Origin of the sequence: uncultured Azohydromonas sp., assembly GCF_937926365.1 — a bacterium.
Lineage (GTDB): Bacteria > Pseudomonadota > Gammaproteobacteria > Burkholderiales > Burkholderiaceae_C > Azohydromonas.
In genome coordinates this window covers 1-43,425 of record NZ_CALAOH010000219.1, presented here as the reverse complement: position 1 = coordinate 43,425, position 43,425 = coordinate 1, and the positions used below count along the sequence as shown (strand labels likewise).

Here is a 43,425-nt window from a genome sequence, read left to right as displayed (position 1 = left end):
GCGCGTCCACAGGATGGGGTGCATCTCCGCCATGTTCGAGCCCCACAGCACGAAGGCGTCGGCCTGCTCGATGTCGTCGTAGCAGCCCATGGGCTCGTCCATGCCGAAGGTGCGCATGAAGCCCGCCACGGCCGAGGCCATGCAGTGGCGCGCGTTGGGGTCGATGTTGTTGGAGCGCAAGCCCGCCTTCATCATCTTGGCCGCGGCATAGCCCTCCCAGACCGTCCACTGCCCCGAGCCGAACATGCCGATGGCGGTGGGGCCCTTCTCCTTGAGCACGCGCTTGAACTGCGCGGCCATGGTGTCGAAGGCCACGTCCCAGCTCACGGGCTGGAACTCGCCGTCCTTGGCGTAGCGGCCGTCCTTCATGCGCAGCAGCGGCTGGGTGAGCCGGTCCTCGCCGTACATGATCTTGGACAGGAAGTAGCCCTTGACGCAGTTGATGCCGCGGTTGACCTCGGCGTTGGGGTCGCCATGGGTGGCGACCACGCGCCCCTCCTTGACGGCCACGTTGACGCCGCAACCGACGCCGCAGAAGCGGCACGGCGCCTTGGACCACTTGAGCTGCGTGCGCGCGGCGTCGGTGACGACGTTCTGCGCCGCCGCGTCCAGCGGCAGCCCCGCGGCCAGCGCGGCGCTGGCCGCGGCGCTGGCGCGCACGAACTCGCGCCGCGTGCAGCCGCAGCCCTGGGCCTCGGGCGCGCCTTCGCCCCGGGCCTCGACGATGGGAATGGGAACGGGAATGGACATGCGTGGCTCCCTGTAGATCACGTCATGGGTTGCTGCATCACGGCCCAGGGCTCGGCGTGCTGGTACACCAGCGCCACGTTGAGCACCCCGGGCAGGTCCCGCAGCGCCGACAGCGACTGCATGACGCCGTCCGCGCTGTCGTGTTCGAGCACCGCCACCAGCCGCCCGTCCTCGGCCCACTGCGCCAGCGTGGCGCCAGGCAGTGCGGGGATGTCCTGGCGCAGCCGCGACACGGCCGCGGGACGGGCCTGCACCAACACGCCGGCGATGTGCAGCTCGCGTTCGCCCGGGGCCGTCACGGCGTGTACCCCGGCAGCCGTCCGGACAGGAGCTGGTACATCCACACGATGAAACCCCAGCCCGCCACCGTGACCACGGCCAGCACGGGCGCCGTCACGATGGTCAGAAACAGGAAGCTGCGCGTTTCCTCCTGCTTGGTGGAAGGGGCGTCCGGATCGGCGGGGTGGACGGCGGAGCCGGCGGGCTCAGGGGGGATGGGCGAGGACTTCATCGGCGGTGGTATCCCTTGGGCGATGGCCCGGTGAAATCCCGGGCAATGCCTGTGCCCATCGCATGCACTTTCCGATGCAAAGGCGATGCAACCCCCCAGTTGCCTTGGAGACCAACCCTGGTACACCCAGGACACAGGACCGCCCGGCGCCCTGGGCAACCACGCGGACGGCTCGAACCTGACGCCGGAGGGAAAGGGTCCGATCCGGCACGCCACGCAGGCCTCGAACGGCGGCCGGCAACATCGGCGGCAAAGGACGGCGCGGCGGGCGGTAAGGACTTACCGTCAATCCTGATGGCGTTGCAAACGGCGGGCCGCCGTATGGCGGCGGGAGTGCCGCGGCCGCTCTGCGACACTGGCGGCTTCCCGTCGCAACGCCCGGCCCGCCGCGGCCGCTGTACGCCGCATGGCTTGGCACGCAGAACTCTCGATCCGCTATTTCCGCGACAACGAGCGCACCGTCGCGCTGGACCGCCACGAGGGCCCGCTGCGGGTGCTGCAGCGGCTCTATCCCGAAGGCCCGCGCGTGTGCCACCACGTGCTGGTGCATCCGCCCGGTGGGGTGGCCGGCGGCGACGAGTTGCACCTGTCGCTGCAGCTGGAGCCCGGCAGCCATGCGCTGCTGACCACGCCCGGCGCCACGCGCTTCTACCGCAGCCTGGGCGAAACGGCGCTGCAGCGCGTGCAGGCCACGCTGCAGGGCGACGCGCGGCTGGAGTGGATGCCGCTGGAAGCCATCGCCCACGACGCTTGCCGCGCCGAGAACCGCCAGCGCTTCGAGCTGCGCGACGCGGCGCAGATGATCGGCTGGGACCTGATCGCGCTGGGCCTGCCCGCCGCGAACGACCCGTGGCGGCGCGGCAGCTTCCTGCAGCACCTGGAGCTGCCGGGGCTGTGGCTGGAGCGCGGCCACATCGAGGCCGCCGACACGCGGCTGCTGGACAGCCCGCTGGGCTGGGCCGGGCGCCGGGTGTTGGGCACGCTGTGGTTCGCCAGCGCGCAGCCGCTGCCCGCGGCGCTGCGCGAGGCGCTGCTGGAAGCCGGCCGCGCGCTGTGCGAGGGCGAGCCCCGCGCCGGCGTCACCAGCCCCTCGCCGCGCGTGGTGGTGCTGCGCATGCTGGCCGAGCGCGTAGAGCCGGCGCAGCGGCTGATGCAGCAGCTGTGGGCGCGCTGGCGCGAAGCCGCCTGGCAGCTGCCGGCCTGCGCGCCGCGGGTGTGGAGGACCTGAGAACCGCGTGGAGCTTGCCGCTGGCGTGCCCGCGGCACAGCCGTGGCCGGAGGTCTTGCAGAGGCGGAATCGAGGCGCTGCTGGCGGCCTGAGCCCCCCAGCCCCAGCGCCCGCGGGCGCGGCGGTTGCCGGCGAGACGTCGATGCACCGCCTGAACCACCGCCGTCCCGGCGCCGCCCCATGAGCACCGAGCTCGACAAGATGCTCGCCGGCGAGCTCTACGACCCGCTGGACGCGCAGCTCACCGCCATGCGCGAGCGCGCCCGCGACCTGTGCCAGACGCTCAACGTCACGCGCGAGACGCAGGGCCACGTGCGCCGGCGCATCCTGGAGCAGCTGCTGGGCGCCGGCGGCGACACGGTGCGCATGCAGCCGCCCTTCCATTGCGACTACGGCGTCAACATCGAGCTCGGCGAGAGCGTGTTCTTCAACTTCAACTGCGTGGTGCTGGACGTGTGCCGCGTGCGCATCGGCCACTTCACGCTCTTCGGCCCCGCCGTGCAGATCTACACCGCCATGCACCCGCTGGACGCCGCGCTGCGCCGCCAGCAGGAGTACGGCACCCCGGTGGAGATCGGCGACGACGTGTGGGTGGGCGGCGGCGCCATCATCCTGCCGGGCGTGCGCATCGGCTCGCGCGCCGTCATCGGCGCCGGCAGCATCGTCACGCGCGACGTGCCCGAAGGCGTGTTCGCCGCGGGCAACCCCTGCCGCGTGATTCGCAAGCTCGACACCTGAGCTCCGTCAGCGCCGCTGCGCGGCACACGGCGGCCGGGCGAGAGCAGCGATGGACGCTTTTTCAAGCGCGCCTGCCGCAAGCCGGGGGAAAGCGCCGGGCTTCAGGGCAAACCCGGAGCCGTGACGAAGGGGCGGTTGCGTATCCCGCAGACGCGGGTTCCCGCCCGCGTCGCGGCACGCTGCCGCGGGCCTCCGGACCCCTTTTCAACAGGAACAGGAGAGCACGCATGAACCACCGCTTCACACGCCTTGCTTTCGCCGCCGCCGTGCTGGGCGGCGCCCTGCCGCTGCCAGCGCTCGCGCATGACCCGGGCCACGGCGCGCACATGCACGACCTGCGCGTGCGCCTGGAGGGCTACCAGGAGGTGCCTTCGGTCTCCACCGCCGCACGCGCCAACTTCCGTGCCACGGTGGACCACCACGCCAAGCTCATCAGCTGGCGGCTGAGCTATGCCGACCTGGAGGGCGACGTGCAGCAGGCGCACATCCACTTCGCACAGCCCGGCGTCAACGGCGGCATCACGGTGTTCCTGTGCACCAACCTTGGCAACGGCCCGGCCGGCACGCCGCTGTGCCCGGGGCCGCGCAGCGGCATGCTCACCGGCAGCATCACGCCCAATGACGTCAGCCCCGACATCGCGGCCACGCAGGCGGCCATCACGCAGGGCATCGGCCCGGGCGAGTTCGACGAGTTGATCGAAGCCCTGCACAACAAGGCGCTGTACGTGAACGTGCACAGCACGCGCTGGCCCGGCGGCGAGATGCGCTCGCAACTGGGGATCGCGCATCACGGGCACTGAGCCCGAGGCTCAGATCGCCACCAGTCCCCGCACCCCGTTGGCCTCCATGTCGCGCCCGGCGCCGCGGGCCACGACCTCGCCGCGCTCCATCACCAGGTACTGGTCGGCCAGCTCCGCGGCGAAGTCGTAGTACTGCTCCACCAGCAGGATCGCCATGTCGCCGCGCTCCGCCAGGCGCCGGATCACGCGGCCGATGTCCTTGATGATGCTGGGCTGGATGCCCTCGGTCGGCTCGTCCAGGATCAGCAGCTTCGGTCTGCCCGCCAGCGCCCGCGCGATGGCCAGCTGCTGCTGCTGTCCGCCCGAGAGGTCGCCGCCGCGCCGGCCCAGCATCTGCTTGAGCACCGGGAACAGCTCGTACAGCTCCTCGGGGATGGGCGTGCGCCCCGGCAGCTTCGCCAGGCCCATGCGCAGGTTCTCCTCCACCGTGAGCCGGCCGAAGATCTCGCGGCCCTGCGGCACGTAACCCATGCCGGCGCGCACGCGCTCGTAGGGCGCGGCACGCGAGACGTCCTGCCCTTCGAGCTTCACGCCGCCGCTCTTGATGGGCACCACGCCCATGAGGCTCTTGAGCAGCGTGGTCTTGCCCACGCCGTTGCGCCCCAGCACCACCGTCACCTCGCCGCGCCGGGCCTCGAAGGCCACGTTGCGCAGGATGTGCGAGCCGCCGTAGTACTGGTTCAGGCCCTCGACCTGCAGCATCACCTCAGCGCCCAAGGTACACCTCCACCACCCGATCGTCGTTCTGCACCTGCGACAGCAGCCCCTCGGCCAGCACGCGGCCCTCGTGCAGCACCGTCACCTTGCGATGGCCCTGCGTGAGCTGGTCCACGAACTTCATGTCGTGCTCCACCACCATCAGCGAGTGCTCGCCGGCCAGCGACAGGAACAGCTCCGCCGTGCGCTCGGTCTCCTCGTCCGTCATGCCGGCCACGGGCTCGTCGAGCAGCAGCAGCTTCGGGTCCTGCATCAGCAGCATGCCGATCTCCAGCCACTGCTTCTGCCCGTGCGAGAGCAGCCCGGCCTGGCGCTGCGCGGAATACTTCAAATGGATGCGCTCCAGCATGGCGCCGATGCGGTCGAGCTGTTCGCCCGTCAGGCGCGAGAACAGGCTGGCGCGCACGCGGCGGTCGGCCTTGAGCGCCAGCTCCAGGTTCTCGAACACGCTGAGCTCTTCGTAAACGGTCGGCTTCTGGAACTTGCGCCCGATGCCGATCTGCGCGATCTCGTTCTCGCGCAGGCGCAGCAGGTCGATGTTGGAGCCGAAGTGCACCTTGCCCTGGTCGGGCGCGGTCTTGCCGGTGATGACGTCCATCATCGTGGTCTTGCCCGCGCCGTTGGGGCCGATGATGCAGCGCAGCTCGCCCACGCCGATGGCCAGGCTCAGCGCGTTGAGCGCCTTGAAGCCGTCGAAGCTGACCGTCACGTCCTCAACGTACAGCGCCACGCCCTGCGCGAAATCGGGCACGCCGTGGGCCATGGGCCGGCCGAAGCCGCCTTCCCAGCGGCCGCCGGCCGAGGCGGCGAGCTTCCTCTCGTGCGCGGCCAGCGCCTGCGCACGGTCTTCCATCAGGTCGGGCGTCATGCGCGCTCCTCCTTCTTGTTGCGGCGCCACAGCCCCACGATGCCCTGCGGCATGAACAGCGTCACGGCGATGAAGAGCGCGCCCAGGAAGTACAGCCAGTACTCGGGGAAGGCCTGCGTGAACCAGCTCTTGGCGCCGTTGACGAAGAAAGCGCCCAGGATCGGCCCCACCAGCGTGGCGCGCCCGCCGACGGCCGCCCACACCGCGATCTCGATGGATGCGGCCGGCGACATCTCGCCCGGGTTGATGATGCCCACCTGCGGCACGTATAGCGCCCCGGCCACGGCGCACATCACGGCCGACAGCGTCCAGATCGCGAGCTTGTAGGACAGCGGGTCGTAGCCCGTGAAGCGCACGCGGCTCTCGGCGTCGCGGATGGCCTGCAGCACGCGGCCGAAGCGGCTGTGCACCAGCGCGCGCGCCATCAGGTAGAAGCCGATGAGCACGAGCCCCGTCGTCACGAACAGCACCATGCGCGTGGAAGGCTGCGCCAGCGGTACCTCCAGGATGCGCTTGAAATCGGTGAAACCGTTGTTGCCCCCGAAACCGGTCTCGTTGCGGAAGAACAGCAGCATCGCGGCGTAGGTCAGCGCCTGCGTGATGATGGAGAAGTACACGCCCTTGATGCGCGAGCGGAAGGCGAAGTAGCCGAACACCCAGGCCAGCAGCCCCGGCACCGCCAGCACCAGGATGAGCTGCAGGAAGAGCGAGTCGCTCCAGGCCCAGTGCCAGGGCAGTTCCTTCCAGTCCAGGAACACCATGAAGTCCGGCAGGTCGCTCTTGTAGTTGCCGTCGCGGCCGATCTGGCGCATGAGGTACATGCCCATGCCGTAGCCGCCCAGCGCGAAGAACAGGCCATGGCCCAGCGACAGGATGCCGGTGTAGCCCCAGATCAGGTCCATCGCCAGCGCGCAGATGGCGTAGCACATGATCTTGCCCACCAGCGCCACCACGTGGTCCGGCAGGTGCAGCGGATGCGCCGCCGGCAGCATCAGGTTGAGCGAGGGCACGATGACCAGCACCGCCATCAGCGCCGCGCCCACGCCAACCCAGCCGCGCGTGCCCAGCAGCAGGCCGCGCCGCGGCGTGAGCCCCAGGGGCGATTGCAGAACCGCACTCATGCTTCCCTCCCCTTCAGGGCGAACAGGCCCTGCGGACGCTTCTGGATGAACACCACGATGAAGACCAGCACCATGATCTTGGCCAGCACCGCGCCGGCCCAGCCCTCAAGGAGCTTGTTGAGCAGGCCCAGCCCCAGCGCGGCCCACACGGTGCCGGCGAGCTGGCCCACGCCGCCCAGCACCACGACCATGAAGCTGTCCACGATGTAGCCCTGGCCCAGGTCCGGGCCGACGTTGCCGACCTGGCTGAGCGCGCAACCGGCCAGCCCGGCCAGGCCCGCACCCAGCGCGAAGGCCCAGGTGTCGATGCGGGCGGTGTGGATGCCCACGCAGGCGGCCATGCGGCGGTTCTGCGTCACGCCGCGCACGAACAGGCCCAGGCGCGTCTTCGAGATCAGCAGCGCCACGCCGGCGAGCACCAGCGCCGCGAACACGATGATGGCCAGCCGGTTGTAGGGCAGCGTCAGGTTGCTCGCCAGCGCCACGCCGCCGGAGAGCCACGCGGGGTTCTCGACGGGCACGTTCTGCGCGCCGAAGAGCGAGCGCACGCCCTGCATCAGCACCAGGCTGATGCCCCAGGTGGCCAGCAGCGTCTCCAGCGGGCGGCCGTAGAGCCAGCGGATGACCAAGCGCTCCAGGACCGCGCCCACCAGCGCGGCGGCGAGGAAGGAGGCGGGAATCGCCAGCAGGATGTAGTAGTCGAACAGCCCTGGCAGCCAGGCGCGGAAGGCGTTCTGCACCAGGTACGTCGCGTAGGCGCCGATCATGATCAGCTCGCCATGGGCCATGTTGATCACGCCCATCAGGCCGTAGGTGATCGCCAGGCCCAGCGCGGCCAGCAGCAGGATCGAGCCCAGGCTGAAGCCGGTGACCAGCACGCCCGCGCGCTCGCCCCAGGCCAGGCGCGACTCGATCTGCTGGATGGCCCCGGCGATGACGGTGCGCAGCTCGGGGTCGGTTTCGGCGTCCAGGCGCTGCAGCAGCAGCGCGCGCGTGGCGGGCTCGCCGCTGCCGGCCAGCAGCTGCGCCGCTTCCAGGCGCTCATGGCGCTCCGGCGAGGCCACCAGCACGGCGGCGCGCAGCAGGCCGAGCTGCTGCTTCAGGTCCCGGTCGCTCTCGGCGCCGTAGGCCTTGTCCAGCAGCGGCAGCCGGGATTCGTCGGCCTCGTCGCCCAGCGCCTTGATGGCGGCGGCGCGCGCGGCGCGGTCGGGAGAAAACAGGTTCAGGGCCGCCAGCGCCGCCTGCAGCTCGCGGCGCATGCGGTTGTTGTTGGTGACTTCCTGCGCGTCGTCGGACAGCTGGGCGGCGGTGCCGGTGGCGGCGTCCACGGCGGAGCCGTCCTTGTTGAGGATGAGCACGCGATCGGGCGTGACGCGCACCGCGTCGTCGAGCATCGCCTGCACGTAGGCGGCGAGCGCGGCGTCGCCGCTCTGCGCCACCGCCTCGGAGAGCGCCTGCACGCGCGCGTCGTTGTCGCCGTCGGCGATGGCGCGCGCCTGGGGCTGCGTCAGCGCGTGGGCGCTCAAGCCCAGCAGCGCCGTCAGCAGCGCGAGCAAGCCGCGCAGGAACAAGGTTTTCAAAGCCACCCTCTGCTGTCTGGTTGATGGACGCACTTGCGGCGTCGCTTCGTCGCGTGGTCAGCCCGCAGGCTGATGCGCAGAAACCGTCATGCCCGCGAAGGCGGGCATCCACGCGCTCTGAGCGGCCGCCACCGTGTCGGCCGTCGGGCAATGGGCAGCACCCCGGTCATCGTGGATGCCAGCCTGCGCGGGCATGACGAAGCGGGGTGCGCGGCGCACGGGCTTGCGGGAGGCACCGCAACGGCAAGGGCCCGCGGCGGTGCATCCCCGTCAAGCCGCGCTTACTTCGCCGCGGCCACCTTCTCCGGCTCGTCCTTCTTCTTGTCGTTGCCGGGGATGTACGGACTCCAGGGGTTGGCCTTGACGGGGCCCGGGGTCTTCCACACCACGGAGAACTGGCCGTCGGCCTTCACCTCGCCGATGAACACCGGCTTGTGCAGGTGGTGGTTCTTCTCGTCCATCTTGGCGACGAAGCCGCTCGGGGCCTTGAAGGTCTGGCCAGCCATGGCGGCGATGACCTTGTCGGTGTCGGTGCTCTTGGCCTTCTCCACCGCCTGCTTCCACATGTAGATGCCGATGTAGGTGGCCTCCATCGGGTCGTTGGTCAGCGGCTTGTCCTTGTGGCCGGCGATGTTCTTGGCCTTGGCGTAGGCGGCCCACTTCTTGGTGAACTCGTCGTTGGCCGGGTTCTTCAGGCTCATGAAGTAGTTCCACGCGGCGAGGTGGCCCACCAGCGGCTTGGTGTCCACGCCACGCAGTTCCTCCTCACCCACGGAGAAGGCCACCACCGGCACGTCCGTGGCCTTCAGGCCCTGGTTGCCCAGTTCCTTGTAGAAGGGCACGTTGGAGTCGCCGTTGATGGTGGAAACCACCGCGGTCTTCTTGCCCTCGGCCGAGAACTTCTTGATCTTGGCGATGATGCTCTGGTAGTCCGAGTGGCCGAAGGGGGTGTACTCCTCCATGATGTCCGCATCGGCCACGCCCTTGGACTTGAGGAAGGCGCGCAGGATCTTGTTGGTGGTGCGCGGGTACACGTAGTCGGTGCCCAGCAGCACGAAGCGCTTGGCCGAGCCGCCGTCCTTGCTCATCAGGTACTCGACGGCGGGAATGGCCTGCTGGTTGGGGGCGGCGCCCGTGTAGAACACGTTCTTGCTCAGCTCCTCGCCCTCGTACTGCACGGGGTAGAACAGCAGGCCGTTGAGCTCCTCGTACACCGGCAGCACCGACTTGCGGCTCACGGAGGTCCAGCAGCCGAAGGTCACGGCGACCTTGTCCTGGCTGATGAGCTGGCGGGCCTTCTCGGCGAACAGCGGCCAGTTGGAGGCGGGGTCAACGACCACGGGCTCCAGCTTCTTGCCCAGCACGCCGCCCTTGGCGTTGATCTCGTCGATGGCCATCAGCACCGTGTCCTTGAGCACGGTCTCCGAGATGGCCATGGTGCCGGACAGCGAGTGCAGCACGCCGACCTTGATGGTGTCGGCCGCGTGGGCCGGCAGCGCGGTGGAGACCAGCGTGCCCAGCGCGACGGCGCCCAGCGCCAGGTTGAAACCGCGACGATTTGCCTTCATGTGCTTCCCCTCTAGGCGCCCCTGCGTGGGGCGGTGATCGAACGGGGAACAGTTTCGAAGGCAAGCATCGGCGCCGGAATACGACATCCGTCGTAGTTCCGGCGCGTGTACGACAAATGGCGTAGTCCTTATATCGCCCCCACGCTCCCCGTCACCGGCAGCACGATCCCGGTGATGTACCCCGCGCACGACGGCGCGGCCAGGAACACGTAGGCCGGCGACAGCTCCTCCGGCTGCGCCGCGCGCCCGAATTCGGTCTGCTTGCCGAACTCGGCCACCTTCTCCGCCGGGGAGTCGGCCGGGTTCAGCGGCGTCCACACCGGCCCGGGCGCGACGGCGTTGACGCGGATGCCCTTCTTGAGCAGGTTGGACGCCAGCGACTTGGTGAAGGCGTGGATGGCGCCCTTGGTGGTGCTGTAGTCCAGCAGTTGCTGGCTGCCCTGCAGCCCCACGACGGAGCCGGTGTTGATGATGGAGGAGCCTTCCTTGAGGTACGGCAGCGCCGCCTTGGCCATGTGGAAGTAGCCGTAGATGTTGGTGCGCATCGTCTCGTCGAAGCGCTCCTCGGTGATGTCCTCCAGGCTCTCGGCGTGCTCCTGGAACGCGGCGTTGTTGACCAGGATCTCCAGGTGGCCGAAGGCATCGACCGTGCGTTGCACGGCGTCGCGGCAGAAGGCGGGGTCCTTCACGTCGCCGGGAATGAGGATGCAGCGCCGTCCCTCGGCCTCGACGTGGCGCCGCGTCTCCGCGGCGTCCTCGTGCTCGCTGAGGTAGACGATGGCGACGTCCGCGCCCTCGCGCGCGTAGAGCACGGCCACGGCGCGGCCGATGCCCGAATCCCCGCCGGTGATGAGCGCCGCCATGCCCAGCAGCTTCTCGCTGCCCTTGTAGTGCGGCGCCCGGAACTGCGGCTGCAACTGCAGCTCGGCCTCGATACCGGGTTTGGCGATGTGCTGCGCCGGCAGATCCGAGGGCATCTCGCGCGCGCCGGTCTGCGGCGGCTTCTGCTCGCCCCCGCCGCCCTGCTGGGCCTTGCGGTTGTCCTTCTGGTCCTGCTGCTTCTGGAGATTGCGGTGCTTGTCGGCGGTGGCTTCGGCGGATTGCTTGTGGGAGGTGTCGCCTTGCTGCTTCATGGGGTGGCTCCGTAAGGGTGGTTACGGGGCTTGGGGCGGCAGGTGGTGTGCCCAGCAAACGTCCACGGCAAACCCGGCATGGGTTTGAAAAGGCCGGAACGCTGTAGCGTGTACAGCAGGCACATCAAGCAGCAAGGCTCAGTGCCTTGAGAACTTGTTCACATCCGGGCCACCGTGTTGAAACCCGGATTCGCGTTCAATGTCCCAACGTGCGGCCCCACCGGATCACCATGCGCAAATTCCTTTTCCTCGTTCTCCTGATATTGGGCGTCTTCGTGAAATCCACCGCCGCCGGCCTTCCTCCCGTGGTGGCCTCGCATTTCGGCCCGGGCGGCGTGCCGAACGGGTTCATGGGCAAAGGCACTTATGAGGTCCTCATGCTCGTCCTGGTGGTCGGGGTGCCGGTGCTGGTGGCTTTTTCCACGCGGCTGTTGCAGGGCATACCACTCCAGTTCGTCAACCTTCCCCACCGGGAGTATTGGCTGGCGCCCGAGCGTCGAGCTGCCACTTTCGAATCACTGTCGTCCCTGACGCTGTGGTTCGCCATGGTTCTGGCCTCCTTCCTGAGCTATTGCCATTGGCTTGTCGTCCGAGCCCACGCAACACAGCCGCCGCAATTGCCTGAAAACTGGTTTTTTGCTGGATTGGGCTTCTTCGGTGCCGTCACGCTGGCCTGGGTCTTCATGCTGTTTCGCCGCTTCGGCAGACCGCCTAGGTAAATGAGCAGGACGTCCCGCACCGCCTGGGATTCGAGCCTCCCACAAGGCACGTGTCATGAATCCCTACCGGAGCTGGCCGGTTTCATCGTTGCGCTGCAGCTCACCGATGCCTGAAAATCCATCGCTTGGCGCAAGCCGGCACCCGTTACAAAATCGAGAATCCAATGGAATTGCAGGACGTCGTCCCCTGGGGCCGCTCCCTGGCCGAATACCGGTCCATGTTCTCGCTGACCGATGCCGACCTGGGGAAAAGAATACTGGGCTGCGGCGACGGCCCCGCCAGTTTCAATGCCGAAGTGACAGCCGCCGGGGGCCACGTCATTTCCGTCGATCCGGTCTACGCCTTTTCCGGGTTTCAGATCCGCAGCCGGATTGCCGAGGTCTATCCCACCATCCTGGAGCAACTGGCACGCCACCGCGGCGATTACATCTGGGACCATTTTCCAGGCGTGGAGCAGGTTGCCAATGCGCGCATGCAGGCCATGGAGCGGTTCCTGCAGGATTACGAGCTTGGCCGACAGCAAGGTCGGTACGTCGAGGCGGCGCTGCCGGCATTGCCCTTTGAAAACCACGCCTTCGAATTGGCGCTGTGCTCACATTTCCTGTTCCTGTACAGCACACAATTGAATCTTGAGGCTCATGTGGCTGGCACGAGGGAACTGTGCCGGGTGGCCCGAGAGGTGCGTATCTATCCCCTGGTGTCGCTGGAAGGCATGGAATCTCCACACCTCGGCGCGGTGGTTGAACGGCTGCACGCCGAAGGCATTGCGGCCCGACGTGAAGCGGTCAATTACCGGTTCCAGAAAGGGGCCACCGACATGCTCGTGCTGTACAAGGCCTGATTCCACGCCTTTACCCCACGCCCGACGAGTTGCTGATGGGCGACCAAGATAAACACCTGGGCGTGGTGCTGTCGCTGCACCGGCGCCAGGAGGGGCCGAATGTGCTGCTCACCGTCACGACCGTGGTGCACGTGCACAACCGGATGGGGCGGATTTACATGCTGCCCGTCACGCCCATGCACAAGCTGATTGCGCCGGCGACGATGAAACCGCTGGCTTCGGCTTGAGGCGGCGCGCCAGTCAGCCCCCCGTTGCCCCCGCCATCGGCCCCAGCCTTTTCACCACCAGCGCCGCCGCGGCGGTGCGGGTTTCCACGCCAAGTTTCTCGAACACATGCTCCAGGTGCTTGGTGACCGTGCGCGGGCTGGTGCCGAGGATGTCGCCGATGTCGCGGTTCGTCTTTCCCTGCAGCACCCAGTAGAGCACCTGCGATTCGCGCGCCGTGAGGCCGAAGGCCGGGCCTAAAGCCGCGATGGTCGCGGCGTCGGACTGCTCGCGCAGCACCAGCAGCCACTCGTCCTCGCTCATGGCCTGGTGCAGCATGAAGCTCAGGCGCCGGGCGCCCTGCGTCACCGCCAGCGTCGCGCCCAGGGCGGGCTTTTCACCCAGCCAGGCCCGCAGCGGCGCCGGCGCCAGGCCGTCCGCGCCCGGCGCGTCGGCGCCTGCAAAAAACTCGGCCAGCAGCCGCCGCGCCAGCGCCGTCTGCCACACCAGGCGCCCGTCGCGCGGGCGCAGCACCACGCTAGCGTGCCCGAAGGCGTCCAGCGCGTTGCGCGCCTGCCGCTGCGTGCGCGCGCTGTGCAAGTGCGCCGCCATGCGCGCCAGCACTTCGCTCGTGCGCACCGGCTTGGTCACGTAGTCGTTGACGCCAGCGGCGAAGGCGGCCACGAGGTGCTCGCTTTCGGTCAGGCCGGTCATGAACACGATCGGCGTGGCGGCGGTGCGCGGATCGGCGCGCAGGCGACGTGCAACTTCAAAACCGTCCATGCCGGGCATCACGGCGTCCAGCAGCACGATGTCGGCCTGCGCGGCGCGGCCCAGCGCCTGCTCGCCCGAGGTCGCCACCAGCACCGTGTAGCCGCCCTCGTCCAGGGCGTCGTGCAGCAGCGCCAGGTTGTCGGGCACGTCGTCCACCACCAGCACCACGCCGGCGCCTCGGTCCAGCTCAGGCGGCTCGTTGTTCATCTTGAGTTTCCAGGGTCTTGCGCACGGCACCGGCCAGTGCGTCGAGTTCAAAGCGCTGCAGCAGCGCGCGCAGCGGCGCGGCGAAGGCGGGGCCGTGCGTGGCGTCGGATTCCGCGATGCGGTCCAGCGCCTTGCCCACGCCGCGCACGTGGCCCAGGCGCAAGGCCTCGTCCAGGGCGCGCAGCAGAGAGGGGGCGGGGCGCCAGGCGGGAGCGCTTGCGCATGCGTTCGCTGTGTCCGTATTCCGTTCGTCCTGATGCTTCGATACCTCAGCACAGGGCGCCCCCTGCGGGTGCGTCGAAGGATGAACGGCCCCAGCCGGGGTGCTGCCATCACTGCCTTGCGGATTCGCCCTTCGATACCTCAGGGCGGACGGATCACTGGGCTCCGACAACGCCGTGGAGGCCGGCTCGGCTTGTGCCTGCGCGCCCGGCGCCTCCTCGATCCACGCCAGCTTCAGCCGCCGTTCCAGCCAGTCCAACAAATCGTCCACGCGCACGGGCTTGACGAAGAAGTCGCTCGCGGCCACGCCGGGGTCGTTGTCCAGGCCGCGGTCGAAGGCGTTGGCCGAGACGATGGCCACGGGCGCCGCATCGGGCAGGCCCAGCGCGCGCAAGCGCTGCAGCGTCTGCCAGCCGTCCAGGCCCGGCATCGCCAGGTCCATGAAGATGGCGTCCGGCTGCAGCGCGGGCCACAGCGCCAGCGCCTCCTGGCCGCTGGCGGCCTGGTGGATCTCGAAGCCCAGCGGCTGCAGCAGGTGCGTCAGCAACTCGCGGTCGGCCTGCTCGTTGTCCACCACCAGCAGCCGCCGGCGCGGCCCCAGCACGCCGCGGCGCAGGCCGCGCAGCGCCCGCGGCGGCGGGGCGTCCACCTGGGGCAGGAACAGCTTCAGGCTGAAGGCGCTGCCCTGCCCCGGCGCGCTGCGGGCCGTCAGCTCGCCGCCCATCAGGATCACCAGCATGCGCGCGATGGTCAGTCCGAGCCCCGAGCCGCCTCCCCCGGCGCTGCCGCGCTCGAAGGGCTCGAACACGCGTTCCAGCTCCTGCGCGCTCATGCCGGGGCCGCTGTCCTGCACCTCGAACAGCGCCATCTGCCGCGCGTAGCGCAGGCGCAGCCGCACGCGGCCGGCGGCGGTGAACTTCACGGCGTTGCCCAGCAGGTTGATCAGCACTTGGCGCAGCCGCCGCTCGTCGGCGCGCACCCAGGCCGGCAGCGCGCCCTCGATCTCCAGCCTGAAATCCAGCCCCTTGGCGGTGGCCTGCAGCTCGAACAGGTGCGCGATCTCGGCCACCGTCTCGCGCAGCGCCAGCGGTTTCACCTGCAGCTGCACCCGGCCGCTCTCGATGCGCGAGAGTTCCAGCGTGCCCTCGATCAGCGACAGCAGGTGCTCGCCGCCGCGGCGGATCACCTGCACCGCGTGTTGGCGCCGCGGCGGCATGGCGGCGTCCTCCTCCAGCAGCTGCGCGTAGCCCAGGATGGAGTTCAGCGGCGTGCGCAGCTCGTGGCTGATGGCGCTGATGTAGCGGCTCTTGGCCTGGTTCGCGGCCTCGGCCGCCTGCTTGGCCTGCTGCAGCGCGGCGTCGGTGCGGTGGTGCGCCTCGATCTCGCGCTGCAGCGCGGCGGTCTGGCGCCGGCTTTCCTCCTGCGCCAGCGTGCGGCTGCGCTGCGCCAGCACCAGCCACCACAGCACCATGCCCGCCAGCGGCACGCCCAGCAGCGCCTCGCTGAGGAAGTTGCCGCCCGCCGCGGCGTGGCGGTGCAGCAGCCACAGCGCCAGCGTCAGCAGCGGCGCGCCGGGCAGCGCGACCAGCAGGTACGGCGCCAGCCCCTTGTCCAGGTAGGCGCCGGCGCCGCGCGGCAGCAGCGCGCGCAGCAGCCGCTCCCACTGCTGCTCCAGCCGCGCGTGCGGCTTGCAGAGGTCACCGCAGCGCGCGTCCAGCGTGCAGCACAGCGAGCAGATGAAACCCTGGTAGGCGGGGCAGCGCGCCATGTCCTCGGCCTCGTAGCGGCGCTCGCACACCACGCAGCGCACGGTCTTGAGCGGGCGCGCCGCACCACCGGCGTCCGTGCAGACCGCCGAGCCCGGGACGGCGGCGGCGGTGGCACTGCCCGGCCGGACCGGCGCCTGCGCCGCGCGCGCGATGTAGAAACGCCCGCGCGTGGCCCAGGCCACCAGCGGCGCGGTCAGCAGCGCCGTGACCATGGCGATCAGCGCGGAAAAAGCCTGGGCCAGCGCGCCGAAGGCGCCCAGGTGCGCGGCGATGGAGAGGACGGACGCCAGCCCCATGGCGCTCAGCCCCACCGGGTTGACGTCGTGCAGGTGCGCACGTCGGAACTCGATGCCCGGCGGCGACCAGCCCAGCGGCTTGTTGATCACCAGGTCCGCCACCACGGCCATGATCCAGGCCACCGCCACGTTGGCGAACAGCCCCAGCACGTGGCCCAGCGCCTGGAACACGTCCATCTCCATCAGCGCCAGCGCGATGAGGATGTTGAACACCATCCACACCACGCGCCCCGGGTGGCTGTGCGTGGCGCGCGAGAAGAAGTTGCTCCAGGCCAGCGAGCCCGCGTAGGCGTTGGTGACATTGATCTTGAGCTGCGACACCACCACGAACAGCCCCGTGGCGGCCACCGCCCAGCCGTAGTGCGCGAACACGAACTCGTAGGCCACGAGGTACATGCGGCTGGGGTCCAGCGCCAGCTCCGTGGGCACCATGTGCGTGAGCGCCAGGTGCGCCAGCAGCGCGCCGCCCAGCATCTTGAGTACGCCCGGGAGCACCCAGCCCGGCCCGCCCATCAGCACCGCCGCCCACCAGCGCGCACGCGCGCGCCGTCCCGGCCCGGCCTCGGGCATGAAGCGCAGGTAGTCGGCCTGCTCGCCCATCTGCAGGATCAGGGCGATGCCGACGGTCGTGGCCGCGCCGAAGCCCAGCAGGTCGAAGCCCGCGCTGCCGTCCGCGCCCGCGTGCGCCATGAAGCTCCGCAGCAGCTCGGGCTGCTCGCGCAGCACCACCACGTAGGGCGTGACGAGCATCAGCAGCCACAGCGGCTGGGTCCAGAGCTGCAGCCGGCTGATGGTGGTGACGCCGTGCGTCACCAGCGGGATCACCACCAGCGCGCAGAGCAGGTAGCCCCAGGCCGGCGGGATGCCGAAGACCAGGTCCAGCGCGTAGGCCATCACCGCCGCTTCCAGCGCGAAAAAGATGAAAGTGAAGCAGGCGTAGACCAGCGAGGTCACCGTGGAGCCCAGGTAGCCGAAGCCCGCGCCGCGGGTGAGCAGGTCCATGTCCACGCCGTGGCGTGCGGCGTACAAGCTGATGGGCAGGCCCGCCAGAAAGATGACCAAGCCGGTGACGAGAATGGCCAGCGCGGCATTCGTGAAACCGTGCTGCACCAGCAGCGTCGCGCCCACGGCCTCCAGCACCAGGAAGGACGAGGCGCCGAAGGCGGTGTGCGCCACGCGCCAGGGGCTCCAGCGGCGGAAGGCGCGCGGCGTGAAGCGCAGCGCGTAGTCCTCCATCGACTCGCGCGCGACCCAGGCGTTGTAGTCGCGCCGGATCTTCACCACGCGCTGCAGCGGCTCACCGGTGGAAGGGGTTAACGGAGAAGTCGGAGACGGCGGAGGAGACATGGGCATCGGGCTCAACCACCAGGTCGTTCAAGAAACGCACCAGCCGTCCCCCATTGGGGGGATATCCGGCATCCATCGTGCTAAACCTCCGGCATGGAACTGACGCCCCGCGAGAAAGACAAGCTGCTGATCTTCACCGCCGCGCTGCTGGCCGAACGGCGCCGCGCCCGCGGCCTGAAGCTCAACTACCCCGAGGCCGTGGCGCTGCTGAGCGCGGCCATCATGGAAGGCGCGCGCGACGGCAAGTCCGTGGCGCAGCTCATGGGCGAGGGCAAGACCATCCTCACCCGCGACGACGTGATGGAGGGCGTCGCGGAAATGATTCCCGAGATCCAGGTCGAGGCCACCTTCCCCGACGGCACCAAGCTGGTGACCGTGCACCAACCCATCGCCTGAACTCGCACCTCATGGGTGCATTCACAACCTGCAAGCACAACAATGAAGCACATCCTGACTGCCACTTTGGCCGGCCTGGCGACGATCGCCACGTCGGTGCAGGCCCACGAGGGGCATGGCCTGCCCGGCGCCTCGCACTGGCACGCCAGCGACACCGTGGGCTACACGGTGCTGGTGGTTGTGATCGCCGCGGCGTGGTGGGGCACGCGCCGCAAATGATTCCCGGCGAACTGCTCACCGACGACGGCGCCGATCTGGAACTCAACCCCGGGCGGCGCACGCTGACGCTGGTGGTGGAGAACGCGGGCGACCGCCCGATCCAGGTCGGCTCGCACTACCACTTCGCCGAGACCAACGGCGCCTTGCGCTTCGACCGCGAGGCCGCGCGCGGCATGCGGCTGAACATCCCTTCCGGCACGGCGGTGCGCTTCGAGCCGGGCCAGCAGCGCACGGTGGAGCTGGTGGACTACGCCGGCACGCGCGAGGTCTGGGGATTCCGGGGACTGGTGCAGGGGAAGCTCTGAATGGCAACGATTTCACGGCGTGCCTACGCCGAAATGCTCGGCCCCACCGTGGGCGACCGGCTGCGACTGGCCGACACCGAACTGCTGATCGAGGTCGAGAAGGATTTCACCTTGGCCGCCGGCGGCTACGGCGAGGAGGTGAAGTTCGGCGGGGGCAAGACCGTGCGCGACGGCATGGGCCAGGGGCAGCGCCCCAACGGGCCCGGCGCGGCTGACGCGGTCGATTGCGTGATCACCAACGCGCTGATCGTGGACCACTGGGGCATCGTCAAGGCCGACATCGGCCTGCGCGGCAGCCGCATCGCCGCCATCGGCAAGGCCGGCAACCCGGACGTGCAGCCGGGCGTGGACATCGTCATCGGCCCGGGCACCGAGGTCATCGCGGCCGAGGGGATGATCGTCACGGCCGGCGGCATCGACACGCACATCCACTGGATCTGCCCGCAGCAGATCGAGGAGGCGCTGAACTCCGGCGTCACCACCATGATCGGTGGCGGCACGGGGCCGGCCACCGGCACCTTCGCCACCACCTGCACGCCCGGGCCCGAGAACATCGCGCGCATGCTCATGGCCGCCGAGGCCTTCCCCATGAACATCGGCTTCATGGGCAAGGGCAACGCCAGCCGGCCCGACGCGCTGCGCCAGCAGATCGAAGCCGGCGCGCTGGGCCTGAAGCTGCACGAGGACTGGGGCACCACGCCGGCGGCCATCGACTGCTGCCTGAGCGTTGCGGAGGAAACCGACACTCAGGTGGCGATCCATACCGACACGCTCAACGAATCGGGCTTCGTGGAGGACACCATCGCCGCCTTCAAGGGCCGCACCATTCACAGCTTCCATACGGAGGGCGCTGGGGGCGGGCATGCGCCGGACATCATGCGCGTGGTGGGCGAAGCCAACGTGCTGCCCTCGTCCACCAACCCGACGCGGCCCTACACGGTCAACACGCTGGACGAGCACCTGGACATGCTCATGGTGTGCCACCACCTGGACGCGTCCATCGCCGAGGACCTGGCCTTTGCCGAGAGCCGCATCCGGCGCGAGACCATCGCGGCGGAGGACGTGCTGCACGACCTGGGGGCGATCAGCATCTTCAGCTCCGACTCGCAGGCCATGGGCCGCGTGGGCGAGGTCGTGATCCGCTGCTGGCAGACGGCGCACAAGATGAAGGTGCAGCGCGGCGCCTTGCCGGGAGACAGTGAGCGCAACGACAACAGCCGGGTGAAGCGCTACATCGCCAAGTACACGATCAACGCGGCGCTGGCGCACGGCATCGCGCACGAGGTGGGCTCGGTCGAGGTGGGCAAGTGGGCCGACCTGGTGCTGTGGAAGCCGGCCTTCTTCGGCGTCAAGCCCAGCCTGGTGCTCAAGGGCGGCTTCATCGCCTCGGCGGCGATGGGCGACGCCAACGCCTCCATCCCCACGCCGCAGCCGGTGCACTACCGGCCGATGTTCGGCGCCTTCGGCGGGGCGCTGTCGGCGGGCTCGCTGAGCTTCGTGTCGCAGGCGGCGCTCGGCAGCGGCGTGCTGGACCGGCTGAACCTGCGCAAGACGCTGTCGGCCGTGCGCGGCTGCCGCACGGTGAAGAAGGCGGACATGCGGCTCAACGCCTACACGCCGCGCATGGAGATCGACCCGCAGACCTACGAGGTCCGCGCCGACGGCCAGCTGCTGAGCTGCGAGCCGGCCAAGGTGCTGCCGATGGCGCAGCGGTACTTCCTGTTCTGACGCGGACATTCGCCCGGCGGCGCGCCGCCGGGTTCAGCATCTGGCATGGACACCCTGCTTCCCCCCCTTCCCCTGCTCCTCGCCTTCCTCGGCGCCAGCCTGGTGCTGGCCGTCACGCCGGGACCGGCCGTGGTCTACATCCTCACGCGCACGCTGGCGCAGGGGCGCGCCAGCGGCCTGGCCTCGGTGGCGGGCGTGGCGCTGGGCAACCTGGGCAACGCCGCGGGCGCGGCGCTGGGGCTGGCGGCGCTGTTCGCGGTGTCGGCCGCGGCCTTCACCGTCGTGAAATGGCTCGGCGCGCTGTACCTGATCTACCTCGGCGTGCGCCTGTGGCGCCAGGGCGATGCGCCGGCGGATGCGCCGCAGGTCCGCGCGCAAAGCCACCGGCGCGTGTTCACCGACGGCTTCGTGGTCGCACTGCTGAACGCCAAGACGGCGCTGTTCTTCGCCGCCTTCCTGCCGCAGTTCATGAACCCGCAGGGCGCGGTGCTGCCGCAGAGCCTGCTGCTGGGCGCGCTGTTCGTGGCGGTGGCGGCGGCTACCGATTCGCTCTACGTGCTGGGCGCCAGCGTGCTGGCGCCGCGGCTGCAGCGCGGGCTCGCGCAGGCGCGCCTGGGACGCCGCGTGGCCGGCACCTCCTTCATCGCACTGGGGCTGCTGACGGCGCTGTCGGAGCGGCCACAGGCCTGAGCCCCACGGCCTGAGCCGGCCCATCTCCAGTGAAACCCCGACCGGCCGGCCGGCCGGCGGGGCCCCTGCATACTGTTCCGCATGCTGACCATCAACAAACTCCTGCCCCGTGGGCAATCCCTGGCGCCCGCGCTGCGCCGCCGTGCCGCCACCGTGGAGCTCGACTGGGACACGCGCCAGAAGAGCCGTTTCGAAGCCACCGACAGCCAGGGCCGCCGCCTGGGCGTGTTCCTGCCGCGCGGCAGCGTGGTGCGCGGCGGCGACGTGCTCGTGGCCGAGGACGGCTCGCTGGTGGTGGTGCAGGCCGCGCCCCAGCCGGTGCTGGAAGTGCGCGCCGCCAACGCCTTCGACCTGCTGCGCGCCGCCTACCACCTGGGCAACCGCCACGTGCAACTGGAGCTGCAACCCGAGCTGCTGAAGCTGGAGCCCGACCACGTGCTGGCGCAGATGCTGCGCCAGATGGGCCTGCAGGTCGCCGAGGCCCAGGCGGCCTTCGAGCCCGAGGCCGGCGCCTATGCGGCGGGCGGCCACGCGCATGCCCATGGGCACGAGCACGACCATGGGCATGTGCATGGCCCCGGCTGCGGGCACGACCACGCCCATGACCATTCGCACGGCGACGGCCACCGGCCTGCGCACGCGCATGACCACGGCCATGTGCACGGGCCGGGCTGCGGCCATGACCACGGGCACGAGCATGCGCACGCCCCGGCCGCGCAGCCCGCTGCCGCCGCGCCTTCGCGCGGCAAGCCGCTGGGCATCCCGGTCGCGTCCGCGCCCGTGCCGCACGTGCACGGCCCCGGCTGCGGGCACGACCACTGATGGCGCCCGGCGCGCTGCTGGACCTGCTGTGGCTCGCCTCGCCGGCGCTGCCGGTGGGCGGATTCAGCTACTCCGAGGCGCTGGAGGCGGCGGTCGAGGCCGGGCTGGTCACGAACGAGGAACAGGCCAGCGCCTGGTTGCTGGACCAGCTCAACCTGTCACTGGCGCGCGCGGACCTGGCCGTGGTCGCCGCCGCGCATGCCGCGTGGCTGGCCGGCGACGAGGGCCGCGTCCGCGCCCTCAACGACTGGGTGCTGCTCACGCGCGAGAGCAGCGAGCTGCGCCAGCAGGCCGAGCAGATGGGCCGTTCCATGCTGGAGTGGCTGCGCAACCAACCCGAGGGCGCCGACGACCCACGGCTGGCGCAACTGGCCAGCCTGAAACCGCCCACCTGGCCCGTGGCCTGGGCGCTGGGCGCGGCGCGTGGCGGCGCGGCGCTGGAGCCCTCGCTGGTGGCGCACGCCTTCGGCTGGGCCGAGAACCTGGTGCAGGCCGCGCTCAAGGCGGTGCCGCTGGGCCAGAGCGCCGGGCAACGCATCCTGGCGGCGCTGGCGCGCGACATCCCGGCCGCGGTGGCGCACGCGCTGCGCCTGGACGACGACCATCGCCAAGCCTTCACGCCCATGCTCGCCATCCTGTCCGCCCGGCACGAGACCCAGTACTCCCGCCTTTTCCGTTCCTGACCCCCGAGACGCGATGAATAAGCTGCATTCGATTCCCAACCGCACCAAGAAACTACCGCCGCTGCGCGTGGGCGTGGGCGGCCCGGTGGGCTCGGGCAAGACCACCCTGGTCGAGATGCTGTGCAAGACCATGCGCGAGCGCTGGGACCTGGTGGTGGTCACCAACGACATCTACACCAAGGAAGACCAGCGGCTGCTGACCGTGGCCGGCGCGCTGGACCCCGAGCGCATCATGGGCGTGGAGACCGGCGGCTGCCCGCACACCGCCATTCGCGAGGACGCCTCCATCAACCTCGAAGCCGTGGACCGCATGCTGGAGAAATTTCCGGACGCGGACGTGGTGTTCATCGAGTCCGGCGGCGACAACCTGGCCGCCACCTTCAGCCCCGAGCTGTCGGACCTGACCCTCTACGTCATCGACGTGGCCGCGGGCGAGAAGATCCCGCGCAAGGGCGGCCCCGGCATCACCAAGAGCGACCTCTTCGTCATCAACAAGACCGACCTGGCGCCCCACGTCGGCGCGGACCTGTCGGTGATGGAAGCGGACACCCGGCGCATGCGCCCCAACCGCCCCTACGTGATGACGAACCTGCGCACCAGGCAGGGCCTGCAGGAGGTGGTGGACTTCATCGAGACGCGCGGGATGCTGCGTCCGGCCTGAGCGGCCACTCTCGACGTGGCGCGCGGTGAAAGGCGCCGCACCCCACGTCACCCCGGTATCCTCCGGAGCGCCCCAGGCTGAAGGGCACACTGCCTGCTGAAGCCTGTGGTTCCGAAACTCCGAAACATGCAAGGAGCACCCATGGGTCTGTTCAATTTCGTGAAGGAAGCGGGCGAGAAGCTGTTCCACCGTGGCGAGGACAAGCCCGCCGCGGCCCCAGCCCCGGCCGCGGCGCCGACGCAGGCGGACGTGGCGCGGCTGAACCAGGAAGCGGGAGACGCGATCGAGCGCTACGTGCAGCAACTGGGCTTGCAGGTGCAGGGGCTGCAGATCAGCTTCGACGGCGCCAGTTCCACCGCCACCGTCGCCGGCCAGGCGCCGGACCAGGCAACCAAGGAGAAGGTGCTGCTGGCCTGCGGCAACGTGCAGGGCGTGGCGGCGGTGACGGACCAGATGACGGTGGCCGGCGCGCAGGCGGCCTCCACGGACCAGGTGCAGAACGCCTCGCAGGCGCCGGCGCAGTTCCACACCGTGGCCTCGGGCGACACGCTCTCCAAGATCTCGGCCAAGTACTACGGCAACGCCAACGAGTACAACCGCATCTTCGAGGCCAACAAGCCCATGCTGTCGGACCCGAACAAGATCTATCCGGGCCAGGTGCTGCGGATTCCGCCGAAGCAGTAAGGCGCAGGCCGGGAAACCGGCGCCCCAAAACAACGATGCCCGCTTGAAGCGGGCATCGGCACATCAGGGAGTAAAGAACTACCGCGGGCTCAGACCGCCACCAGGGAGATCACCCGGCGCGGCGCGGCCGGCACCGGGGCGGCGGGCAGGTTCGTCGCCGCGGCGATGCTGGTGGACGCGGCATGCTTGGCCAGCGCTTCCTCGAAGGTCTCCACCGCGCAATCCTCGCAGCAGCCGCAGTTGCGGGCGATGCAGGTTTCGTCCTGCAGCGTCTCGAAATCGCGGGTTCCGGTGCGCACCGCCTCGCGGATGTCGCGGTCGCTGATACGGTGGCAGAGGCAGACGATCATGGCGGCACTCACTGATGAAGTGCAGCCAGTATCTCAAATGAGAATGCTTCTCAGCAATTATTCCTTGCGTCTCCAGGGGCCTTGGCTGGTGGGTTTCCCCGGTGGCAAAGGAGCCGGGTAGCGGGCGCGGCAAGGAATGCGCCACCGCGCCCGTCGCCCCTGAGACGGCGGCCCGCTCAGGAGCCGCTGTGGTCCATCTGCGACTGCAGGTAGTTCTGCTCGCCGACCTGGCCCACGAGGTCGATCTGGGTTTCGAGGTACTCGATGTGTTCCTCGGTGTCGTCGAGGATGTCGGTGAGCAGGTCGCGCGTCACGTAGTCGCGCACCGTCTCGCAGTGGGCGATGGCGTCGCGCAGCACCACGGCGGAGCCCACTTCCAGCTTCAGGTCGCAGCTCAGCACCTCGATGGCGTTCTCGCCGATGAGCAGCTTGCCCAGGTCCTGCAGGTTGGGCAGGCCTTCGAGCATGAGGATGCGGTCAATGAGCTTGTCCGCATGCTTCATCTCCTCGATCGACTCCTCGTACTCGTGCTTGGCCATGCGGCCGAAGCCCCAGTGCTTGAGCATCCGGTAGTGCAGGAAGTACTGGTTGATGGCCGTGAGCTCGTTCTTGAGCTGGGCGTTGAGGAAGTCGATGACTTGCGGATCACCCTTCATGAAGCACTCCTTGTTCTGTTGTTGACTAGGGAAGTAAGGATTGTGGTCCGGTGCCCCGAGGCGGTACGGCTTGCCCCTAGCAACCCGCTCTGGACGCGACGCATTCGCAAGGCCTGGCCCCGGGGATTGCCCCGCGCTCAGGCCTGGATCAGCCCCCAGCGCAGCGCCACCAGCGTGAGCTCGGACTGGTTGCTGGCGTTCAGCTTCTGCTTCACGTGGTAGAGGTGCGTGCCCACGGTGCTGGGCGAGAGCTTCAGATCGCTGGCGATCTGCGCCACGCTGCGCCCGCGCGCGAGCTGGATGAAGACGGCGAACTCGCGCTCGCTCAGCAGCTCCACCGGGCTGGCGTCGCCTTCGAGCTGCGCCAGCGCCAGCGCCTGCGCGGTGCGCGCGTCCACGTGGCGCCGCCCCTGCGCCACCGCCCGCACCGCGGCCACGAGCTCGTCGGGCGCCACGCGCTTGGCCAGATAGCCCAGCGCGCCGGCGCGCAGCACGCGCTGCGGATGCGCCGTGTCCTCGTGCGCCGACAGCACCAGGATGCGCGCGCGCGCGTCCTGCGCCAGCAGCCGGCGCACCGCTTCCAGGCCACCCATGCCCGGCATGGACAGGTCCATCAGCACCACGTCGGGGCGCACCGAGGCGTAGAGCTGGCAGGCCTGCTCGCCGTCGCCGGCCTCGCCCACCACTTCCATGCCGGCATCGGCCAGCAGCATGCGAAAGCCCATGCGCACCAGCGCGTGGTCGTCCACCAGCAGCACCCGCGTCACGGCGCGCACCTCCCGGCCCGGGATGGCGTTGTCCTCACGGCTTCTCCTCGTCGTCCTGATCCGGCCGCGCCGCCGATGGCGTGGCCTGTGGGTCGTCCGGTGGCTGCAGCGGCAGCCACACCTCCAGCTCCACGCCCTGTGGCGCGGCGGGCTGCACGCTCAGCCGCCCGCCCTGGGCGCTGACGCGCTCGTCCAACCAGCGCAGGCCGTGATGGCCCGGGCGCTCCTGCCACTGCGCGGGCAGGCCGCGGCCGTCGTCGCGCAGCCGCAGCCGCAGCGCACCGGCCTCGACCCAGAGCTTGATCTCGATGCGCTGCGCCGCACCGTGGCGCAGCGCGTTGGTCAGCCCTTCCTGCGCGGCGCGGTACAGCGCCAGCGCCGCCTCGGTGACCAGCGCCGGCATCCCGCAGGGCAGCACCAGCGACAGCTGTAGCCCGGGATGCGTCCGGCGCATGCGCTCGACCAGGTCTTGCAGCGCGGCGCTCAGGCCCATGCTGTCCAGCACCAGCGGCGCCAGGCGCGGAATCAGCCCGTGCATGGCGTCGTACAGCCGCAGGGACTCGTCGGCGATGAGCTGCGCCGCCTGGCGCGACTCCTCGTCCGGCACGCGCCGCGCCACAGCCAGCGCCAAGCTGCGGATGGCGGTGACGGACTGCCCGAACTCGTCGTGCAGTTCGCGCGCGATGGTGCGGCGCTCCTGCTCGATGTGGTCGTCCAGCCAGCGCGCGAGCTCGCGGCTGTCGCCCAGCCGGCGCTCGGCCAGCACGGCGCGCTTCTCGGTGTCGATGTGGGTGCGCAGCTGCGCCACCATGCGGTTGAAGGCGCTGCCGATGGCCGCCGCCTCGGTGCCCGGCAGCGGCGGCAGCCGCACGTCGAAACGGCCCGATTCCAGCTGTTCCAGCGCCCGCACGATGCGCCCGAAGGGCCGCACCGCGCGCCCCACCAGCCAGAACACCAGCGCGTTGAGCGCCACCAGCAGCGCCAGCGCCACGGCCGTGAAGCGCAGCAGTTCGTCCCAGGCGTCCAGCGCGGCGCGCGAGGCGTTGGCCGTGACCTCCAGCCGCCCGTCGGGGAATTCGTAGGCCTGCATCAGCGGCTCGGGCGCGATGTAGTGCGCGAACCACTCCGGCGCGTCGCGCCCCGCCTTGTAGGGCGAAGGCGGTGAGGTATAGAGCACCCGCCCCTGCGCATCGGTGAGCGTGACGTCGTTGGAGCGGATGCGCCCCACGCCGTTGAGGAAGGCCAGCATTCCCGGCGTGCCCTGCGCGGCGTAGAGCCAGGCGGTGCGGTTGAGCAGCTGCGTCGCGACGCGGTTGGCGGCGACGACCTCCTCCTTCACGGAGTCGCGCAGGTTGTTGAGCTTGAGCACCAGCAGCCAGGCGACGAACAGCAGCGTCAGGACGCCCACCAGCCCGTTGACCTGCGCGCGCAGGCCCCAGGAGCCGCGGCGCGGCGCGGCGGCTGCGGGCTGCGCCGGCGCGTCGGTGTCCGGGGCGGCTGGCGGCTGGCTCGTGCCGGGACGATCCAGCACGCTCATGGCAGCCCCCCGAAGTCACCCTGCGCCGCGAAGGCGTCCAGCGCGCGCCGCAGCGCCGCCTGCAGCAGCGGGTGCGCCGGGTCGTGGCCCACGCCGGGCAGCATCTCCAGCGTCGCCCAGGGCACGGCGGCCTGCAGCGCAAGCGCGCCTTCGGGCGGGCACACGGCGTCCTGCGCGCCGTGCAGCAGGTGCACCGGCACGCGCGGCAGCGCCGCGCAGCGCTCCAGCAGCGGTGGCGACTGCAGCCAGCAGCCCTGGCGCAGGTAGTGCGCCTGCACGCGGTAGCGGTCCACCAGCGCGGCCAGCGCCTCGCCCTCGGGCGCCGCGGTGCCCTCGTCGTGCCCGCAGCGCTGCCGTTCCCACCACCACCAGCGCAGCGACAGCGCCCGCGCCGCCTCGGCTTCCATTTCGGGCAGCGTGCGCCACCCTTGGGCCAGTTCCTCCGGCGCGCCGTCGAAGAAAGCGGCGATGTCCTCCTCGCGCGCCAGGAAGGTGTTGCGCAGCAGCAGCCCGCTGACCGCCTCGGGCTGGTCCAGCGCATGCGCCAGGGCCAGCGTCGCGCCCCAGGAGCCGCCCACCACCAGCCAGCGCTCGATGCCCAGGCGCCGGCGCAGCAGCCACAGGTCGTCCAGCAGCTTTTCGGTGGTGTTCTTCAGCAGGCTGCCGCGCGGCACGCTGTGCCCGGCGCCACGCTGGTCCGGACAGATCAGGCGATAGCGCTCCAGGTCGAAACCCTGGCGCAGCAGCGGGCTGCAGCCGGAGCCCGGGCCGCCGTGCAGCAGCAGCGCGGGCAGGCCGTCGTCACGGCCCCATTCCTCCACGTGCAGCACGTGGTCGTGGCCCACGGGCCAGGCGTGGGTGCGCAGCGGTGATGCGTACAGCTCGGAAGACACGCGGCGATGGTATCGGCCACGGCAAGCACCCCGGCGCGGCGCGGGGTGTCCGCCGCAGATTCATGATTTTCATGAGGCGCGATTCCAGACCTCCCGCCTGTGGCGCACCGGCCGTCGGCGAGACGATGGCGCCTGGAACGACGTTCCCGCGGACGCTCCAAGACTCACAAGGCGCCGCGCCACCACAAGGAGACCTGAGCATGCAATGGACGACCCCTACCGCCACCGATCTGCGTTTCGGCTTCGAAATCACGATGTACGTGGCGGCTCGCTGATCGACTGACAGCGACCAAGCCGGGGCGGCACGGTGCGAGCCGTGCCGCCCCGCGCACATCCAGATCACGGGATCACGGGACGCCATGCGCATCACCATCCTGGGCTCCGCCGCCGGCGGAGGCTTTCCGCAGTGGAACTGCAACTGCCGCAACTGCGCCGGACAGCGCGCCGGCACCGTGCGCGCCAAGGCCCGCACGCAGTCTTCCCTCTTCATCCAGCCCGACGCGGGCGCCGACGGGCTGCTGCTCAACGCCTCGCCGGACATCCTCCAGCAGATCAAGGCCACGCCGGCACTGCAGCCCGGGCGCAGCCTGCGCGACAGCGCCATCGCCGCGGTGCTGCTCATCGACGGCCAGATCGACCACGCCACGGGCCTGTTCATGCTGCGCGAGCGCACCAGCCCGCTGCCGCTGTGGTGCACCGACCCGGTGGCGCAGGACCTGAGCGAGGGCAACCCGGTGCTGCGCGTGCTCACGCACTACTGCGGCGTGGACCGCCACCGCATCCAGCCCGACGGCTCGGCCTTCGAGATCCCGGGGCTGGCGCCGCTGGTGTTCCGCGCCATTGCGCTCTCCAGCAAGGCCGCGCCCTACTCGCCGCACCGTGACGCGCCGGAGCCAGGCGACAACATCGGGCTGCTGGTCACGGACCCGCGCAGCGGGCGCACGCTGTTCTACGCGCCGGGCCTGGGCGAGATCGACGCGCAGGTGTTCGACGCCATGCACCAGGCCGACGCCGTGCTGGTGGACGGCACCTTCTGGACCGACGACGAGATGCAGCGCCTGGGCCTGAGCCGCAAGACCGCGCGCGACATCGGCCACCTGGCGCAGAGCGGCCCGGGCGGCATGGTCGAGTGGCTGGACAAGCTGCCCCCCTCCACCCGCCGCCTGCTCATCCACATCAACAACACCAATCCCATCCTCGACGAGGACTCGGCCGAGCGCGCCGAGCTCGACCGCGCGGGCATCACCGTGTGCGAGGACGGCATGACCCTCGACCTCTGAGCCTCAACAACACAACGACAACGGAGACCCATCATGCGCGCCGACATCCTGTACCAAGCCGCCCCCGCCCATGACGACCGCCCGGCCTGGAGCCGCGAGGAGTTCGAAGCCAAGCTGCGCGAGCGCGGACGCAGCTATCACATCCACCACCCGTTCAACGTGATGCTCAACACCGGCAAGGCCACGCCGGAGCAGGTGCGGGGCTGGGTGGCCAACCGGTTCTATTACCAGATCGCGATTCCCGTGAAGGACGCGAACGTGATGGCCAACTGCCCCGACCGCGAAGTGCGCCGCGGCTGGGTGCAGCGCATCCTGGACCACGACGGTTTTGAAATCGGCGGCATCAAGGACCCGGGCGGCATCGAGGCCTGGTTGCGGCTGGCGCAGGCCGTGGGCTTGAGCCGCAAGGAGGTCGAGGACCTGCGCCATCTCGTCCCGGCCGTGCGCTTCGCGGTGGACGCGTATGTGAACTTCGCGCGCAAGGCGCCGTGGCAGGAGGCGGTGTGCTCCTCGCTGACGGAGCTGTTCGCGCCCGAGATCCACAAGCAGCGCCTGGCGACCTGGCCGCAGCACTACGGATGGATCGAGGCCGAGGGGCTGACCTACTTCCGCAACCGCGTCAGCCAGGCGCGGCGCGACGTGGAGCAGGGCCTGGCGATCACGCTGGACCACTTCAACACCCGCGCGCTGCAGGAGCGGGCGCTGGAGATCCTGCAGTTCAAGCTCGACATCCTGTGGGCCATGAACGACGCCATGGCGCAGCGTTACGGAGTCAACACGTGAACGCCGCGCCGCCGCTGGAAAGCAGCCCGCGCATCGGCCGCGGGTTCAGGCTGCAGTGGGAGGAAGTCCAGAACTGCTTCGTGCTGCTCTACCCGGAAGGCATGGTGAAACTCAACCAGAGCGGCGGCGAGATCCTCAGGCGCTGCGACGGCACGCGCAGCGTGGCGCGGATCGTCGAGGAGCTGGAGCAGGCTTTCGGCATGCAGGGCCTGGAGAAGGACGTGGTGGCCTTCATGGAGATTGCCGGCAAGCAGCGCTGGCTGGAGTGGGAGGCCGCCTGATGTCATCGCCCCTGCCCGCCACCAGCGCCGCGCTGGCCGCGGCGCGCCCCGGCCCGCCGCTGTGGCTGCTGGCGGAGGTCACGTACCGCTGCCCGCTGCACTGCGTGTTTTGCTACAACCCGGTCGATTTCGCCCGGCACGATCAGGAGCTGTCCACCGCCGAGTGGCTGCGCGTGCTGCGCGAGGGCCGCGAGCTGGGTGCCGTGCAGTGCGGCTTCTCCGGCGGCGAGCCGCTGCTGCGCGAGGACCTGGAAGATCTCGTCGCCGAGGCGCACCGCCTGGGCTACTACACCAACCTGCTGACCTCGGGCGTGGGTCTCACGCCCCAGCGCGCCCGGGCGCTCAAGGCGGCGGGGCTGGACCACGTGCAGCTCTCGTTCCAGGACTCGACCAGGGAAGTCAACGACTTCCTCTCGCACACCAAGACCTTCGAGCTGAAGCGCCGCGTCGCCGCGCTGATCAAGGAACAGGGCTGGCCGATGGTGATGAACGTGGTGCTGCACCGCCTCAACATCGACCACATCGACCCGATCATCGCCCTGGCCGACGAGTTGGGCGCGGAGTACGTGGAGCTGGCCAACACGCAGTACTACTCCTGGGCCTTCCTCAACCGCGAGCAGCTGCTGCCCACGCGCGAGCAGCTGCGGCGCGCCGAGGCCGTGACCGACGCCTGGCGCCTGAAGCTGGGCGACCGGATGAAGCTGTTCTTCGTCGCGCCGGACTACCACGAGGGCCGGGCCAAGAAGTGCGTCAACGGCTGGGGGAACATGTTCATCACCGTCACGCCCGACGGCGACCTGCTGCCCTGCCACACCGCCAAGATGCTGCCGGGCCTCAGCTTTCCCAATGTGCGCGAGAGTTCGCTGCGCGCGGCCTGGTTCGATTCCGAGGGCTTCAACCGCTACCGCGGCACGGGCTGGATGAAGGAGCCCTGCGCCAGCTGCGAGCACAAGGAACAGGACCTGGGCGGCTGCCGCTGCCAGGCTTATTTGATCGCCCACGACGCCGAGGCCGCCGACCCGGTGTGTGCCAAGAGTCCGCACCACCACCTGGTGCAGGAAGCGGTGCAGCGCGCCGAAAGCGGCGCACCGGCGCCGGTGCGTGAACAGCCACTGGTGTTCCGGGATCCGGTCAATTCGCGCCGGCTGACGCCGGCGGGGGTGCGCTGACAGTCTCATTCCACGCCCCTGGCCTTCGCTCACTGCTGTCCGGGGAAAGTGGCTGGACGTTGGCCGGGAGCTGAGCTGCCTCGCCAACGACTCCGTCATTCCCGCGAAGGCGGGAATCCAGGCGGTCCCACGTCAGCACGAAGCCTGGACGCTGCGAACCAGGACCTGAGCCCCGACGTTCCACCCGATCTGCTTGCGGCGGCTTGGGGGCCGCATGGACTCCCGCCTTCGCGGGAGTGACGAAGCAGGAGGCGAAACGGCTTGGCTCACGAGATGCCACGGCGCGGAAATTTTCCTGGACACCCACGCCCCTTCGCACTTACGACGACGCCCGCTCCAACCCATTAAGTAAGAAGGCGCCAACTCACCGCGCCCGCCTCCCTTAATTCCTCCTTCATCCCCCTTCCCCAGCATCACGCCCACGAAGAAGTCTCCGCCGCGCCGCGCGGCGTCTTTCGAGGAGCATGTGTGCTGTCCCTGTCCCTACCGCCGCGGGAGCCGGCGGATCCTTCGATGTGCGCCCCGGCCAGGCGGCCGGGCCTGCGGGTCCATGGTCCCGACTCGGCCGGCCGTGACGCCGTCGAGGCCTTCATCCACGAGGTCTACCGCCGCCGCTACGGGGCCCGGGTGCGGCACTTCGCGCCGGTGCTGGTGAGCCTGCGGGACCCCGCCAGCGGGGAGGTAGTGTCTGCTGCGGGCTACCGCTCGGCTGCGCAGGGGCCGCTGTTCCTGGAGCACTACCTGGAAGCGCCGGTCGAGACGCTGCTGGAGCGCCACGCCGGCGCCGCGCCGCAGCGCGCGAGCATCGTGGAGCTGGGCCACCTGGCGGCCAGCCGTGCCGGCGAAGGCCGCCGCCTCATCCGCGAGATCGGCCCGCACCTGGCCGCCTGCGGCTTCCAGTGGGGCGTCTGCACGCTGACGCGGGAGCTGCGGCACCTGTTCGTGCGGCTGGGCATCGCGCAAATGGCGCTGGGCCGGGCCGATCCGGCCGCCCTGGGCACCCAGGCCGCCGATTGGGGCCGTTACTACGAGCACAGCCCGGTGGTGGTGGCGGGCCAGCTGCAGCTGGCCCTGCAGGGGCTGGCCCGCCGCGGAGACCCTGCATGAGGCCGGCACTGGACGACGGGCACCACGCCTGGCCGGCGGTCGAGCTGGAGCGCGCCATCGACGCGGCCACGGCAGCCCTGCGCCAGGCCGGCACGCGCGTGCTGGCCTCGGTGCTGGACAACACGCCGGCCTTCGTCGCGCTCGACATGGCCACGCTGCGCGCGGACGTGGTGCACGTACCGCTGCCCCTGTTCTTCACGCCGCAGCAGATGCGGCATGCCCTGGCCGCCGCCGGCGTGGACACGCTGCTGGCCCTGCCGATGCTGGCCGCGGGCTGGCCGGCGCTGCCCTGGAACCCGGTCCAGGTCGCCGGCGAGACACTGCTGCAGGCGCCGCTGCCCGCGGCGCCGGTCACGCTGCCGCCGGGCACGGCCAAGATCACCTTCACTTCCGGCACCACCGGTGCGCCCAAGGGCGTGTGCCTGGGCGCCGACGCGATGCAGCGGGTCGCGCGCGGACTGGCCGAGGCCACGGCGCCACTGGGCATCGAGCGCCACCTCAACGCCCTGCCTTTCGCGGTGCTGCTGGAGAACATCGCCGGCCTGATGGCGCCGCTCGCCCAGGGCGCCACCTGCGTGACGCTGCCGCTGCAGGCGCTGGGACTGTCGGGCTCGTCGAGCTTCGACGCCGCGTGCTTCCAGGGCGTGGTCGAGCGCCACCGGCCGCACAGCCTGATCCTGCTGCCGCAAATGCTGCGCGCCTGGTGCGGCGAGCTACAGCGCAGCGGCCGGCGCGCGCCGGACTCGCTGCGGCTCGTGGCCGTGGGCGGCGCCGCGGTGGGCGAGCCGCTGCTGCACGCCGCGCAGGCGCTGGGCATCCCGGCCTGCGAGGGCTACGGGCTGTCCGAAGGCGCCTCGGTGCAGACGCTGAACCTGCCCGGCGCCCAGCGCCCGGGCAGCGCCGGCCGCGCGCTGCCGCATGCGCGCCTCCGTGTCGCGGCCGACGGCGAGCTGGAAGTCGGCGGCAGCCTGTTCAGCGGCTACCTGGGCGATCCCTCCCCGGTGCCACCCTGGTGGCCTACCGGCGACCTCGGCCACATCGATGCCGACGGCTACGTCCACGTGCGCGGGCGCCGCAAGCACGTGCTGATCACGTCCTTCGGCCGCAACGTGTCGCCGGAGTGGGTGGAGACCGCGCTGCGCAGCCACCCAGCCGTGGCGCAGGCGGTGGTCTTCGGCGACGGCCAGCCCGCGCTCAGCGCCGTGCTGTGGCCGCTGGATCCACGGGCCTCCGAGGCGGCGCTGCAGGCGGCCGTGGACACCGCCAACGCCACCCTGCCCGACTACGCCCGCGTCGCGCGCTGGACCCGAGCCCGCGCCGCCTTCGACGCCGCCTCGGGCCTGTCCACCCCCAACGGCCGGCCGCTGCGCGCAGCGATCCTGCGCCGCCATGCCGACACGCTGGACCTCCCGGCACCGGCTGATACCGCCGACAACCCCACACCCGCCACTGCCTGAACCGACAGCCGACCGCCATGAGCTTTTTCGCCCAACTCCTGGAACAGACCGACGCCGCGCGCCGCTCGCTGCTGGAGGTGCCCATCATCCAGGGCTGCCTGCGCGGCGAGGTCTCCCTCCCGAGCTACCAGGCCTTCCTGCGCGAGGCCTACCACCACGTGCGCCACACCGTGCCGCTGCTGCAGGCCACGCGCGCGGCGCTGCCGCCGCGGCACGACTGGCTGCGCGGCCCGCTGGACGAGTACATCGCCGAGGAGGCCGGGCACGACGAATGGATCCTGAACGACATCACGGCCTGCGGCGGCGACGCCGAGGCCGTGCGCCACGGCGCGCCGGGCCACGCTACCGAGGTGATGGTGGCCTACGCCTACGACACCATCGCGCGAGGCAACCCGCTGGGCTTCTTCGGCATGGTGCACGTGCTCGAAGGCACCAGCGTGGCGCTGGCGCTGCGCGCGGCCGACGCCATCCAACTGCGGCTGCGGCTGCCCGATGCCGCCTTCAGCTACCTGCGCTCCCACGGCACGCTGGACCAGGAGCACACCGCTCACTTCGCGCGGCTGATGGACCGCATCGGCGACCCGCGCGACCAGGCCGCCATCGTGCACGCCGCGCGCGCCTTCTTCCGCCTGTACGGCGACGTCTTCCGCGGCCTGCCGCTGCCCGCCGTCGCGGAGGCGGCATGAAAGCCGCCGAAGCGCGGGTGCTGCTGACCGGCGCCAGCGGCGGCATTGGCCAGGCCATGGCGCGCACGCTGCTGCGCTCCGGCGCCGCGGTGATGGGGGTCGGACGCTCCGCCATGCCGGCGCTGCCCATGGGCACCGCCTGGGTGCAGGCTGACCTGGCGCGGGAGGATGGCATCGCCACCGTGGCCCGGGCCGCTGCGCAGTGGCAGCCCAACATCGTGGTGCACGCCGCGGGCGTGCCGGGCTTCGGCGCCCTGGCCGGGATGCCGCCGTCGCGCATGGACGAAGTCCTGGACCTGAACCTGCTCGCGCCGATGCGGCTGACGCAGGCGCTGCTGCCACAGTTGCTGGCCCAGCGGTACGCGCAGCTCGTCTTCGTCGGCTCCGCGCTCGGACGCATCGGGCTGCCGGGCTTCTCGGTCTACGGCGCCAGCAAGGCCGGCCTGCACGGCTTCGCCGAGGCCCTGCGGCGCGAGCTGGCCGACACCCCGGTGCGGGTGCAGATCCTGGGCCCGCGCAGCACGCGCACCGCCTTCAACGACGCCGAGGTCGAGGCCTACAACCGTGCCACCGGCACCGCCATGGACAGCCCCGAGACGGTCGCCGCGGCGCTGCTGGCGCTCATCGAGAGCGAGGCCGCGGAGCGCTTCATCGGTTTCCCCGAGCGCCTGGCCGTGCGCCTGAACGGCCTGCTCGGCGCCCTGTTCGACGGCTCCTTCCGCCAGCACCGCCGCAGCCTGCAGGCATTCCCTTCCCAACCGCTGTCCCAAAGAAAACCCTCATGAACAAGACCCTTGCGGGCCTGCTGGCCCTGTGCGGCGCACTGCCCGTCCTGGCCACCGCCGCCCCCGTGGACGACGCCGTCACCGAGCTTCAGCACGACTGGGAGGTGATCCGCTACCAGACCCCGGCCGCCGAGCGCGAGAAGCGCTTCGAGGCCCTGGCGGCCAAGGCGCACCAGGTCAGCGCGAGCTTCCCCGGCCGCAGCGAGCCGCTGGTGTGGGAAGGGATCATCGTCAGCTCCTGGGCCGGCGAGAAAGGCGGCCTGGGCGCGCTGTCCCTGGCCAAGCAGGCCAAGGCGCTGTACGAGCAGGCGATCCAGATCGACGGCAACGTGCTCGACGGCTCGGCCTACAACAGCCTGGGCGTGCTCTATTACAAGGTGCCGGGCTGGCCGCTGGGCTTTGGCGACAAGGCCAAGGCTGGCGAGCTGCTGCGCAAGGCGCTGACGATCAATCCCAAGGGCATCGACCCGAACTTCTTCTACGCCGAGTACCTGGTGGAAACCAAGCACGCCGACGAGGCGACGCCGTACCTGGAGCGGGCGCTGCAGGCGCCGCCGCGGCCGGGCCGCCAGATCGCCGACACCGGCCGGCGCGAGGAGGCGCGCGCGCTGCTGGCCAAGGTCAAGGCGCCCTGAACAGCCGCGCCACCACGCCACGGCCGTCCGCGCGCGTGCCGTGTGCCAGCGCCAGCCCGTGCAGCGCGGCGATGCGCCGCGCGATCGACACGCCCAGGCCGCTGCCGCTCTCGGCCTGCCCGTCCAGGCGATGGAAGCGCTCGCCCAAGTGCTGCAGCACCTGGGCCGGCAGCGGCGGACCGTCGTTCTCCACGCGCAGCTCCCCGGCGTCGAAGTACAGCGCCACCGTGGAGCCCCGCGGCGCGTAGCGCACGGCGTTGTCCAGCAGGTTGCGCAGCAGCACGGCCAGCAGGTCGACGTCGCCCTGCAGCGGGAAGGCCGGCGCATCCGCCGGCGGCCAGTGGCAGGCCAGTTCGATGTCGCGCCGCTCGGCCAGTGCCAGCACGTCGCCCATGACCTGCTCCACGACCGGCACCCACGCCACCGGCGCGCTGCGCGGCAGCCGCTCGGTGGCCTCCAGGCGCGACAGCGCCAGCATCTGCGTCACCAGCCGGTCCATGCGGTCCAGCCCGGCGCCCAGGCGGGCCTGGGCCTGCTCGCGCTCGGCCGGATCGGCGGCGCGGCGCAGCACATCCCACTGCGCGCGCAGCACCGCCAGCGGTGTGCGCAGCTCGTGCGCCGCATCGGCGGTGAAGCGCCGCTCCCGCGCCAGTGTGGCCTCCACGCGCGCGAACAGCCCGTTCATGGCCGCCAGCAACGGCTGCAGCTCGCGCGGCGCGTGGTCCACGGGCACGGGCTGGAGGTCGTCGGCGTTGCGGGAGCGCAGCTCGGCCGTGAGGCCGCGCACCGGTGCCAGCGCCCGCCGCACGCCCCAGGCCATGGCGCCCAGCAGCACCGGCAGCACCAGCAGCCAGGGCAGCAGGTGGCTGAAGACCAGGTTCCACACCACCTCGTCGCGCTCGTAGCCGCGCTGCCCGGCGGCGACCAGCCAGTCGCCGCGCGGCGACTGCAGGTAGTACACATGCCACGCGTCGCCGTCGAGCGTCAGCTCGACGAAGCCGGCGGCGTCGGGCCGGTAGGGCAGCCGCGCGCCTTCGCGGTCCACCATCTGCAGCTCGCCCCGGGCATTCCAGACCGCGATGGCGGCGTCGCGCAGATCGGCTTCGCCCGAAGGGCCCTCCTGCGCCGAGGACGGTGCCCCCGCGGCATCGGCCTTGCGCAGCGTGGCCTGCACCTGGCGCGCGAGCCGGATGATGTTGGTGTCGAAGAACTCGTTGACCTCGTGGCGCGTGCGGTTGGCCGACACCAGCAGCGCGACGGCCCATGCCAGCGGGGCGCACAGCAGCAGCACCACCAGCAGCCGCCGCTGCAGGCTCACGTCAAGCTTTCGGCCGCGCCGAGCGCGTAGCCCACGCCGTGCAGCGTGCGCACCACGCCGGGATGGATCTTGCGGCGCAGGTTGTGCACGTGGACCTCCAGCGCGTTGCTCTCGGGCCCGGCGTCGTCCCAGTCGTAGAGCTTCTCGCGCAACTGCGCCTTGGACAGCACGCGCTGCGGATGCATCAGCAGCACTTCCAGCAGCGTGAGCTCGCGGCCGGTGAGCCTGACCGGCGCACCGCGCCAGAGCACCTGCCGCGTGGCCGGCTCGTAGCTCAGCGCGCCGTGGGTCCACACCTCCTGGGTGCGGCCCGTGGCCCGGCGCAGCAGGGCACGCAGCCGGGCCGCGAGCTCGTCGATCGAGATCGGCTTGATGAGGTAGTCGTCGGCACCGGCGTCCAGGCCGGCGATGCGCTGCTCGACGCCGTCGCGCGCGGTGAGGATCAGCACCGGCAGCGCCAGATTCCTTTTCCCGCGCCAGCGGCGCAGCCACTCCATGCCGTCGGCGCCAGGGAGGCCCAGGTCGAGCACCAGCGCGTCATAGTCAGTGGCGTCCAGCGCGGCGTCGGCCTGCGCTCCGTCGCGGAACCAGTCCACCGTGTGGCCGACCTGGCGCAGGCCCGCGGCCAGCGCCTCGCCGAGCTGGGCGTCGTCCTCGACGATCAGCAAACGCATGGCTGGCGGCGTTGGCCCAGCCCGAGGCCTTCGGGCCTCCCGGCCGCGTCGATGGCGTGTCCCCGCATTGGCCGGACCTCGTGGCGGCGACCGCGGCTCAGCGCAGCTGCACCGAGGTCTGCAGCGCGCGCACCGCGCCGGCGCCGACGGCTGCGCCGAAGCGCTTGGCCAGGCGTTCGGCCACGTTCTCCTTGGGCGTGTAGTCGATGACCTCCTCGGCCTTGACCACCTCGCGCGCGACGTGGTCGAGGTTGCCGAAGTGGTCGGCCAGGCCTTGCGCCACGGCGTCCTCGCCGTTCCAGAACAGGCCCGAGAAGGTCTGCGGCGTTTCCTTGAGCCGCTCGCCGCGGCCGTCCTTGACGACCTTGATGAACTGCTGGTGGATCTGGTCGATCATGGCCTGCGCGAAGGCGCGCTGCTGCGGGTTCTGCGGCGAGAAGGGGTCGAGCATGCCCTTGTTGTCGCCCGCGGTGAGCAGCCGCCGCTCGATGCCGAGCTTGTCCATCAGCCCGGTGAAGCCGAAGCCGTCCATGAGCACGCCGATGGAGCCCACCAGGCTGGCCTTGTCCACGAAGATCTCGTCGGCAGCCACGGCGATGTAGTAGGCGCCGGAAGCGCACATCTCCTCCACCACGGCATAGACCGGCTTCTTGTGCAGTGCCTTGAGGCGGCGGATCTCGTCGTTGATGATCCCGGCCTGCACCGGCGAGCCGCCGGGGCTGTTGATGCGCAGCACCACGGCCTGCGCGGCACGGTCCTCGAAGGCGGTGCGCAGCGCGGCGACGATGTCCTCGGCGTTGGCTTCGGTGTCCACGGCGATCTCGCCGCGCACCTCGATCAGCGCCGTGTGCGGGACGCCGCTGGGCCCGGCCACGTGCGAGCGCTGCACCAGCAGCGCCCAAGCAATGGCCAGGAACAGGCCCAGCCAGGCCAGGCGAAAGAAGATGCGCCAGCGCCGCTCGCTGCGACGCTCACGCACGAACTCGCGCGCCACCTGTTCCATCACGGCCTCGTAGCTCGCGCGCGGCGGCGGGGCGGCCTCGCGCGGCGGCGTGGGCGGTGTATCCGGCACATCGCCGGGCCGGGCTTCGTCGTTCATGGTGGGGAGCTCTCTGCAGAAGGTTCAGCCGGCAAGGGCGGCCGGACGGCCGCACAAGGATACCAATACACCTGCGAGCCCCGTTCCTCGACGCGCAGCGCCCGCAGCCGCCCTCGCCCGCACGGTCCGCCCACGCAGCGCCCCGTGGCCGGCTCGTAGGCCGCGCCGTGGATGGAGCACAGGATCCACTCCCGGCTGCTGTCCAGGAACTCGCCGGGCTGCCAGTCCATCTCCACCGGCACGTGGGCGCAGCGGTTGATGTAGGCCACCACGCGCCCGTCGAAGCGCAACGCGAAGGCGCGCGCGGGCTGGCCCCACAGCAGCACGTCGAACACCAGCGCCTTGCCTTTCTCGGCCAGGTCGGCGCCGGCGCACAGGCGCAGCGGCGTGGTCTCGGCAGCCGGCCCTGGCTCAGGCATGGTCGATCAGCCAGCGGTGCAGCTCGGCCGTGGAGTGCAGCACCGCCAGCGGCCCGTAGGCGTCGAAGGCCTCGTGCGAGTGCGCGCCGTAGCTCACGGCCAGGCTGGGCGTGCCGGCATTGAGCGCCAGCTGCAGGTCGTGCGTGGTATCCCCGATCATCAGCGTGCGCTCGGGCTCGGCGCCGAACTCGCGCATGAGCTCCAGCAGCATGCGCGGGTCGGGCTTGGAGGCGGTCTCGTCGGCGGTGCGGGTGCCGTCGAAGATGCCCGCGAGCTGCGAATGCGCCAGCGCCTCGTCCAACCCGCGCCGGGCCTTGCCGGTGGCCACGGCCATCCAGTGGTGGCGTGCCTTGAGCGCCTGCAGCATCTCCAGCGCACCCTCGAAGAGGCTGAGCTCGTGCTGGCGCGCGAAATAGTGGTGGCGGTAGCGCTGCGCCAGCGCCGGATAGCTCGCGGGCTCCAGCCCCGGCACGGCTTGGCGCAGTGCGTCCTGCAGCCCCAGGCCGATGACATAGGCCGCGGCCTCGTTGGAAGGCACCGGCACGCCCAGGTCGGCACAGGCGTCCTGGATGCAGCGCACGATCAGCGCCGTGGAGTCGAAGAGCGTGCCGTCCCAGTCGAAGACGATCAGATCAAAGCGGCGAGGCAGGTTCATGGGGGCGTGAAGCAGGGTTGATGGCGGCGGCTTGGCCGTCAGAGATGTTCCAGCAGGCGCACGCACTCCGGCGGCAGCGGCGCTTCGAGCTCGATGCGTTGGGCGGTGGCAGGATGGTCGAAGGCCAGGCGCCGCGCGTGCAGGAACATGCGCTCGAAACGCAGCCCCGGCACCTGTTCGCCGCGCGCCAGGGCGTGGTTGAGGGCGAAGTCGCCGTACTTGTCGTCGCCCGCGATCGGGCAGCCCTCGTTGGCCAGGTGCACGCGGATCTGGTGCGTGCGTCCGGTCTTGATGGTCACGTCCAGCAGCGTGAACTTCTGGAAGCGCTGGACGATGCGCACCAGCGAGATGGAGCGGCGCCCCTCGGCGTGGTCGGCGTCCACGGCACGCACGCGGCGCTCGCCGGCGGCGTCGAGGTATTTATGAAGAGCGACGTCGATGACCTTCTTCTTCTCCGGCCAGGCGCCCGCCACCAGTGCGGCGTAGGTCTTGCCCGTGTCGCGGGCGCGGAACTGGTCCTGCAGCGAAGTCAGCGCGCTGCGCTTCTTGGCGATGAGCAGCAGCCCGGAGGTCTCCTTGTCCAGCCGATGCACCAGTTCCAGGAATTTCGCCCCGGGCCGCGCGCGGCGCAGCTGCTCGATCACGCCGAAGCTCACGCCGGAGCCGCCGTGCACGGCCACGCCGGCGGGCTTGTCGATGACCAGCAGGTGCTCGTCCTCGAACAACACCGGGAATTCGCGCGCGGGCACCGGTGGCGCGGCCGTGGGCGCGGGCAGCCGCACCGGCGGCACGCGCACCTCGTCGCCGATCTCTAGCCGCGTGTCGGCGCTGGCGCGGCCCTTGTTGATGCGCACCTCGCCCGAGCGGATGACGCGGTAGACGTGCGTCTTGGGCACGCCCTTGAGCACGCGCAGCAGGAAGTTGTCCAGGCGCTGGCCCTGCGAGCCCTCGTCCACCGTGAGACGCTGCACGCTCGGGGCGGGCGCAACGTTCGGGGTCTTGACAGCCGGCTGCGTGGCTGCGGAATTGGCGCCTATAATGCGTCGGCCCATGTGTGTTGTAAGTGCTTGATTTTTCAGAGTTTACTGGCACTGCAACATGCACCGGCTGCGCGCAAGCGCAAAAACCCGGTGATGCAACGCGATTGCCCGGCGGCGGGCCCGGTCCCCAAGTGACCCGGCAGCCGGCCCGGTACAGCGGAAGAGACACCGTAGAAGAAGCAACCCCCCTGCCGTGTGGCAGGGACCGAACAAGGTTTTCAAGGGTGCGAGGCCTGCAGGGCCTTGTCCCCGCGTCCAGTGACCGTGCGCATGTTGTCGCCGTCTCCCCTCGAACTGACCGTTGAGCGACCCCGGGATACCGGCGCGGTCGCCACCGGCCTGCCTGTCGCCGGTAGCGACGGGCCGCGGAGATGCGTCTTCGGTGCTTGTTTTGCTGTTGTGCCGCACGCAGCCCCGCTGCCGTGCCAGGCACCTGCTTGATGGCGGCCCCGGGCGATTCCTGACCGACGCTTCTTCCACGTTCTCTCGTGCATCGGACAGCCGCCCATGGAGGACATGGGCGGCGCTGCTAAAGAGAGGCGGCTGCGTGGAGCGGCCGCGGGAGTGCCCATGAAGCGCATGCTGATCAACGCCACGCAGCCCGAAGAGCGGCGGCTGGCCATCGTCGACGGCCAGAAGCTGCTCGACTTCGAAACCGAGATCGAAGGCCGCGAGCAGCGGAAAGGCAACATCTACAAGGCCGTCGTCACGCGCGTCGAGCCTTCGCTGGAAGCCTGTTTCGTCGACTACGGCGAGGACCGCCACGGCTTCCTGCCGTTCAAGGAGATCTCGCGCCAGTACTTCAAGGAAGGCGCCGAGGTCAAGAACGCGCGCATCAGCGACGTGATCCGCGAAGGCCAGGAACTCCTGGTGCAGGTGGAAAAGGAAGAACGCGGCAACAAGGGCGCGGCGCTGACCACCTTCATCAGCCTGGCCGGGCGCTACCTGGTGCTCATGCCCAACAACCCGCGCGGCGGCGGCGTGAGCCGGCGCATCGAGGGCGAGGACCGCGAGGAGCTCAAGGAGGCGATGGACCAGCTGGACCATCCCAAGGGCATGAGCCTCATCGCCCGCACCGCCGGCATCGGCCGCACCGTGGCCGAGTTGCAGTGGGACCTCAACTACATGCTCAAGCTCTGGAGCGCCATCGACGGCGCCGCCCAGGCGGGCAAGGGCGCGTTCCTGATCTACCAGGAGAGCTCGCTCGTCATCCGCGCCATCCGCGACTACTTCACCTCGGACGTCGGCGAGATCCTGATCGACACCGACGACATCTACGAGCAGGCGCAGCAGTTCATGAACCACGTGATGCCCGAGATGGCACCGCGTGTGAAGCGCTACCGCGATGACGCGCCGCTGTTCAGCCGCTTTCAGATCGAGCACCAGATCGAGACGGCCTTCGCCCGCACGGTGAACCTGCCCTCCGGCGGCGCCATCGTCATCGACCACACCGAGGCGCTGGTGGCCATCGACGTCAACTCCGCGCGCGCCACGCGCGGCGGCGACATCGAGGAGACCGCCACCCGCACCAACCTCGAAGCCGCCGACGAGATCGCACGCCAGATGCGGCTGCGCGACCTGGGCGGGCTGATCGTGGTGGACTTCATCGACATGGAGGAGTCCAAGAACCGCCGCGAGGTCGAGCAGCGGCTGCGCGACGCGCTGCGCCAGGACCGCGCCCGCGTGCAGTTCAGCTCCATCTCCAAGTTCGGGCTGCTGGAACTCTCGCGCCAGCGCCTGCGCCCGGCGCTCTCGGAGGGCAGCCACATCACCTGCCCGCGCTGCAACGGCACGGGCCACATCCGCGACACCGAGTCCTCGGCGCTACAGATCCTGCGCATGGTTCAGGAGGAGTCCATGAAGGACAACACCGCCGCCGTGCACGTGCAGGTGCCGGTGGAGGTGACGAGCTTCCTGCTCAACGAGAAGCGCACCGAGATCACCAAGATCGAGCTCAAGCAGCGCGTGACGGTGCTGCTGGTGCCCAACAAGCACCTGGAGACGCCCAACTACAAGCTGGAGCGGCTGCGCCACGACGATCCGCGCCTGGAGAACCTGCAGGCCAGCTACACGATGATCGAGGAGCCCGACGACGAGGTCGGGATCACGCGGCGCGAGAAGACCAAGCCGAAGCAGGAGCCGGTGATCAAGGGCATCCTGCCCGAGACGCCCGCCCCGATGGCGCCGCCCAAGCCGGCCCCCGCGCCGGCTCCGGTGGCCGCCCCCGCCCCGGCCCCCGCGCCCGCTCCCGC

General features: G+C 70.4%; 48 protein-coding genes. 26 read left to right on the top strand and 22 right to left on the bottom strand.

The window, feature by feature from the left end; translation table 11 throughout:
- From Q0741_RS24385 to Q0741_RS24375, 3 genes are all read right to left on the bottom strand, one after another.
- A partial coding sequence (locus Q0741_RS24385; protein ID WP_298235788.1) for a molybdopterin-dependent oxidoreductase occupies positions 1-750 on the bottom strand: 750 nt, incomplete at its 3' end.
- Between the two features lie 17 nt (positions 751-767).
- Positions 768-1,049 (bottom strand): chaperone NapD, encoded by a 282-nt coding sequence (locus Q0741_RS24380; RefSeq protein WP_298235787.1) that lies wholly within the window; start codon positions 1,047-1,049, stop codon positions 768-770.
- On the bottom strand, positions 1,046-1,246 hold the full coding sequence (locus Q0741_RS24375) for a periplasmic nitrate reductase, NapE protein (RefSeq protein WP_298235792.1): 201 nt from the start codon (positions 1,244-1,246) through the stop codon (positions 1,046-1,048). Before Q0741_RS24375 ends, Q0741_RS24380 begins: the two co-directional genes overlap by 4 nt.
- 421 nt (positions 1,247-1,667) lie before the next feature.
- Here Q0741_RS24375 and Q0741_RS24370 point away from each other — a divergent pair, with 421 nt between their 5' ends.
- The 3 genes from Q0741_RS24370 to Q0741_RS24360 all read left to right on the top strand — a co-directional run bounded on the left by Q0741_RS24370 (position 1,668) and on the right by Q0741_RS24360 (position 4,027).
- The gene (locus tag Q0741_RS24370) at positions 1,668-2,489 is read left to right on the top strand and encodes an urease accessory protein UreD (protein ID WP_298235786.1); all 822 of its coding nucleotides are present in this window, start codon (positions 1,668-1,670) and stop codon (positions 2,487-2,489) included.
- A gap of 180 nt (positions 2,490-2,669) precedes the next feature.
- Complete coding sequence (locus Q0741_RS24365) at positions 2,670-3,227, top strand: sugar O-acetyltransferase (protein ID WP_298235785.1); 558 nt, start codon at positions 2,670-2,672, stop codon at positions 3,225-3,227.
- 227 nt (positions 3,228-3,454) lie between these two features.
- Entirely contained in the window at positions 3,455-4,027 is a 573-nt protein-coding gene (locus Q0741_RS24360; RefSeq protein ID WP_298235784.1) for a CHRD domain-containing protein, read from the top strand.
- A 9-nt stretch (positions 4,028-4,036) separates the two neighbouring features.
- Here the strand turns inward: Q0741_RS24360 and urtE are convergent, their stop codons facing one another.
- The 6 genes from urtE to Q0741_RS24330 all read right to left on the bottom strand — a co-directional run bounded on the left by urtE (position 4,037) and on the right by Q0741_RS24330 (position 11,014).
- Complete coding sequence (gene urtE / locus Q0741_RS24355; RefSeq protein WP_298235791.1) at positions 4,037-4,729, bottom strand: urea ABC transporter ATP-binding subunit UrtE; 693 nt, start codon at positions 4,727-4,729, stop codon at positions 4,037-4,039.
- A gap of 4 nt (positions 4,730-4,733) precedes the next feature.
- A complete protein-coding gene (gene urtD, locus Q0741_RS24350) occupies positions 4,734-5,612 on the bottom strand; it encodes an urea ABC transporter ATP-binding protein UrtD (RefSeq protein ID WP_298235783.1) in 879 nt (292 codons plus the stop codon).
- Positions 5,609-6,733, bottom strand: a complete 1,125-nt coding sequence (urtC, locus tag Q0741_RS24345) for an urea ABC transporter permease subunit UrtC (RefSeq protein WP_298235782.1) — start codon at positions 6,731-6,733, stop codon at positions 5,609-5,611. The genes urtD and urtC overlap by 4 nt, the downstream gene beginning before the upstream one ends.
- Complete coding sequence (gene urtB, locus Q0741_RS24340) at positions 6,730-8,313, bottom strand: urea ABC transporter permease subunit UrtB (RefSeq protein WP_298235781.1); 1,584 nt, start codon at positions 8,311-8,313, stop codon at positions 6,730-6,732. Before urtB ends, urtC begins: the two co-directional genes overlap by 4 nt.
- Before the next feature lie 281 nt (positions 8,314-8,594).
- Positions 8,595-9,881, bottom strand: a complete 1,287-nt coding sequence (urtA, locus tag Q0741_RS24335) for an urea ABC transporter substrate-binding protein (protein ID WP_298235780.1) — start codon at positions 9,879-9,881, stop codon at positions 8,595-8,597.
- 128 nt (positions 9,882-10,009) lie between these two features.
- A complete protein-coding gene (locus Q0741_RS24330; protein WP_298235779.1) occupies positions 10,010-11,014 on the bottom strand; it encodes an SDR family oxidoreductase in 1,005 nt (334 codons plus the stop codon).
- Between the two features lie 230 nt (positions 11,015-11,244).
- Between Q0741_RS24330 and Q0741_RS24325 the strand changes: the two genes are divergently transcribed.
- The 3 genes from Q0741_RS24325 to Q0741_RS24315 all read left to right on the top strand — a co-directional run bounded on the left by Q0741_RS24325 (position 11,245) and on the right by Q0741_RS24315 (position 12,802).
- Positions 11,245-11,733 (top strand): hypothetical protein, encoded by a 489-nt coding sequence (locus Q0741_RS24325; protein ID WP_298235778.1) that lies wholly within the window; start codon positions 11,245-11,247, stop codon positions 11,731-11,733.
- Positions 11,734-11,897: 164 nt separating this feature from the next.
- Complete coding sequence (locus Q0741_RS24320) at positions 11,898-12,575, top strand: hypothetical protein (protein ID WP_298235777.1); 678 nt, start codon at positions 11,898-11,900, stop codon at positions 12,573-12,575.
- Between the two features lie 29 nt (positions 12,576-12,604).
- Positions 12,605-12,802, top strand: a complete 198-nt coding sequence (locus tag Q0741_RS24315; protein WP_367184171.1) for a DUF2867 domain-containing protein — start codon at positions 12,605-12,607, stop codon at positions 12,800-12,802.
- Between the two features lie 13 nt (positions 12,803-12,815).
- Here Q0741_RS24315 and Q0741_RS24310 read toward each other — a convergent pair whose 3' ends face one another.
- Positions 12,816-13,760, bottom strand: a complete 945-nt coding sequence (locus tag Q0741_RS24310; RefSeq protein ID WP_298235776.1) for a response regulator — start codon at positions 13,758-13,760, stop codon at positions 12,816-12,818.
- The gene (locus Q0741_RS24305; protein ID WP_298235775.1) at positions 13,741-17,394 is read right to left on the bottom strand and encodes an ATP-binding protein; all 3,654 of its coding nucleotides are present in this window, start codon (positions 17,392-17,394) and stop codon (positions 13,741-13,743) included. The genes Q0741_RS24310 and Q0741_RS24305 overlap by 20 nt, the downstream gene beginning before the upstream one ends.
- A 93-nt stretch (positions 17,395-17,487) precedes the next feature.
- On the opposite strand from Q0741_RS24305, the gene ureA reads away from it, so the two are divergent.
- The 9 genes from ureA to lysM all read left to right on the top strand — a co-directional run bounded on the left by ureA (position 17,488) and on the right by lysM (position 23,582).
- The gene (gene ureA / locus Q0741_RS24300; protein WP_298235774.1) at positions 17,488-17,790 is read left to right on the top strand and encodes an urease subunit gamma; all 303 of its coding nucleotides are present in this window, start codon (positions 17,488-17,490) and stop codon (positions 17,788-17,790) included.
- Between the two features lie 42 nt (positions 17,791-17,832).
- A complete protein-coding gene (locus tag Q0741_RS24295; RefSeq protein ID WP_298235773.1) occupies positions 17,833-18,009 on the top strand; it encodes a hypothetical protein in 177 nt (58 codons plus the stop codon).
- Positions 18,006-18,314 (top strand): urease subunit beta, encoded by a 309-nt coding sequence (locus Q0741_RS24290; RefSeq protein WP_298235772.1) that lies wholly within the window; start codon positions 18,006-18,008, stop codon positions 18,312-18,314. The genes Q0741_RS24295 and Q0741_RS24290 overlap by 4 nt, the downstream gene beginning before the upstream one ends.
- Positions 18,315-20,042 (top strand): urease subunit alpha, encoded by a 1,728-nt coding sequence (gene ureC, locus Q0741_RS24285; RefSeq protein ID WP_298235771.1) that lies wholly within the window; start codon positions 18,315-18,317, stop codon positions 20,040-20,042. It abuts the gene before it with no gap.
- A 45-nt stretch (positions 20,043-20,087) separates the two neighbouring features.
- Positions 20,088-20,732 (top strand): LysE family translocator, encoded by a 645-nt coding sequence (locus Q0741_RS24280; protein WP_298235770.1) that lies wholly within the window; start codon positions 20,088-20,090, stop codon positions 20,730-20,732.
- Positions 20,733-20,813: 81 nt separating this feature from the next.
- On the top strand, positions 20,814-21,554 hold the full coding sequence (ureE, locus tag Q0741_RS24275; protein WP_298235769.1) for an urease accessory protein UreE: 741 nt from the start codon (positions 20,814-20,816) through the stop codon (positions 21,552-21,554).
- Positions 21,554-22,237 carry an urease accessory protein UreF gene (locus Q0741_RS24270; protein WP_298235768.1) on the top strand — a complete coding sequence of 228 codons (684 nt, stop codon included), beginning with the start codon at positions 21,554-21,556 and terminating at the stop codon, positions 22,235-22,237. Before ureE ends, Q0741_RS24270 begins: the two co-directional genes overlap by 1 nt.
- A gap of 13 nt (positions 22,238-22,250) precedes the next feature.
- Positions 22,251-22,898 carry an urease accessory protein UreG gene (gene ureG, locus Q0741_RS24265; protein ID WP_298235767.1) on the top strand — a complete coding sequence of 216 codons (648 nt, stop codon included), beginning with the start codon at positions 22,251-22,253 and terminating at the stop codon, positions 22,896-22,898.
- A 141-nt stretch (positions 22,899-23,039) separates the two neighbouring features.
- Positions 23,040-23,582: a peptidoglycan-binding protein LysM gene (gene lysM / locus Q0741_RS24260; protein WP_298235766.1), complete on the top strand. Its 543-nt coding sequence runs from the start codon at positions 23,040-23,042 to the stop codon at positions 23,580-23,582.
- A gap of 89 nt (positions 23,583-23,671) precedes the next feature.
- Here lysM and Q0741_RS24255 read toward each other — a convergent pair whose 3' ends face one another.
- The 5 genes from Q0741_RS24255 to Q0741_RS24235 form a co-directional block, all read right to left on the bottom strand.
- Complete coding sequence (locus tag Q0741_RS24255; RefSeq protein ID WP_298235765.1) at positions 23,672-23,932, bottom strand: (2Fe-2S)-binding protein; 261 nt, start codon at positions 23,930-23,932, stop codon at positions 23,672-23,674.
- A gap of 176 nt (positions 23,933-24,108) precedes the next feature.
- The gene (gene bfr, locus Q0741_RS24250) at positions 24,109-24,588 is read right to left on the bottom strand and encodes a bacterioferritin (protein WP_028996315.1); all 480 of its coding nucleotides are present in this window, start codon (positions 24,586-24,588) and stop codon (positions 24,109-24,111) included.
- A gap of 137 nt (positions 24,589-24,725) precedes the next feature.
- The gene (locus Q0741_RS24245) at positions 24,726-25,355 is read right to left on the bottom strand and encodes a response regulator (RefSeq protein WP_298235764.1); all 630 of its coding nucleotides are present in this window, start codon (positions 25,353-25,355) and stop codon (positions 24,726-24,728) included.
- Between the two features lie 34 nt (positions 25,356-25,389).
- Entirely contained in the window at positions 25,390-26,892 is a 1,503-nt protein-coding gene (locus Q0741_RS24240) for a HAMP domain-containing protein (protein WP_298235763.1), read from the bottom strand.
- Positions 26,889-27,785 carry an alpha/beta fold hydrolase gene (locus Q0741_RS24235; protein WP_298235762.1) on the bottom strand — a complete coding sequence of 299 codons (897 nt, stop codon included), beginning with the start codon at positions 27,783-27,785 and terminating at the stop codon, positions 26,889-26,891. The genes Q0741_RS24240 and Q0741_RS24235 overlap by 4 nt, the downstream gene beginning before the upstream one ends.
- Before the next feature lie 200 nt (positions 27,786-27,985).
- Here Q0741_RS24235 and pqqA point away from each other — a divergent pair, with 200 nt between their 5' ends.
- The 10 genes from pqqA (at position 27,986) to Q0741_RS24185 (ending at position 35,968) form a co-directional block, all read left to right on the top strand.
- Complete coding sequence (gene pqqA / locus Q0741_RS24230) at positions 27,986-28,060, top strand: pyrroloquinoline quinone precursor peptide PqqA (protein WP_156901272.1); 75 nt, start codon at positions 27,986-27,988, stop codon at positions 28,058-28,060.
- A gap of 84 nt (positions 28,061-28,144) precedes the next feature.
- Positions 28,145-29,065 carry a pyrroloquinoline quinone biosynthesis protein PqqB gene (gene pqqB / locus Q0741_RS24225; RefSeq protein ID WP_298235761.1) on the top strand — a complete coding sequence of 307 codons (921 nt, stop codon included), beginning with the start codon at positions 28,145-28,147 and terminating at the stop codon, positions 29,063-29,065.
- 33 nt (positions 29,066-29,098) lie between these two features.
- Complete coding sequence (gene pqqC / locus Q0741_RS24220) at positions 29,099-29,848, top strand: pyrroloquinoline-quinone synthase PqqC (RefSeq protein ID WP_298235760.1); 750 nt, start codon at positions 29,099-29,101, stop codon at positions 29,846-29,848.
- Positions 29,845-30,129, top strand: a complete 285-nt coding sequence (gene pqqD / locus Q0741_RS24215) for a pyrroloquinoline quinone biosynthesis peptide chaperone PqqD (protein WP_298235759.1) — start codon at positions 29,845-29,847, stop codon at positions 30,127-30,129. The genes pqqC and pqqD overlap by 4 nt, the downstream gene beginning before the upstream one ends.
- Positions 30,129-31,298 carry a pyrroloquinoline quinone biosynthesis protein PqqE gene (gene pqqE, locus Q0741_RS24210; protein ID WP_298235758.1) on the top strand — a complete coding sequence of 390 codons (1,170 nt, stop codon included), beginning with the start codon at positions 30,129-30,131 and terminating at the stop codon, positions 31,296-31,298. Before pqqD ends, pqqE begins: the two co-directional genes overlap by 1 nt.
- A gap of 468 nt (positions 31,299-31,766) precedes the next feature.
- Positions 31,767-32,405 carry a thermostable hemolysin gene (locus Q0741_RS24205; protein ID WP_298235757.1) on the top strand — a complete coding sequence of 213 codons (639 nt, stop codon included), beginning with the start codon at positions 31,767-31,769 and terminating at the stop codon, positions 32,403-32,405.
- The gene (locus Q0741_RS24200) at positions 32,402-33,862 is read left to right on the top strand and encodes an AMP-binding protein (RefSeq protein WP_298235756.1); all 1,461 of its coding nucleotides are present in this window, start codon (positions 32,402-32,404) and stop codon (positions 33,860-33,862) included. The genes Q0741_RS24205 and Q0741_RS24200 overlap by 4 nt, the downstream gene beginning before the upstream one ends.
- A gap of 17 nt (positions 33,863-33,879) precedes the next feature.
- Positions 33,880-34,548, top strand: a complete 669-nt coding sequence (locus tag Q0741_RS24195; RefSeq protein ID WP_298235755.1) for an iron-containing redox enzyme family protein — start codon at positions 33,880-33,882, stop codon at positions 34,546-34,548.
- Positions 34,545-35,333: an SDR family oxidoreductase gene (locus Q0741_RS24190; RefSeq protein ID WP_298235754.1), complete on the top strand. Its 789-nt coding sequence runs from the start codon at positions 34,545-34,547 to the stop codon at positions 35,331-35,333. The genes Q0741_RS24195 and Q0741_RS24190 overlap by 4 nt, the downstream gene beginning before the upstream one ends.
- Entirely contained in the window at positions 35,330-35,968 is a 639-nt protein-coding gene (locus Q0741_RS24185; RefSeq protein ID WP_298235753.1) for a hypothetical protein, read from the top strand. The genes Q0741_RS24190 and Q0741_RS24185 overlap by 4 nt, the downstream gene beginning before the upstream one ends.
- Here the strand turns inward: Q0741_RS24185 and Q0741_RS24180 are convergent.
- The 6 genes from Q0741_RS24180 to Q0741_RS24155 form a co-directional block, all read right to left on the bottom strand.
- The gene (locus tag Q0741_RS24180; protein WP_298235752.1) at positions 35,955-37,286 is read right to left on the bottom strand and encodes an ATP-binding protein; all 1,332 of its coding nucleotides are present in this window, start codon (positions 37,284-37,286) and stop codon (positions 35,955-35,957) included. The genes Q0741_RS24185 and Q0741_RS24180 overlap by 14 nt on opposite strands.
- Complete coding sequence (locus Q0741_RS24175) at positions 37,283-37,960, bottom strand: response regulator transcription factor (protein ID WP_298235751.1); 678 nt, start codon at positions 37,958-37,960, stop codon at positions 37,283-37,285. The genes Q0741_RS24180 and Q0741_RS24175 overlap by 4 nt, the downstream gene beginning before the upstream one ends.
- A gap of 97 nt (positions 37,961-38,057) precedes the next feature.
- A complete protein-coding gene (locus Q0741_RS24170) occupies positions 38,058-38,963 on the bottom strand; it encodes a S49 family peptidase (RefSeq protein ID WP_298235789.1) in 906 nt (301 codons plus the stop codon).
- 92 nt (positions 38,964-39,055) lie between these two features.
- A complete protein-coding gene (locus tag Q0741_RS24165) occupies positions 39,056-39,478 on the bottom strand; it encodes a Rieske 2Fe-2S domain-containing protein (RefSeq protein ID WP_298235750.1) in 423 nt (140 codons plus the stop codon).
- Positions 39,471-40,133 carry an HAD family hydrolase gene (locus Q0741_RS24160; protein WP_298235749.1) on the bottom strand — a complete coding sequence of 221 codons (663 nt, stop codon included), beginning with the start codon at positions 40,131-40,133 and terminating at the stop codon, positions 39,471-39,473. The genes Q0741_RS24165 and Q0741_RS24160 overlap by 8 nt, the downstream gene beginning before the upstream one ends.
- Before the next feature lie 38 nt (positions 40,134-40,171).
- Positions 40,172-41,104, bottom strand: coding sequence for an RluA family pseudouridine synthase (locus tag Q0741_RS24155; protein ID WP_298235748.1), 933 nt, complete (start codon positions 41,102-41,104; stop codon positions 40,172-40,174).
- 639 nt (positions 41,105-41,743) lie between these two features.
- On the opposite strand from Q0741_RS24155, the gene Q0741_RS24150 reads away from it, so the two are divergent.
- A partial coding sequence (locus tag Q0741_RS24150; RefSeq protein ID WP_298235747.1) for an Rne/Rng family ribonuclease occupies positions 41,744-43,425 on the top strand: 1,682 nt, incomplete at its 3' end.

Coding starts and splice junctions, on each gene's coding strand:
- Q0741_RS24370 (WP_298235786.1), top strand. CDS start 1,668: ATGGCTTGGCACGCAGAACTCTCGATCCGCTATTTCCGCGACAACGAG.
- Q0741_RS24365 (WP_298235785.1), top strand. CDS start 2,670: ATGAGCACCGAGCTCGACAAGATGCTCGCCGGCGAGCTCTACGACCCG.
- Q0741_RS24360 (WP_298235784.1), top strand. CDS start 3,455: ATGAACCACCGCTTCACACGCCTTGCTTTCGCCGCCGCCGTGCTGGGC.
- urtE (WP_298235791.1), bottom strand. CDS start 4,729: ATGCTGCAGGTCGAGGGCCTGAACCAGTACTACGGCGGCTCGCACATC.
- urtD (WP_298235783.1), bottom strand. CDS start 5,612: ATGACGCCCGACCTGATGGAAGACCGTGCGCAGGCGCTGGCCGCGCAC.
- urtC (WP_298235782.1), bottom strand. CDS start 6,733: ATGAGTGCGGTTCTGCAATCGCCCCTGGGGCTCACGCCGCGGCGCGGC.
- urtA (WP_298235780.1), bottom strand. CDS start 9,881: ATGAAGGCAAATCGTCGCGGTTTCAACCTGGCGCTGGGCGCCGTCGCG.
- Q0741_RS24330 (WP_298235779.1), bottom strand. CDS start 11,014: ATGAAGCAGCAAGGCGACACCTCCCACAAGCAATCCGCCGAAGCCACC.
- Q0741_RS24325 (WP_298235778.1), top strand. CDS start 11,245: ATGCGCAAATTCCTTTTCCTCGTTCTCCTGATATTGGGCGTCTTCGTG.
- Q0741_RS24320 (WP_298235777.1), top strand. CDS start 11,898: ATGGAATTGCAGGACGTCGTCCCCTGGGGCCGCTCCCTGGCCGAATAC.
- Q0741_RS24310 (WP_298235776.1), bottom strand. CDS start 13,760: ATGAACAACGAGCCGCCTGAGCTGGACCGAGGCGCCGGCGTGGTGCTG.
- Q0741_RS24305 (WP_298235775.1), bottom strand. CDS start 17,394: ATGTCTCCTCCGCCGTCTCCGACTTCTCCGTTAACCCCTTCCACCGGT.
- ureA (WP_298235774.1), top strand. CDS start 17,488: ATGGAACTGACGCCCCGCGAGAAAGACAAGCTGCTGATCTTCACCGCC.
- Q0741_RS24295 (WP_298235773.1), top strand. CDS start 17,833: ATGAAGCACATCCTGACTGCCACTTTGGCCGGCCTGGCGACGATCGCC.
- Q0741_RS24290 (WP_298235772.1), top strand. CDS start 18,006: ATGATTCCCGGCGAACTGCTCACCGACGACGGCGCCGATCTGGAACTC.
- ureC (WP_298235771.1), top strand. CDS start 18,315: ATGGCAACGATTTCACGGCGTGCCTACGCCGAAATGCTCGGCCCCACC.
- Q0741_RS24280 (WP_298235770.1), top strand. CDS start 20,088: ATGGACACCCTGCTTCCCCCCCTTCCCCTGCTCCTCGCCTTCCTCGGC.
- ureE (WP_298235769.1), top strand. CDS start 20,814: ATGCTGACCATCAACAAACTCCTGCCCCGTGGGCAATCCCTGGCGCCC.
- Q0741_RS24270 (WP_298235768.1), top strand. CDS start 21,554: ATGGCGCCCGGCGCGCTGCTGGACCTGCTGTGGCTCGCCTCGCCGGCG.
- ureG (WP_298235767.1), top strand. CDS start 22,251: ATGAATAAGCTGCATTCGATTCCCAACCGCACCAAGAAACTACCGCCG.
- lysM (WP_298235766.1), top strand. CDS start 23,040: ATGGGTCTGTTCAATTTCGTGAAGGAAGCGGGCGAGAAGCTGTTCCAC.
- Q0741_RS24255 (WP_298235765.1), bottom strand. CDS start 23,932: ATGATCGTCTGCCTCTGCCACCGTATCAGCGACCGCGACATCCGCGAG.
- bfr (WP_028996315.1), bottom strand. CDS start 24,588: ATGAAGGGTGATCCGCAAGTCATCGACTTCCTCAACGCCCAGCTCAAG.
- Q0741_RS24240 (WP_298235763.1), bottom strand. CDS start 26,892: ATGAGCGTGCTGGATCGTCCCGGCACGAGCCAGCCGCCAGCCGCCCCG.
- pqqB (WP_298235761.1), top strand. CDS start 28,145: ATGCGCATCACCATCCTGGGCTCCGCCGCCGGCGGAGGCTTTCCGCAG.
- pqqC (WP_298235760.1), top strand. CDS start 29,099: ATGCGCGCCGACATCCTGTACCAAGCCGCCCCCGCCCATGACGACCGC.
- pqqE (WP_298235758.1), top strand. CDS start 30,129: ATGTCATCGCCCCTGCCCGCCACCAGCGCCGCGCTGGCCGCGGCGCGC.
- Q0741_RS24200 (WP_298235756.1), top strand. CDS start 32,402: ATGAGGCCGGCACTGGACGACGGGCACCACGCCTGGCCGGCGGTCGAG.
- Q0741_RS24195 (WP_298235755.1), top strand. CDS start 33,880: ATGAGCTTTTTCGCCCAACTCCTGGAACAGACCGACGCCGCGCGCCGC.
- Q0741_RS24190 (WP_298235754.1), top strand. CDS start 34,545: ATGAAAGCCGCCGAAGCGCGGGTGCTGCTGACCGGCGCCAGCGGCGGC.
- Q0741_RS24185 (WP_298235753.1), top strand. CDS start 35,330: ATGAACAAGACCCTTGCGGGCCTGCTGGCCCTGTGCGGCGCACTGCCC.
- Q0741_RS24175 (WP_298235751.1), bottom strand. CDS start 37,960: ATGCGTTTGCTGATCGTCGAGGACGACGCCCAGCTCGGCGAGGCGCTG.
- Q0741_RS24170 (WP_298235789.1), bottom strand. CDS start 38,963: ATGGAACAGGTGGCGCGCGAGTTCGTGCGTGAGCGTCGCAGCGAGCGG.
- Q0741_RS24165 (WP_298235750.1), bottom strand. CDS start 39,478: ATGCCTGAGCCAGGGCCGGCTGCCGAGACCACGCCGCTGCGCCTGTGC.
- Q0741_RS24160 (WP_298235749.1), bottom strand. CDS start 40,133: ATGAACCTGCCTCGCCGCTTTGATCTGATCGTCTTCGACTGGGACGGC.